The organism is Pseudomonas agarici, assembly GCF_900109755.1.
In the GTDB taxonomy this organism is placed as follows: domain Bacteria; phylum Pseudomonadota; class Gammaproteobacteria; order Pseudomonadales; family Pseudomonadaceae; genus Aquipseudomonas; species Aquipseudomonas agarici.
In genome coordinates this window covers 1-57,671 of the sequence record NZ_FOAR01000021.1, presented here as the reverse complement: position 1 = coordinate 57,671, position 57,671 = coordinate 1, and the positions used below count along the sequence as shown (strand labels likewise).

The following is a 57,671-nucleotide window of genomic DNA, read 5'->3' as shown; positions in this document are numbered from 1 at the left end:
CGCCGGGCACGGCCAGAGGTGGGGTGGGCACCGATGGACACCAAGCTGATTACCGTCGTACTCATGACCTTATCCCTACCTTAAGCCGCTTCGCGCTGGGTGCCGTTGCGATATGCCGTCACCGCCGCGATCAGGGCGCGGAAGATTTCGCTGCTCTCGCCGACCACCGACAAGTCGGCGCGCTTGACCATGTCGCAACCCGGATCGAGGTTGATCGCCACCACCTTGTCACAGGCACCGATACCTTGCAGGTGCTGGATTGCCCCGGAAATCCCCACGGCCACATAGACCCGCGCCGTGACCCAAGTGCCGCTGGCGCCGACCTGACGGTCGCGGGCCATGAAACCATCGTCCACCGCCACCCGCGAAGCCCCTTCGGTGGCGCCCAGAGCCACGGCGGTTTGGTGGAACAGCGGCCAGTCCTTGACTCCATTGCCGCCGGAAAAAATGAATTCGGCCTCGGCCATGGAAATCGCCGCCGGGTCCACCGCCACCGCGCCGAGGTCCTCGATACGCGACAGAGGGCGGGCGAGATGTGCGGATAACGCCACTGACAAAGCTTCGTGACGGGTTTCGCTGACCGGCTCGGCGCATTCGGCAGCGGCCAGGATCAAGCGCGCCAGCGGTCGCACGACGTCCTGCAGTCCGGCGCCGGCACGTCCGATGCACTGATCGCCCTTGACCTGCCAGACCCGCGTGGCCGGACGTTCGCCCAAGCTGGCGGCAAGCCGTCGACCCAATTCGCCACCACCGCTGCGGCTGTCCGGCAGCAACCAGTGGCGAGGCTTGAACTGCTTATCCACAGCCCGCAGGCCCAGCACCCGCGGTTCCGGCGAATAGCCGTTGAACTCGCTGCCTCCCAGCACCAGCAGACGGTCGACGCCTGCGGTTTCAAAGGTGCTTTCCTTGTGCTCGCCGAAGACGACGGCCAATACCGCGCCGTCCTTCCCGGCCAACTGATGAGCCAGGCCAAGCAGATCACGGTCGTGACTGCTCAGACGACCGCCGACCATGTCCGGCACCACGCTGATATAGAAGGCAGGCTGGCGCACTTGATGCAGCGGTAACTGCACTTCGACACTGGCCGAGCGCTTGCTTGTGCCGCCCTGCTGGACGCCGCTGCGGTCGATACGCTTGATGCCGTTGGGACCGATAAAACCGACGCCATGGACATTCTTGCGCACGATCCCGTTGGGACCCATCCAGCTATGTTGCAGCGGTTGCATGGCCGCATGCAGAGGGTGCAGGCGGTTGCGGGCGATCCATTCGGCGTGGGGGTCGCGGCGGATAATGTCGCTCATCAGTGCACCTCCACGGGTTCGCGCTGGGGCACCGATTTGTTCGGTGCCGCCTCTTCAAGCAGGGCCTCGGCCACCAGCTCGGCCAGATCCTTGATCAACGGTCGTGGTTCAACCACGCCTTCGAGCATCGCCGTGCATTGCGGACAACCGACCGCTACCAGTTCGGCAGCGGTTTCGCGGATATCTTCCATGCGCATATCGGGAATCCGCTGCTTGCCGGGAATGTCGGTAATCGGTGCGCCACCGCCGCCACCGCAACAACGGGAGCGCAAGCCCGAACGCTGCATTTCCTTGACCTCGATCCCCAGTGCCCGCAGCACCTCACGCGGCGCTGCATACTCGCCGTTATAGCGGCCCAGGTAGCACGGATCATGATAGGTCACGCTGTGGCCCCGGTGTCGACCGAGGTTCAGCGCACCGGCGCCGATCAGTTCGGCCATGTAGGTGCTGTGATGCTGCACCCGGTAGTCGCCGCCAAAGGCACCGTATTCGTTTTTCAGCACATGAAAACTGTGGGGATCACAAGTGACAATGCGCTTGAAGCGGTACTTGGCCAGGGTCTGGATATTGCGCTTGGCCAACTGTTGGAAGGTTGCCTCGTCGCCCAGGCGCCGAGCCACGTCACCGCTGTCGCGCTCTTCCAGGCCCAGTACCGCGAAATCGACCTTAGCCGCCTTCAGTACTTTGACAAAGGCGCGCAAGGTACGCTGGTTACGCATATCGAAGGCGCCGTCGCCGACCCAGAACAACACCTCGGTGGTTGACTTTTCACTGAGTAGATCGAGGTTCAGGTCCGCCGCCCAGTTCATTCGCCCGCCTGGGGCGAAACCGCCGGGATTGTCGGTAGCAATCAGATTTTCCAGGACTTCGGCACCCTTGTTCGGCGTCGCGCCTTTTTCCAGGGTCAGGTGACGGCGCATATCGACGATGGCATCGACGTGCTCGATCATCATCGGGCACTCCTCGACACAGGCGCGACAGGTGGTACACGACCACAAGGTTTCGGCATCCACCAGGCCATTGACGATTGGTTGGTGCGGGTTGCCGGAATGCTCGCCGACAGCCTTGCCAGGATACGGACTGCCGGCGAAGTTCGCGTCGCTGCCGCCGACAAGACCGACCACCATGTCCTGGATCAGCTTTTTCGGATTCAGCGGCTGGCCGGCAGCGAACGCCGGGCAGGCCGCCTCACATTTACCGCACTGCACGCAGGCGTCGAAACCCAATAGCTGGTTCCAAGTGAAGTCCTTGGGCTGCTCGACGCCCAGCGGCGCTTGCGGGTCGGCCAGGTCCAGCGGTTTGAGGCCAGTGGAACGGCCGCCGCCAAAGCGTTCCGCGCGACGGTGCCAGGCCAGGTGCAAGGCACCGGCGAAGGCGTGCTTCATCGGCCCGCCCCAGGTCATGCCGAAAAACAGCTCCGCCACGCCCCACAGCACACCCAGGCCGAGGATCACCGCCAGCAGCCAACCACCGAAATCTTCTGGAAGAATGCCGGCGACCGGCAGGGTGACCAGGAAGAACGACGCCGAGAACACCAGCAGGCTTTTCGGCAGACGCATCCACGGGCCTTTCGATAAACGGCTCGGCGGATGGCGGCGACGCAAATAGACAAAGATCGCACCGACAAACATCAACGCCGACATCAGCAGCAGGGCATAACCGAGGACCCGGTTATGCAGGCCGAAGCCGTGCACCAGGATCGCCAGGACAATCGACGCCACCGCGCCGCCAGCCGTGGCGACGTGGGTATTGGCGATGTATTTGTCTCGCGCCACCACCTGATGCAAATCGACCATATAGCGCTTGGGCATGGCGAGGAGCCCCGCGAGCAGGTCGACTTTCGCGGGTCGACCACGGCGCCACATCGCGACCCGCCGCAATGCGCCGAGGACCGCAAGGCCCAGGGCGGCGAACAGCAGGATGGGAAGAAGAGTGTTCAACATGGTGCAGCTCCCAAAGACCTCGGGTCTTGCGAGGGTTCATGTGCAGGCCGGTCAAGAAGCATGCACCGACTTGTGGCAAGGGAGCTCGCCCCTTGCCACAGATGGGCAGCGTGCCCGTTAGAAATCCTTACACAAGCGCAGCGCGTCGTAGATCGCCGCATGCGTATTGCGCTGGGCCACACAGTCACCGATACGGAACAGCAGGTAGCCGTCGCCCGCCGGCTCTTGATCACGAGTATTCAGCGACGGCTGCGGCCGGATCGCGAACAGCGCGTCGATGTCGATCTGGCCCTGGTTGCGCGAACCGTCCTTGAGCGCGTAGTACAGCGCTTCGTCCGGACGCACACCGTTCTCGACCACCACCTGGTCCACCACCCGCTCCTCCTTGGCGCCGGTGTATTCGTTTTCCAATACCGCCACCAGCTTGTCGCCCTCGCGATAGACCTTTTCCAGCATCATGTCGCCAGTCATGATCACTTCCTTGGGGTATAGGCTGCGGTAGTAAGTCGGGAACGACGTACCGCCGACCGCCACGCCCGGCTTGATATCGTCGGTGACAATTTCGACCTGGCTGCCTTTGTCGGCCAGGAAGTCGGCGGCCGACAGGCCGGTGAATTCGCAGATGGTGTCGTAGACCAGCACGTTCTTGCCCGGCGCCACCTTGCCGTCAAGCACATCCCAACTACTGACCACCAGCCCTTCGGCGGCCCCCCAGTGTTCGTTCTGCTCGACGAACGGATGACCGCCCACCGCCAGCACCACCACATCCGGGCGCAAGTCGAGGACGGTCGCCGCATCGGCGGCGGTGCCCAGCCGGACATCGACTTTCAGGCGTGCCAGTTCCAACTGGAACCAGCGGGTGATCCCGGCGATCTGGTCCCGTTGCGGCGCCTTCGAGGCCGTGGTGATCTGCCCGCCGATGGCGTCCTTCTTCTCGAACAGGGTCACGTCATGGCCGCGTTCGGCGCTGACTCGCGCCGCTTCCATGCCGGCGGGACCGGCACCGACCACCACGACCTTGCGCTTAGGCCCGGTGGACTTTTCGATGATATGCGGCACGCCCATGTATTCACGGGAAGTCGCGGCGTTCTGGATGCACAGGACGTCCAGGCCCTGGTACTGGCGATCGATGCAGTAGTTGGCACCGACGCATTGCTTGATCTGGTCGATCTGGCCCATCTTGATCTTGGCGATCAGGTGCGGGTCGGCGATATGCGCACGCGTCATGCCGACCATATCGACATAACCGCCTTCGAGAATGCGGGTCGCCTGGTTCGGGTCCTTGATGTTCTGCGCGTGCAGGACCGGTACTTTGACCACTTCCTTGATGCCGGCGGCCAGGTGCAGGAACGGCTCCGGCGGAAAACTCATGTTCGGAATCACGTTGGCCAGCGTGTTGTGGGTATCACAACCCGAGCCGACCACACCGATGAAGTCCAGCATGCCGGTGTCGTCGTAGTACTTGGCGATCTGCTTCATGTCCTCGTGGGACAGGCCGTCCGGGTGGAACTCGTCGCCGCAGATACGCATGCCGACGCAGAAGTCGTCGCCGACTTCGTTACGCACCGCCTTGAGCACTTCCAAGCCGAAACGCATGCGGTTCTCGAAGCTGCCGCCCCATTCGTCGGTGCGCTTGTTGACCCGAGGGCTCCAGAACTGGTCGATCATGTGCTGGTGTACCGCCGACAGTTCGACGCCGTCCAGGCCACCGGCCTTGGCCCGGGCCGCCGCGCTGGCGTAGTTACCGATCACCCGGCGGATTTCTTCCGGCTCGATGGTCTTGCAGGTGGCACGGTGCACCGGTTCACGGATACCCGACGGCGACAACAGGGTCGGCCAGTGTTCGCCGTCCCAGCGCGAGCGCCGGCCCATGTGGGTAATCTGGATCATGATCTTGGCGCCATGCTTGTGCATGGCATCGGCCAGGTTCTGGAAGTGTGGGATGATCCGGTCATCGGCCAGGTTCACCGATTTCCACCAACCTTGCGGACTGTCAATGGCGACGCTCGAAGAACCGCCGCAGATCGCCAGGCCGATCCCGCCCTTGGCTTTCTCTTCGTAGTACTTCACATAGCGGTCGGTGGTCATCCCGCCGTCGGTGGCATACACCTCGGCATGGGCGGTGCTGAGCACGCGGTTGCGGATGGTCAGTTTGCCGATCTGGATCGGCTGGAACATAGCTTCGAAAGCCATGACACTCTCCTCGAATCGTGAAAAAACTATTGCGCTTGCTCGCTAGTTTTTTTCAACGATTGACAATAGGGTTGACGGTGAACAGACCGTCATCGTGGCCGTCTTCGGAGCCGCCGTAGACCTGCTCGGCCACGGTGCGCAGCGGGCTGCCGCGAGCCGCGAGGATTTGGTCCATGGCACCGGCGAACCAGCCGGTGAACATGTAGTCGACCTTGCGTCCGACCTTGCCGTAGACGTAGACGAACGCCGAGTGTTCGAGCTTGACGCTGGCGGTGCCCCGGTCGAGGTCGATGTCCTGGATCTTGAACAGGCCCCAGCCTCGCTGCGACAGACGCTTCATGTAGTGCTCGAACACCGCGACGCCTTCCAGGCCATGACATTCGGCTTCTTTTTCACACCAGTGCCAGGCGGATTTGTAGCCGGCCTTGTAGAGGATTTCGGCATAGGCCTCGGCGCCCAGCACTTCCTCGATGCCCATATGGTTGTTGACGAAGAAATGCCGTGGGACATAGAGCATCGGCAAGGCGTCGGAGGTCCAGACACCGGTCTCACTGTCGACTTCGATGGGCAGTTGCGGGGCGATTTTAGCCATGGGAAACACTCCAGAATTCTATTGGATGCCGTACAAAGCGCTTGCTTTGGCTCTAAAGATAAACAGCGCGGTGAATGCCTTCGCAGCCGTAGCGAACCTCGATCGCGCAAGGAGCCGACGCAGCTATCGGCGAACGGATCAGGCCGCGTGGCTATTCATTCGCCCCAGACGTCCTTGAGGACGTTGACCCAGTTTTCGCCCATGATCTTGCGCACCACCCGCTCGGAGTGACCGCGCTTGAGCAAGGTCTCGGTAAGATTGGGGAATTCGCCCACGGTACGGATGCCCAGTGGGTTGATAATCTTGCCGAAGCTGGTCAGGCGCCGGGCATAGCCCTTGTCATGGGTCAGGTATTCGAAGAAATCCTGGCCGTGGCCCTGGGTGAAGTCAGTGCCGATGCCGATGGCGTCTTCACCGACGATGTTCATCACGTACTCGATGGCCTCGGCGTAGTCGTCGATGGTCGACTCGATCCCCTTGGCGAGGAACGGCGCGAACATGGTCACGCCGACAAAGCCGCCATGGTCGGCAATGAACTTCAGCTCGGCGTCGGATTTGTTACGCGGATGCTCTTTCAGACCCGAAGGCAGGCAGTGGGAATAGGTGACTGGCTTCTTCGATTCGAGGATGACCTCCTCGCTGGTATTGGAACCGACGTGAGACAGGTCGCACATGATGCCGACACGGTTCATCTCGGCGACGATCTCCCGGCCAAAGCCCGACAGACCGCCGTCACGCTCGTAGCAACCAGTGCCCACCAGGTTTTGGGTGTTGTAGCACAGTTGCACGATACCGACGCCGAGCTGCTTGAAAATCTCGACGTAGCCGATCTGGTCTTCGAAGGCGTGGGCGTTCTGGAACCCGAGCAGGATGCCGGTCTTGCCCAGCTCCTTGGCCTTGCGAATATCGCCGGTGGTGCGCACCGGCATCACCAGATCGCTGTTCTCGCGGATCAGTTTCTGGCTCGAAGCAATGCTGTTGACGGTGGCCTGAAAACCTTCCCATACCGACACGGTGCAGTTGGCGGCGGTCAGCCCACCCTTACGCATGTCCTCGAACAGTTCACGGTTCCACTTGGCAATGATCAGCCCGTCGATAACGATGCTGTCGGCGTGCAATTCGGCTGGGCTCATCAGGCAGTCCCCTATTGGCGATTCATGCGCCGAATCGTCTGCCGGCGCTTTGGGGCCAGCATATGCCCAGGGGGCAGCGGAGCTGGGTGCAAAAACGACAGGGGAATTGCCGAAAGCGTCAAGCTGCGACAAAGGACGTCAAGGCAGTAGGCTCAAGCACTTGTCGCTGTACGACTATTCTTTGCATTCTGCTTGAGACAGAATTGTCCCACCTCGCCCCTCCATCCCGTATCAGGACGCCGTAATGAAATCTATTTTCCTGGCTTTGGCCCTTGTCAGCATTGGCGTTCACGCGGCCGAAGACTCCGACAACTCGCCTTGCGACGCGGTCCCGGACGATCAACAGACGCTGGAATGTGCCACCTACAACAAAAACACCGCCGATCAGTTGCTCAAGGAGAACTTCCAAGCGCTGCTGGATCGGGTTGCGTCGCAATATGCGAACAAAAAGGCCGATCTGGCGGACATCACCGGCAAATTGCAGACCGCCGAGCAGTTGTGGATAAAATCCCGCGATGCCGACTGCGCCATCGCACCGTTCCCGGCGAAGGTCGGCAGCAAGCCATACAACATCGACCTCAACGACTGCCTGGCGAGCAAGAGCGACGAACGCTCGGAGTTCCTCGAGTCGCTGTTGCAGGAATAGACCTCAGGACACGCGGCGGCGCGCCGGAAACCCACTCGCCCATTGAGTACCGCGCCGAGCCGGCAACATCAGACGAACCTTGTAGCGTTGTCGGTTGGGAAGATATAAGTAAATATTGGAGCCGCTCAATTGGAGCTCTGAGCCCCACTCCCAACCAATCCCCCAAAGGATTCAAATGACTATCTGCGGCATCGAGATCAAAGGCAGCGAAGCCATCTTCGCCCTCGCTACCCTGCAAAACGGCAGCCCTGAACATATTGCCGTCGCCACCAAGAAGATCGCCCTGGATGACGATGACCCAGCAGGCAACGTGAAAGCCTTCGCCGACCAGATCAAGGCCTTTGTCCAGGCCCATGGCATCCAGCGCATCGCCATCAAGAAACGCGGCAAGAAAGGCGAATTCGCCGGTGGACCGACCACCTTCAAGATCGAGGGCATCCTGCAATTGCTGGACAACTGCGAGGTGACATTGCTGTCACCCCAGACCCTCAACGCGCAGCACAAGAAGTTCGACTTTGCCCTGCCCGCGACGCTCAACAAATATCAGCATGAAGCCTATAAGGCGGCCTGTGCCGCGCTGCTGAAAAGATAAACGGCTCCGACGTGGCCTGTTCAGCGGGTTAGCTCAAGTTCGGAGCCACTAAGCCTTGATTCCGCGCCGGTCCTCTCGCGGGCAGCGGGCAAACCTGGCTCGGTAGCTGCGGGTGAAATACGACGGCGACTCGAAGCCGCTGGCGATACTCACTTCCAACACGCTCATGTCGGTCTGGCGCAGTAGCTGGCGCGCCTTCTCCAGGCGCAGGCCCAGGTAGAAGTTGCTCGGTGTGTCCTTGAGGTACAGGCGAAACAGACGCTCCAACTGGCGCCGCGTAACCTTGATCGACTCCGCCAGCGCCAGCGTGCTCAGGGGTGGCTCCATGTGTTGCTCCATATCGCCCACCACCTGCACCAGCTTTTTGTTGCTGATGCCGTAGCGCGTGGCAATCCGCATGCGCTGGTGGTCCTTGCGTGGGCGGATGCGCCCGAGCACGAACTGTTCCGAGACCTGGATCGCCAGCTCCGGCCCGTGGGCCTGGCCGATCAGGTCGAGCATCATGTCGATGGACGCCGTGCCGCCTGCGCAAGTGATGCGTCGGCGGTCGATCTCGAACAGTTCCTGGGTCACTGCCAACTGGGGATAGGACTCCTTGAACGCCTCCAACGCCTCCCAGTGCAGGGTCACGCGATGACCTTCGAGCAGGCCGGCTTCGGCCAGCACTACGCTGCCGGTGTCGATCCCGCCGAGGGTGACGCCCTCGTGATCGAGTCGGTGCAACCAATGTTTCAAGGCCGCCGTCACACATTTCAAAGGCTCGAAGCCAGCCACCACCAGCAAGGTCGCGCCCTTCTTCAACGGCTCCAGCGCCGCATCGGCGTTGACCGACATGCCGTTGCTCGCCAATACCGCGCCACCGTCGGCGCTCAGTACATGCCAGCGATACAGCTCGCCACGGAAGCGATTGGCCACACGCAACGGCTCGAGCGCCGAGATAAAGCCCATCGCTGAAAACCCCGGCATCATTAAGAAATAGAAATCCTGGAACATGGAGCGCACTCGCAAGACGGGTAGCGTTGCCGCTGTGATACGCCAGTTCAACGGCGGCGACAAGCGCCCAGGTCGCTGCTGTGCAAGAGTCGGTCGCCGCTGTGCGTTTTTAGTGGACCGGAGCTGCGTAACTTGGGCATTACCGGCGCATCAGACACCGGGACCGACAATAAACGACCTGCCGAGGAAACTTTCATGAAACCACTGATCAGCCGCTGTGCACTCGCACTCACCGCCGCCGCGCTCTTGAGCACGGGCGTCATGGCCGCGGACCAGGCGTCCTGCCGGAATGTGCGCCTCGGCGTGGTCAACTGGACCGATGTGATCGCCACCAGCGCCATGACCCAGGTGCTGCTCGACGGCCTGGGCTATCAGGTCAAGCAGACCAGTGCCTCGCAGCAGATCATTTTCGCCGGCATCCGCGACCAGCGCCTGGACATGTTCCTGGGTTACTGGAACCCACTGATGACCCAAACCATCACACCGTTTGTCGAAGGCAAACAGGTGCAGGTCCTCGCCGAACCGAGTCTCAAGGACGCCCGCGCCACCCTGGCCGTGCCGACCTACCTGGCTGACCAGGGCCTGAAGACCTTTGCCGATATCGCCAAGTTCGAGAAAGAGCTAGGCGCCAAGATCTACGGCATCGAGCCCGGCTCGGGCGCCAATACCCAGATCAAGGAAATGATCGCCAAGAACCAGTTCGGCCTGGGCAAGTTCCAACTGGTGGAGTCCAGTGAAGCCGCCATGCTCTCGGCGGTGGATCGCGCCGTGCGGCGCAAGGAGGCCGTGGTGTTCTTCGGCTGGGCGCCGCACCCGATGAACGTCAATGTACAGATGACCTATCTCACCGGTAGCGACAACGCCCTGGGCCCGAACGAAGGCAAGGCGACGGTCTGGACCGTCACCGCACCGACCTATGCCGAGCGCTGCCCGAACGTGAACAGGCTGCTGACCAACCTGACCTTCACCGCCGAAGACGAGAGCCGCATGATGCAACCGCTGCTCGATCACAAGGACGCGCTGACGTCGGCCAGGCAGTGGCTCAAGGATCACCCGCAAGACCAGGCCCGCTGGCTGGAAGGAGTGACCACCTTCGATGGCAGGCCGGCCGCCAACAACCTGCAACTGACCCGCCAGTAAATCACTGAGAATCGCACCCGCGGCCCTCGACGGCTGCGGTGTGAACCACCACGCCTGTAAGGAACCCGCACCATGAACCACGACGTCATCATCACCTGCGCACTCACCGGTGCTGGCGAAACCACCGGCAGAAGCCCTCACGTACCGGTCACGCCTAAACAGATCGCGGCGGCTGCCGTTGAAGCGGCCAAGGCGGGCGCTACCGTGGTGCATTGCCATGTGCGCGATCCCCAGACGGGCAAGTTCAGTCGTGACGTGGCGCTCTATCGCGAACTGATGGAGCGCATCCGCGAAGCGGACGTCGACATCATCGTCAACCTCACCGCTGGCATGGGCGGCGACCTGGAGATCGGCGCCGGCGAAAATCCGCTGGAGTTCGGTCCGAACACCGACCTGGTTGGCCCGCTGACTCGCCTGGCCCACGTCGAGGCACTGCTGCCGGAAATCTGCACCCTGGACTGCGGCACCCTGAACTTCGGCGACGGCGACACCATTTACGTTTCCACCCCGGCACAACTGCGTGCTGGCGCCAGGCGCATTCAAGAGCTGGGCGTGAAAGCCGAGCTGGAAATCTTCGACACCGGACACCTGTGGTTCGCCAAGCAGATGATCAAGGAAGGCCTGCTCGACAATCCGCTGTTCCAATTGTGCCTGGGCATTCCCTGGGGCGCGCCAGCCGACACCACCACCATGAAGGCTATGGTCGACAACCTGCCAGCGGGCGCGCTATGGGCCGGTTTCGGTATCGGCCGCATGCAGATGCCGATGGCCGCGCAGGCCGTGCTGCTGGGCGGCAACGTGCGGGTCGGACTGGAAGACAACCTGTGGCTTGACAAGGGTGTGCTGGCGACCAATGGCCAGTTGGTCGAACGTGTTTCGCAGATCCTCAGCCACATGGGCGCCCGTGTCCTGACCCCAGCCGAAGGTCGGGTGAAGATGGGCCTGACCCAACGCGGCTGATCCCGACACCCCACTTCCCCGTGGGAACGGGCTCATCGAACTCTTTAGGAACTTGCCATGAGCTTTATCACCGAAATCAAAATCTTCGCGGCGTTAGGCAGCGGTGTCATCGGCAGCGGCTGGGTCTCCCGTGCGCTCGCTCACGGCCTCGATGTTATCGCCTGGGACCCGGCGCCCGGTGCCGAAGCGGCCCTGCGCCAGCGCGTCGCCAATGCCTGGGCTGCCCTGGAGCAACAAGGCCTGGCTCCCGGTGCCGCACAAGAGCGCCTGCGCTTTGTCGCCACCCTCGAAGAGTGCGTGAAAGATGCCGACTTCATCCAGGAAAGCGCCCCGGAACGGCTTGAGCTTAAACTCGAACTGCACAGCAAGATCAGCGCCGCAGCCAAGCCCAATGCCCTGATCGGCTCCAGCACTTCGGGCTTGTTGCCCAGCGAATTCTACGAAGGCGCCACCCACCCGGAACGATGCGTGGTCGGTCACCCGTTCAACCCGGTGTACCTGCTGCCATTGGTGGAAGTGGTCGGCGGCAAGAACACCGCGCCAGAGGCCGTGCAGGCGGCGATGAAAGTCTATGAGTCCCTCGGCATGCGCCCGCTGCATGTGCGCAAGGAAGTCCCCGGTTTTATCGCCGACCGCCTACTCGAAGCGCTGTGGCGCGAGGCGCTGCACCTGGTCAACGACGGCGTCGCCACCACCGGCGAAATCGACGATGCGATCCGCTTTGGCGCCGGCCTGCGCTGGTCGTTCATGGGTACCTTTCTGACCTACACCCTGGCGGGTGGCGATGCCGGCATGCGCCACTTCATGGCTCAATTCGGCCCGGCGTTGCAATTGCCGTGGACCTACCTGCCGGCTCCGCAGTTGACCGACAAGTTGATCGACGATGTGGTCGACGGCACCCGCGATCAGCTGGGCAAGCACAGCATTGCCGCCCTGGAACGCTATCGTGACGACTGTCTGCTGGCAGTGCTGGAAGCGGTGAAAACCACCAAGGCCAAGCATGGCCTGAGCTTCAGCGAGTAGCTGTACCCAGACCCAGTGGCGAAGGGGTTCGCCACTGGGATGCCATTCGCCGTTATCTTTGTGGAAGCCCCACCATGCCCACCCTCACCACCTACGCCAGCGAAGTCAACCCGGACTGGGTCGACTACAACGGCCACCTGCGTGACGCCTTCTACCTGCTGATTTTCAGCTATGCCACCGATGCCCTGATGGAACGCCTGGGCATGGACAGCAACAACCGCCAAGCCACCGGCAGCTCGCTGTTCACTCTCGAACTGCACCTCAACTACCTGCACGAAGTGAAACTCGGTGCCCAGGTCCAAGTACGCACACAGATCATCGGCTACGACGCCAAGCGCCTGCATCTCTACCACAGCCTGTACCTGGCGGGCGGTGACAAGGAGCTGGCCGGTAACGAACAGATGCTGCTGCATGTCGACCTCGCCGGCCCGCACTCGGCGCCCTTTACCGATGCAGTGCTGGAAAAATTGCAAGCCATTATCCAACAGCAGAGCGACCTGCCGCCGCCCGAATACATTGGCCGCGTCATTGGCCTGCCTGCCAATAAGCATCCAGTGAAAAGGAGCTCACCGTGAACACCGCCGCGTTTGCCGATTTCCGCAGTTATCCGCTGATCAGTGCCCTGACCGCTGTGCATCCGCTGGCGGATCGCCTTGAGGTGCATTGGGCGGATGGGCGTATCAGCCCGTACCATCACGTATGGCTGCGGGACAACTGCCCATGCCCGCAGTGCGTGTACACGGTGACCCGTGAACAAGTGCTGGAAATTGTCGATGTACCCGACGACTTGACTGCCGCTGCCGCCCGCATCGACGACAGCGGCTGCCTGTGCATCGACTGGCAGGACGGCCACGCCAGCCGTTTCGACCCTGGTTGGCTGCGAGCCCATGCCTATGATGCTCAATCACGCGCCGAGCGCCAGGCCGGCAAACCGAAAAGCCGGCTGTGGGACAGCAGCCTGGAGTTGCCGGTATTTGAGTTCGCGGCACTCAAGGCAGACCCGAACATCCTGCTGCATTGGTTGCTGGCATTACGCGATACCGGCCTGACCCAGGTACGTGGCGTACCCACCAAGCCTGGCTCATTGGCCGAGGTGGCCAAGCTGATCGCGTTTATCCGCCAGACTAACTTCGGCGTCCTGTTCAACGTGCAATCCAAGGCCGACGCCGATAGTAACGCCTACACCGCCTTCAACTTGCCGCTGCACAGCGACCTGCCGACCCGCGAACTGCAACCGGGGCTGCAATTTCTGCATTGCCTGGTGAACGACACCGAGGGCGGCGAGAGCATTTTCGTCGACGGTTTTGCCATTGCCGCCGCCCTGCGCCAGGAAGATCCGGCGGCGTTTAGCGCACTCTGCGAAATCCCCGTGGAGTTCCGCAACAAGGACCGCCACAGCGACTACCGTTGCCTGGCGCCGATCATTGCCCTGGACAGTCTCGGTCAGGTCAGTGAGATCCGCATGGCCAACTTCCTGCGCGGGCCGTTCGATGCGCCCACCGAGCAGATGCCCGTGCTGTACGGCGCCTATCGACGCTTTATCGCCATGAGCCGCGAAGCGCGCTTTCGCCTGATACGCCGGCTCGACCCTGGCCAACTGTGGTGCTTCGACAACCGCCGCATCCTGCACGCGCGCAACGCCTTCGACCCGGCCACCGGTGCGCGACACTTCCAGGGCTGCTATATCGACCGGGATGAATTGTTGTCGCGGATATTGGTATTGCAGCGCCAATAGCAGCGACCTCTCATCGCAAGCACATCGATAATTCAAGGCAAAAAAAACCTCGATCAAGCCGTGGCAGGATCGAGGTGAGGGAGTGTCCTCAGCAGTTGAATGTCGAGAGGGCGACCAAACCATCGACGGGTCTACTGAGGCCCAGTGTGCCCACTCCTCTGGCCTGCGAGTTAGTTGAAAACGACCTGTTCATAGGTATCACAGTCATCGCGACAATCTACCCTTGCCGACACTCCCGGCGCCTACCAGAATCGAAACACGATCACGCCCTGAATAGGACAAGCGCCATGATGCACGCGGATTTGATTGACCAGGAAGACCTGCTGGGACAACTGAAGTCCCTGGGGTTCGAGGTGCCACACGGCGCCAGCGCCGAGCAGGCCTGCGAGTGCGCGGTACGTGGCTTGAACGATGTGCGGGCGATTACCCTGCGGACCATGGTCAAGCAGATGTACACCAGCAGCGCGACGATTCTACCGGCGGTGCGCCAGGCCATCGATAAACAGTTGCTGCCAGCGCTGGCGCACTATCAGCAAACACGCCCCTGACCGAAGAAACACACAGGCCACTAGAGCCTCACACTGGCAAACGTCGACTCGTTGCGCGCCTGGCTCAAGGCCGACATCGGTCCGGACAACGGGGCCAGGACCAGCGCCTGCGGAATCGGCATCATCGCCACCTGCTGGGTGGTGTTGGAGCCGACGCGCTCGTCACGTGGCGGAATGCCGAAGTACTCGCGATAGCACTTGGAGAAGTGCGGCGTCGAGACGAAGCCGCAGACCGACGCCACTTCGATGATCGACATCGGCGTCTGCTTGAGCAACTGCCGCGCCCGGATCAACCGCAACTTGAGGTAGTAGCGCGACGGCGAACAGTGCAGGTACTTCTGGAACAGCCGCTCCAACTGCCGGCGGGACACGGTGACGTACACGGCCAGCTCGTCGAGGTCGATCGGCTCTTCCAGGTTGGCTTCCATCAACGCGACGATTTCCTGCAACTTCGGCTGGTTGGTGCCGAGCATGTGCTTGAGCGGCACGCGCTGGTGATCCTGTTCGTTGCGGATACGTTCGTAGACGAACATCTCGGAAATCGCGGCCGACAGTTCACGACCGTGATCGCGGCTGATCAGGTGCAGCATCATGTCCAGCGGCGCGGTACCGCCGGAGCTGGTAAAGCGGTTGCGGTCGAGGGTGAATAGGCGAGTGCTCATGACGACGCGCGGAAAGGCCTCCTGCATCGACGCCAGGCACTCCCAGTGCACGCTGCAATCGAAGCCGTCGAGCAGACCGGCACAGGCCAACGCCCAACTGCCGGTGCAGACCGCCCCGAGGCGGCGGGACTGGCGAGCCTGACTCTGCAACCAGGACACATGCTCGCGGGTCACGGTGCGCTGAATGCCAATGCCGCCGCAAACAATCACGGTGTCCATCGGCGGGGCTTTGTGCATGGAGGCATCCGGCGTGATCTGCAGTCCGTCGCTGGCCCAGACCTGTCCACCATCGACGCTCAGGGTGGTCCAGCGATAGAGCTCGCGACCGGACAGCTGGTTGGCCATGCGCAGCGGCTCGACCGCCGAGGCCAGGGAAATGAGCGTGAAATTGTCCAGCAGCAGGAAGCCGATGGATTGAGGCGCACGGTTCTGGGGCTGGACCCCGGATTGAAACGACGTCATCGCGGTATCTCCTCACACAAGCGGGTGATGGCCTCAAGCGGAGGCTCTTGTTATTGCCCTCGTTCCCACGGGGAAAAGGTGCTTTGTGATGACAGAGCAATTGCCATGCCTAAAGTTGAATGCATATTCAATAACTCCTGAAAACGACATGACGGCGTGTCTATATAGCCCCTGCCAGGAGTGCGGGTTATAAGCGCGAAAAAGTTCCGTAGGCGCCCTGCTTCGGCGGTTTGAGCAAATCGGTAGCACTTGTGTTTCGGGCGCAGCAAAGCGCCGGGCGAGAGTGTCACCGCAAGCACGGTGGGCCGGCGGTAACGGGGCACGATCCTGGTTGTTGCCCCGGTGTTTCAGTTATCTGTTTGCGACGCCCCAAATACGGGCCACCAGGATAAGCGGTAGGTCCACAGGCTCGATCAGCACTCCACTGCACTGACCGCCAATCCACCCCGCGAAGTCTCCTTGTATTTGTCGTGCATATCGGCACCGGTATCACGCATGGTGCGAATCACCCGGTCCAGGGAAATAAAGTGCTGGCCATCCCCACGCAAGGCCATCTGTGCGGCGTTGATTGCCTTCACCGCGGCAATCGCGTTGCGCTCGATACAAGGTACCTGCACCAGTCCGCCCACCGGGTCGCAGGTCAGGCCGAGGTTGTGTTCAAGGCCGATCTCGGCGGCGTTGCACAACTGCTCCGGCGTCGCCCCGAGGATCTGCGCCAACCCCGCCGCAGCCATGGCGCAGGCGGAGCCGACTTCGCCCTGGCAACCGACTTCGGCGCCGGAGATGGAAGCATTCTTCTTGCAAAGGATCCCGACCGCCGCCGCTGCCAGGAAGTAATCGACGACATGGGCATCGGTCACCGCGTCGCTGAACTTCATGAAATAGTGCAACACCGCCGGGATGATCCCCGCTGCGCCATTGGTCGGCGCCGTCACCATGCGCCCGCCGGCAGCGTTCTCTTCATTGACGGCGAGGGCAAACAGGTTGACCCACTCCATCGCCCCGAGGGTCGAGCCGATTACATTCGGCTTGTTCAGTTCCTGCAGGCTACGGTGCAATTTGGCTGCACGTCGACGCACATTCAAGCCGCCGGGCAGGATGCCCTCATGCTTGAGGCCCTGCTCGACACAATCTTGCATCGCCCGCCAGAGCTTCATCAAGTTGGCGCGGATCTCGTCCTCCGAGCGCCAGCTCCGTTCATTCGCCATCATCAACTGCGCCACTCGCAGGTTATGTTTGCGGCACAATTCGAGCAGCTCGACCGCACTGGAAAAATCATACGCCAGTACAGTCTGGTCCCTATCCGCGACACCGCTGGCTGCTTGCTCCGCGTCAACGACAAACCCACCTCCGACCGAATAGTAGGTGTCACGATGCAGCTCGCCAGCGCCATCGAAGGCGACCAGGGTCATGGCATTGGGATGGAACGGCAGGTTCTCGTCGATCAGTTGCATGTCGCGCGCCCAGACAAAGGGAATCGGCAAGCGATTGTCGAGCAACAGCGTATCGGTTTCTCGCAGAGTAGCGATGCGCAAGCCGATTTGCGTCGGATCGATCGCATCCGGCCACTCACCCATCAACCCCATGATGACCGCGTTGTCGCTGCCGTGGCCGATACCAGTGGCCGACAGCGAACCATAGAGCCGCACCTCGACCCGACAAACCCGCTCCAGGGCACCGCGCTCGCGCAGTTTTTGCACGAACAACGCCGCCGCCCGCATGGGTCCCACGGTATGGGAGCTGGACGGACCGATGCCGATCTTGAACAGGTCGAATACGCTGATTGCCATGACCGTGACGCCCTCTGGATGCAGGTTCCAGACGTTGAAACGCCTGGTGGCGGACGGCTACGTTCGTAGCTGCGATCCGCCGGAATGACGGCATCATCAGCCTTTTGAATCGGTGCTCGACGTCTGGCACCGACGCACTCATGTCTATCTACGCCAGCCGCCGCCGACAGGTTTTTTTCAACGCTCTTTCGCGATTCCGGGAAGAAAAAAGCAGCGAAAAAATCTGTAAACGACCTCACCGACACTGGATGCGACTCTCCCTGTACTGGATACGACGCACCCTGTAGGCGACATATTCAGGCTGGTACATGATCAGTCTCGACTCGATTGCAGGATACCGGGGTAGAGCTGCCCTCGACGCCTCCAACCGCAACAGAACAATTAAGCGCGATGGTCCAGTCGGACACTGCCAAAAAAAACACATAGGAGTCTACCCCCATGAAAGGTTCCCCCTCGTTGTTGTTGGCCACTATGCTGAGTCTCCCGCTGTTGGCCCACGCCGCGGAACCGGCGCAGTGCAGTACCGTGAACTTCTCCGATGTCGGTTGGACAGACATTACCGCCACTACCGCCACCACCAGCGTCGTGCTGCAGGCCCTTGGCTACAAGACCAAGACCACGATGATTTCCGTGCCGGTCACCTACAAGTCCCTGGCCGACGGCAAGAACATGGACATCTTCCTCGGCAACTGGATGCCAACCATGGAGAACGACATCAAGGCCTACCGTGACGCCGGAACCGTGGATGTAGTGCGCACCAACCTCAAGGGCGCCAAATACACCCTGGCCGTGCCCCAGGCGCTGTATGACAAGGGTCTGCATGACTTCGCCGATATCGTCAAGTTCAAGAAGGAACTGGACGGCAAGATCTACGGCATCGAGCCGGGCAACGACGGCAACCGCCTGATCCAGAGCATGATCGACAAGAACGCCTTCGGCCTCAAGGACGCCGGTTTCAAGGTCGTCGAATCCAGCGAAGCGGGCATGCTTTCCCAGGTCGACCGGGCACAGAAACGCGACACCGCGGTGGTCTTCCTCGGCTGGGCGCCGCACCCCATGAACAAGCGTTTCAAGATCCAGTACTTGACCGGCGGCGACGACTTCTTCGGCCCGGACTTCGGCGCGGCCACCGTGGCGACCAACACCCGCAAGGGCTACGTGCAAGAGTGCAGCAATGTCGGCCAGTTGCTGAAGAACCTCGAATTCACCGTCGACATGGAAAGCTCGCTGATGGGCAACATCCTCGACGACAAGATGAAGCCTGAAGCCGCGGCCAAGGCTTGGTTGAAGAACAATCCACAGGTACTCGATACCTGGCTGGCCGGCGTGACCACCATTGACAGCAAACCTGGCCTGGACGCCGTGAAAGCCAAGCTCGCGCAATGATCGCCGACGCCGGGCGGGCCTGCTCACCGGCGCCTGCATTTATTCCCCCGCATGTGGACGTTCAATACCATGCTGACTGAACACAAAATCCCTCTAGGCCAGTACATCGCCGCCTTCGTTGAATGGTTGACCCAGAACGGGGCCAACTACTTCGATGCGATCGCTTCGACCCTGGAAACGATGATCCACGGCGTAACGTTTGCGCTGGCCTGGTTCAATCCGCTGGCATTGATCGCGCTGATCGCCCTGATCGCCCACTTTATCCAGCGCAAATGGGGGCTGACCGCCTTCGTGGTCGCTTCATTCCTGCTGATCCTCAATCTGGGGTACTGGCAGGAAACCATGGAAACCCTCGCCCAGGTGATGTTCGCCACCCTGGTCTGCGTGGTCATCGGCGTGCCGCTGGGCATTGTCGCCGCGCACAAGCCGATGTTTTACACCCTGATGCGTCCGGTCCTCGACCTGATGCAGACCGTACCGACATTCGTGTACCTGATTCCGACCCTGACCCTCTTCGGTCTGGGCGTGGTGCCCGGCCTGATTTCCACGGTGGTGTTCGCGATTGCCGCCCCCATCCGCCTGACCTATCTGGGCATCCAGGATGTACCGCAGGAATTGATGGACGCCGGCAAGGCCTTTGGCTGCTCGCGCCGCCAGTTGCTCGCACGCATCGAGCTGCCCCACGCCATGCCGAGCATCGCCGCCGGTATCACCCAGTGCATCATGCTGTCGTTGTCGATGGTGGTGATCGCTGCACTGGTAGGAGCCGATGGCCTGGGCAAGCCCGTGGTCAACGCACTGAACACCGCTGATATCGCCCTGGGCTTCGAGGCCGGCCTGGCGATTGTATTGCTGGCAATCATGCTCGACCGTATCTGCAAACAACCCGACGCACCGGCAAGGGGTGACGCATGAGCATAATCCGCTTCGACAAGGTAGACGTTATCTTCTCCAAGAACCCGCGTGAGGCCCTCGCGCTGCTGGACAAAGGCCTCAAGCGGGAAGAAATCCTGAAGAAGACCGGGCAGATCGTCGGCGTCGAGAATGCCAGCCTGGAAATCGAGAAAGGCGAGATTTGTGTACTGATGGGCCTCTCCGGCTCCGGTAAGTCCAGCCTGCTGCGTTGCATCAACGGCCTGAACACGGTCAGCCGTGGCCATTTGTTCGTCGAGCATGAAGGTCGACCCATCGATATCGCCCACTGCACCGACGCCGAACTGAAGATGATGCGCACCCAGCGCATCGCCATGGTGTTCCAGAAGTTCGCTCTGATGCCCTGGCTGACGGTGCGCGAGAACATCAGCTTTGGCCTGGAAATGCAGGGACGCCCGGAAAAGGAACGGCGCAAGCTGGTGGACGAAAAGCTTGAGCTGGTGGGCCTGACCCAATGGCGTAACAAGAAGCCCGATGAGTTGTCTGGCGGTATGCAGCAACGGGTAGGCCTGGCCCGCGCCCTGGCAATGGATGCCGATATCCTGCTGATGGACGAACCGTTCTCGGCCCTCGACCCGCTGATCCGCCAGGGCCTGCAGGACGAACTGCTGACCCTGCAGAACAAACTGGCGAAAACCATCGTGTTCGTCAGCCACGACCTCGACGAAGCGCTGAAACTGGGCAGCCGCATCGCGATCATGAAAGACGGCCGGATCATCCAGTACAGCAAGCCTGAAGAAATCGTGCTCAACCCGGCGGACGAATATGTACGCACCTTCGTCGCCCATACCAACCCGCTCAATGTGCTCTGCGGTCGCAGCCTGATGCGCGCCCTGGACAACTGCAAACGCGTCAATGGCTCAGTGTGCATCGATCCGGGTGGCGACTCGTGGATCGATCTGGCCGAAGGCGACACCATCAAAGGCGCCCGCCAGAACGGTGCCGACCTGAACCTGCAAAGTTGGGTACAGGGCCAGACCGTCGAGAGTCTGGGCCGCAGCCCGACCCTGGTAGATTCGAATATCGGTATGCGCGACGCGCTGCAGATCCGCTACCAGACCGGCAACAAGCTGGTGCTGCACGACAACAACAAGCTGGTCGGGATTCTCGGCGACAGCGAGTTGTACCATGCTCTATTGGGCAAGAACCTGGGTTGAGACCGACGCAACAACGCCGCGAAAGGATCGCGGCGTTGTTGTTTTCGGGGTGACATCACGCGTGTCGGCGCTGAGCTTGTCGAGACGCCGAACCGCGAGGAATGCCCCTCAAGACGGCCAAACGCTTCGCCGGCATGCCCGCAGCTTCGGTGTTTTTTCAAAGATCCTGTCTCCGCCGACTGCCTATAGGAAAAAACTGTAGGCGGTGACGATTCGTCGCCGACTTTTTGTTGATTGAACGATCAATCAAAACAAAATAAACTGATCCACAAGCCGATAGCCGTTCTATGTCTGCCGGCGGGCCCAAGGAGAGCAGAACCATGCCCAAGATCGGTATGCAACCCATACGCCGCCAACAATTGATCGAAGCCACCTTGACCGCGATCGATCAGGTCGGAATGGCAGACGCCAGCATCGCGCTGATCGCCCGCTTGGCGGGTGTCTCGAATGGCATCATCAGTCACTATTTTCAAGACAAGAACGGCCTGCTCGCCGCCACGATGCGGTATCTGATGAGCGCCCTGACCGACAATATCGCCGCGCGCCGCCAGGCACTGGCCGATGACAGCCCACGGGCTCATCTGCAAGTGATTATCGAAGGCAACTTCGACGCCAGCCAGGTCAACGGCCCGGCGATGAAAACCTGGCTGGCCTTCTGGGCCAGCAGCATGCACCAGCCGTCTTTGCACAGGTTGCAGCGGATCAACGATCACCGTCTGTATTCCAACCTGTGTTGCCAGTTCCGCCGCGCCCTGGCGCCGCCCGCCGCCCGTAGCGCGGCACGGGGCCTGGCGGCGTTGATCGACGGTTTGTGGTTGCGCGGCGCGTTGTCGGGAGATGCTTTCGACACCGTGCAGGCGCAACGGATCGCTTATGAATATATGGATTTGCAACTGGCTAAGCAGGAGCACTACGGCACCCAGGCGTAGTCATACACACTAACGGGTGGCCCGTTTGACCACTCGGCACAGGGTTTAAAACCCTAGCGAGCGCAGGTAAGACGAAGGAGTGTTCAACGCAGTCTTACCTGCATGCACCGAAGGTGCCCAGCCCGCAGTCGTGTTTAGCCCAACCACTGATGCACTTGCGAGGACTCTATGGCCCGTTTCGAACTGCAAAAACTCTACATCGATGGCGGTTACACCGACGCCAGCGGCGAAGCCACTTTCGATGCCATCAACCCGGCTAACGGTGAAGTGCTCGCCAAGGTGCAACGTGCGACCCAAGCAGACGTCGAGCGCGCCGTGACCAGTGCCGAGAAGGGCCAGAAAATCTGGGCGGCGATGACCGCCATGGAACGTTCGCGCATCCTGCGCCGCGCCGTGGATATCCTGCGCGAGCGCAACGATGAACTGGCCGCCCTGGAAACCCTGGACACCGGCAAGGCCTACTCCGAAACCCGTTATGTCGATATCGTCACCGGTGCCGACGTACTGGAATACTACGCCGGTCTGGTGCCCGCCATCGAAGGCGAGCAGATTCCGCTGCGTAGCACTTCATTCGTCTACACCCGTCGCGAGCCGCTGGGCGTGGTTGCCGGTATCGGCGCCTGGAATTACCCGATTCAGATTGCCCTGTGGAAATCCGCGCCGGCGCTGGCGGCTGGCAACGCGATGATCTTCAAACCCAGCGAAGTCACCTCGCTGACCACCCTGAAACTGGCCGAGATCTACACCGAAGCCGGCGTTCCGGACGGTGTGTTCAACGTCCTCACCGGCAGCGGCCGTGAAGTCGGGACCTGGCTGACCGAGCATCCGCGCATCGAGAAAGTCTCCTTCACCGGTGGCACCGACACTGGCAAGAAGGTTATGGCCAGCGCATCCAGCTCGTCGCTCAAGGACGTGACCATGGAACTGGGCGGCAAGTCGCCACTGATCATCTTCGACGACGCCGACCTCGATCGCGCCGCCGACACGGCAATGATGGCCAACTTCTACAGCTCCGGCCAGGTCTGTACCAACGGCACCCGCGTGTTCGTGCCGAGCCACCTGAAAACCGCATTCGAAGCCAAGATCGCCGAGCGCGTGGCACGGATTCGCGTCGGTAACCCACAAGACGAGAACACCAATTTCGGTCCGCTGGTCAGCTTCGCCCACATGGAAAGCGTGCTGGGCTACATCGCCAAGGGCAAGGCAGAAGGCGCCCGCCTGCTGTGCGGTGGCGAACGCCTGAGCGCCGGCGAGTTCGCCAACGGCGCCTACGTGGCGCCGACCGTGTTCACCGACTGCACTGACGAGATGACCATCGTTCGCGAAGAAATCTTCGGCCCGGTCATGAGCATTCTTAGCTACGAGACCGAAGATGAAGTGATCCGCCGGGCCAACGATACCGACTTCGGCCTGGCTGCCGGTGTGGTCACCCGCGACCTGAACCGCGCCCACCGCGTGATTCATCAGCTCCAAGCCGGTATCTGCTGGATCAATGCCTGGGGCGAGTCCGACGCGAAGATGCCGGTAGGCGGTTACAAGCAGTCGGGTGTCGGTCGTGAGAACGGCATCAGCTCGCTGAATAATTTCACCCGGATCAAATCGGTGCAGGTCGAGCTGGGCGATTACGCCTCGGTGTTCTGACTCTGACGCGGGTCTAGTGGCCTGTGCGGCGAGGGGGAGTTCCGACCAGCCCCCTCGCCGCATTTGAACCGCTGCGGCCTGTGCCCCGATCCACTTCCACGAGGGCTACCTGTCATGTCCCAAGAATTCGATTACATCATCATCGGCGCCGGCTCGGCCGGTAACACCCTGGCCAGCCGCCTGACCGAAGACGAAGGCGTCACGGTCCTGCTGCTCGAAGCCGGCGGTCCCGACTATCGTTTCGACTTTCGCACCCAGATGCCCGCCGCCCTGGCATTCCCACTGCAAGGCCGGCGCTACAACTGGGCCTACGAGACCGATCCGGAACCGCATATGGACGGTCGTCGCATGGAGTGCGGTCGCGGCAAGGGCCTCGGTGGCTCATCGCTGATCAACGGCATGTGCTACATCCGTGGCAACGCCCTGGACTACGACGGCTGGGCCAGGCTGCCCGGCCTGGAAGACTGGAGCTACCTCGACTGCCTGCCGTATTTTCGCAAGGCGGAAACCCGCGACATCGGCGCCAACGACTACCACGGCGGCGACGGCCCGGTCAGCGTGACCACGCCCAAGGCCGGCAACAACCCGCTGTTCCACGCCATGGTGGAAGCCGGCGTACAGGCCGGTTATCCACGGACCGACGACCTCAACGGCTACCAGCAGGAAGGCTTCGGCCCAATGGACCGCACCGTGACGCCCAACGGCCGTCGCGCCAGCACCGCCCGTGGCTACCTGGACACCGCCAGACAGCGCTCGACCCTGACCATCGTTACCCACGCCCTGAGCGACAAGATCCTCTTCGAAGGTAAACGGGCGGTAGGCGTACAGTACCTGCTGGGCAGCGCCGAGGAGCGGGTCGAGGCCCGTGCCCGCAAGGAAGTCATCGTCAGCAGCGGCGCGATCGCCTCGCCACAACTGTTGCAGCGCTCCGGGGTCGGCCCGCGTCAGTTGCTCGAAAGCCTGGACATCCCAGTGGTCCACGACCTGCCAGGCGTCGGCGAGAACCTCCAGGATCACCTGGAGTTGTACCTGCAATACGCCTGCACCCAGCCGGTCTCGCTGTACCCCTCGCTGCTGTGGTGGAACCAGCCGGCTATCGGTGCCCAATGGCTGTTCAACGGCACCGGCATCGGCGCCAGCAACCAATTCGAAGCGGGTGGCTTTATCCGCACCCGCGCACAATTCGAATGGCCGAACATCCAGTACCACTTCCTGCCGGTGGCGATCAATTACAACGGCAGCAACGGCGTCAAGGAACACGGTTTCCAGGCGCACATGGGCTCCATGCGCTCGCCCAGTCGTGGTCGCGTGCGGATCAAGTCCAAGGACCCGCGCCAGCACCCGAGCATCCTGTTCAACTATATGTCCACCGAGCAGGACTGGCAGGAGTTCCGCGACGGCATTCGCCTGACTCGGGAAATCATGCAGCAGCCGGCACTGGACGCTTACCGTGGCCGCGAAATCAGCCCAGGCATCGAGGTGCAGACCGACGAACAACTGGACCAGTTTGTCCGTGAGCACGCCGAGACCGCGTTCCACCCGTCCTGCTCGTGCAAGATGGGCAGCGACGAGATGGCGGTGGTCGACGGCCAGGGCCGCGTGCAGGGCATGCAGGGCCTGCGCGTGGTCGATGCCTCGATCATGCCGATCATCACCACCGGCAACCTGAACGCGCCGACGATCATGATCGCCGAGAAAATCGCCGACAAGATCCGTGGCCGCCAGCCGCTGCCGCGCAGCAAAGCGCAATACTATGTGGCCGGCCAGAAACCGGTGCGTGGCCAGCCGCTGCGCGAAGTGAGCCATATCGCGCAGTAACCTGCCTGTGGTGAGCGGCGTTCCGCCGAGCCGCTCGCCACAGGGCTATCACGCCCACTCCCACCAAACAAGGTAAACAATCCTCCATCGTTCTACCCTTGCTCCTACCTTCGCGCAGGCCTAATCTATTGGCGCGCAAACGTTTCACCCGCCCCAATCGACACACCGCCACATTGCTGGCCACGAGGCTCCCCCATGTTTGATGTCGTTTCTTCGAGCAAATGGCCTACCGGCTACCTGATCAACCCGAATCCTGAACCGCTCGATCCTAAATGGCTGAATGAATTCAGCAAGATCCCTGCCGCCGCCGTCAGCGACTGCCTGGGACGCAACGTCGGTGGCTTGGGCCTCAAGCCTTTCCACGGCACTACCCCGATGCTGGGTAATGCCTTGACCGTGCGCGTGCGTCCGGGCGACAACTTGATGATCCTCAAGGCCATGCAAATGGCTCGTCCGGGCGATGTGCTGGTGATCGACGGCAGCGCCGACCTGACCAGGGCCGTGTTCGGCGGCATCATGCGCGCCATGGCCCTCAAGGCCGGAATCGTCGGTGTGGTGATCAACGGCGCCCTGCGCGACCTCGACGAATGGCAGACCGGCGAGCTGCCGGCCTATGCCATCGGTGGCGTACACCGTGGCCCGAGCACCGATGGTGGTGGAGAAATCAACGTGCCGATTTCCTGTGCCGGGATGCTAGTAACCCCAGGTGACCTGATGATCGGCGACGGTGACGGCGTGGTCGCGGCGGCTCGTAGCGAACTGCCGGAACTGCTGATCCGCTGCCACGACCTGCTGGCACGGGAAAAAGCTACCCTGGCGGCAATCGAAGCCGGCACCCTGGACCCGGATCGTTTCGATGCGATTCTGCGGGCCAAGGGTTGCCCGCTGTAACTCCAGACCTTGCCTCGTAGGAGCCGGCAAGCCGGCCTCTACAAAGTTTGTGTCGTTCGCAAAATCGCCTTTTCCTGACAGACTGACATTGGGGCCTCTCCTAAAGTGCCTCGTCGCCGCCGCTGCCATTTCCAGGGAGGTTCCTCAATGTTCGACTTCCACCCCCAGCTCAAGCAGCACTTCGCTGCCTTGCGCACGGGCGCTGAATTCTTTTCCCTGCGTTATGTTCGCGAGTCCGGCCAATACCTGTCGGTCCGCAAGAACGTCCCGGAGCCCCCCAGCCTGAGCCGCGACGAAGGCGCGATGCTGACCGTGCGAGTCAACGGTGTCGAAGCCTATGCCGCCACCAACGACCTCTCGCGACAAGGCTTGCAGGCCGCTCTGCAACGGGCCGAAGAGCAGGCCCGGCTGATTGCCGGTCACGCTCTGCTCGACCTGCGTGAGCAAGCCGTCTCCAGCGAGCGCAGCGATTATTGCTCGCCACAACTTGAACAACCCTTCGCCTCGCTGAGTGATTGCTACGCCCTGCTCGCCGCCGAGTCCGCCGCCGTACCCAGGGACGAGCGCCTGGTGAACTGGGAAGTCAGCCTCGGCGTGACCCATGTCGAACAGATCTACCTCAACAGCGCCGGGGCCCAGTTGCGCCAGGCACAACGTTTTGTGTTCCCAGGCCTGAGCGTGACCGCCTTCGACGGCATGGACAGCCAGACCCGCACCCTCGGTCGCGAAAACTTCGGCCAACAAGGCAGCGCCGAGGTGATCCATCGCTCCGGACTGATCGGCGCCGGCGCGCGGATCGCCGACCAGGCCCTGCAATTACTGCTGGCCCCCAACACCCCGTCGGGTCCACGCGACCTGCTGCTGACTCCGGACCAGATGATCTTGCAGATCCACGAATCCATCGGTCACCCGCTGGAGCTGGACCGGATCCTCGGCGACGAACGCAATTACGCCGGCACCAGCTTCGTCAAGGCCAGTGACTTCGGTCACCTGCAGTACGGTTCGCCGCTACTCAACGTGACCTTCGATCCGCAGATCCCGGAACAGTTGGCCAGCTACGGGCATGACGACGACGGCAGCGCCGCCCGCAAACAGTTCCTGATCCGCCAAGGCTTGTTGCTGCGACCGCTGGGAGGCGCGCTGTCGCAGTTCCGCAGCGGTCTGGAAGGCGTCGCCAACAGCCGCGCCAGCAGTTGGAACCGACCGCCAATCGACCGCATGGCGAACCTGAATATCGAACCGGGGGACCAGTCCTTCGGACAGTTGGTCGGCGGTATCGAGAAGGGCATCCTGATGTCCACCAACCGCTCGTGGTCGATCGACGATGCGCGCAACAAATTCCAGTTCGGCTGCGAATGGGGCCAGTTGATCGAAAACGGCGAACTCAAGGGCGTGGTCAAGAACCCCAACTACCGGGCGATTTCCGCACAGTTCTGGCGCAACCTCATCGCGGTCGGCGATGCCAGCACCTTCCAGGTCCTGGGCACGCCGAGCTGCGGCAAGGGCGAGCCCAATCAGATCATTCGCGTCGGGCACGCTTCGCCCGCCTGTGTATTCAGCCATGTCGACGTGTTTGGAGGAGATGCCTGATGGATCAGTCACTGAGTCAGGTGGAACACTTCCAGGCACTGGTGCAAGATTTGCGCGAGCATCTGCGGGACACGGAACAATTCACCCTGGGTTATGCCGCCGAATCTTCGCAGTTCATCCGCTTCAACCACGGTCGTGTGCGCCAGGCCGGGCAGGTGCGACAAGCCAGGCTGAGCGTCAAACTGATCGATGCGCAAAGGCATGCGGACCTGCAAATCACCCTCTGCGGTGAACTGGAGCTGGATCGCCAGCGCCTGTCCGACGGCCTGCAACAGTTGCGCGAAACCTTGCCGTTGTTGTCCGCCGATCCGTACCTGTTACTCAATCACGACGCCTGGCAAAGTCGCCATGTGCAGAATCAACCGCTGCCGGACACCGCCCGAGTCCTGGAAGAGATACGCCGCGCCGCGACCGGTCTGGATCTGGTCGGTTTCTATGCCGCCGGCCCCATCAGCCGAGGTTTTGCCAGCTCCGACGGGGCGTTCGGTTGGCATCAGGCCAATAGTTTCAATTTCGATTGGAGCCTGTTCCACGAAAACGGCCAGGCGGTGAAAGCCAGCTATGCCGGCCATGAATGGGACAGCGACGCCTTCGCCCGGCGCCTCCAACAGGCTCGCGAACAACTGGGGTTTCTTGGGCGGCCATTGCGTACCCTCGCCCCCGGCGAGTACCGGGCGTACCTGGCGCCAGCGGCGCTGGAAGAAATCATGGGCATGCTCCGCTGGGGCGGTTTCTCGGCCCAGGCCATCGCCAACAAGCACAGTCCCCTGCAGAAGCTGTACGCCAACGAAGCTTCGTTCCACCCGCTCGTCTGGTTGAACGAGCAGGTCAGCGGCTCCTTGAGCCCGGCGTTTTCCAACGAAGGTTATCCGCGCGGCGACCTGTCGCTGGTTGCCAAGGGCTCGGCCAACGAGCAGATGATCAACTCCCGCAGCGCCGCCGAATACGGCCTGACCGCCAACGGCGCGGGCAGTGGCGAATACCCCAGCGCCCTGGAGATGAAGGCCGGACAGTTAGCGCAACAGCACGTTCTGGAGAAACTGGGCACTGGCCTGTATATCAGCAACTTGTGGTACCTGAACTACTCGGACCAATCGGCCGGGCGCATGACCGGCATGACCCGTTTCGCCACTTTCTGGGTGGAGAACGGCGAGATCCAGGCGCCGGTCAGCACCATGCGCTTCGACGACAGCGTCTACAGCCTGCTGGGTACTCAACTGGAAGCCCTGACCCAGGAGCGCGAATTGCTATTGTCGGCCAGTACCTACGATCAGCGGCAGACGGCGTCGAGCCTGCTGCCGGGGGCGCTAGTTCGCAAGCTGACGCTGACCCTCTGACCCGGCACTGATCGTTATCCTGCGAAGCGAGGAACGATCAAGGGGTTCATCCGTTCCGACGGTTGTCCCGTAAGACCCTGGCGGGCTATACATATCCCTTCATTCGGCGCAGCATTAACACCGCTCACTTCGTTCGACCTCATCATAAAGTCAACAGGCTTCACCCGCGATTTTGTCATTCAATGCTGCGCCTCTTTCACTCGCCGAAGGTGTTTTTGCTGGAGTTTGATATGAATCAAGGAAGCTTCGTCATCAACAATCTGTTCAAGCATTTAAACGTTCATGTCCAGCGCATCGGCGACGATCCGCGGCGCAATACCGCGCTGCTGGTCAATGGCGCCCTCTCCACCACCTCGTCCTTCGCTCGCACCAGTAAACGCCTGGCCGAGCACTTCAACGTGCTGCTGTTCGACCTGCCCTTCGCCGGTCGCTCACAGCCCTATAATCCCGATCCAGGATTGGTGACCAAGGACGACGAGGTGGAAATGCTCCTGGCGCTGGTGGAACGCTTCGAGGTTAATCACCTGGTGTCGGCCTCGTGGGGCGGTATCTCCAGCCTGTTGACCCTGGCGAGGAATCCGTCCAGCATCCAGAGCTCGGTGATCATGGCCCTTGCCCCCGACCTCAACCCGCCGATGCTGGCTTACGTGCAGCGGGTACACGAGCTGATCCAGGTCGACGACAAGTCGGCTATCGGCCATCTGCTCAACGACACCGTCGGTCATTTTCTCCCTCCCCGCCTGAAGGCCACCAACCACCAGCACCTCAGTGCCATGGCCAGCACCGAATACCGCCAGGCGCGCTTTCATATCGACCAGGTGCTGCAACTGGGCGACGGCAACTACCTGCGGTCGCTGTCCGCGATCCGCACCCCAGTACACTTCATCAACGGCGCCAAGGATATCTACACCCCCGCCGAAGGCGCCCGGAAGTTCCAGCAGCACATCCCCCATTGCAGTTTTTCAGTGGCCGAGGACACTGGCCACCTGCTCGACCTGGAGTCGCGGGTGGCAGCCGACAACGTTCATCGAGCCCTGCTCGGTTTTCTGCTGTCGAAGGATCAAATAGAACCTTGCCGGAGCGCCCAGGCCCAAACCGATCAGGCATAATCGGCCCTATAGCCAGCTAACAAAAGAGCTGCCCATGCCCCACCGTGCCCCGCTGGATACAACAACCGCCCGCGGGCTGCCCTGGGTGGTGGCCATCGCCTTCTTCATGCAGTCCCTCGATGGGACCATCCTCAACACCGCCCTGCCGTCCATGGCCCTCGACCTGGCGGAAAATCCGTTGCGCATGCAGGGTGTGGTGATTGCCTACATGCTCACCGTGGCATTACTGATTCCGGCCTCGGGGTGGCTTTGCGACCGTTTCGGCACCAAGCGGGTGTTCTTCTGCGCGATCCTGCTGTTCAGCCTCGGGTCGCTGCTGTGTGCCCTGTCGAGTTCCCTCGACATGCTGGTGGGCGCACGGGTGATCCAGGGTTTGGGCGGCTCGCTGATGCTGCCGGTGGGCAGGTTGTTGGTGTTGCGTGCCTACCCACGTTCGGAGCTGGTGCGGATCATGGGTTTCATCGCCGTCCCCAGCCTGCTCGGCCCGTTGATCGGCCCGACCCTGGGCGGCTGGATGGTGCAATTCCTGACCTGGCACTGGATCTTCCTGATCAATCTGCCGGTGGGCCTGGTGGGCTGTTATGCGGTGTGGAAATTGATTCCCGACCTGCGCGGCGGCGAGCCTACGCGCTTCGACGGTATCGGTTTCCTGTTGTTCGGCGCGGCGATGTTGCTAATCACCATCGCTATGGAGGGCCTGGGCGAGCTGCAACTGCCGCACCTACGGGTGATGTTGCTGCTGTTCGCCGGCTTGGCCTGCCTGGCGGCTTACTGGCTGCGCGCCGGACATATCGACAACCCGTTGTTTGCCCCCTCGTTGTTCAAGACTCGGACCTTCGCGGTGGGCATCCTCGGCAACTTGTTCGCCCGCCTGGGTAGCGGCGCCCTGCCGTTCCTGGTGCCGTTGCTGCTGCAGGTGGCTCTGGGTTATTCGCCGTCCCAGGCCGGCATGAGCATGCTGCCCCTGGCGGCAGCGGCGATGCTCACCAAGTCGATTGCCCGGCCACTGATCGAGCGCCTGGGCTACCGCATCGTGCTGACCGGCAATACCCTGGCGCTGGGCATCATGCTCGCGGCCTTGGGCCTGGTCTCCGAGCACACGCCGTATCCGCTGCTACTGGCCATGCTGGCGATTGCCGGGGCGATCAACTCGCTGCAATTCACCGCGATGAACACCGTGACCCTGATCGACCTCGACGACGCCGCCGCCAGCAGCGGCAACAGCCTGCTGTCGGTGGTCGCGCAACTGTCCTTGAGCCTCGGCGTGGCCTGCGCCGGTGCCCTGCTCGGCGGTTTTACCGCGGCCGTGGGTAACGACGGCGTGGACACGATGCTCGGCGCCTTCCAACTGACGTTCCTCACCGTGGGCAGCATGGCGATGCTGGCATCGGCGATCTTCCTGCAACTGTCGCCTCAGGACGGCAAGCGGCCGAAATCGGTCGAGGTGCATATCGAGCATTGACACTCATTGTGGCAAACCGGCGTGTCGAAACGCCGCACTCAGATGCGTGTCCGCCCTGAACAGGCTCGGCGGCGACACTCTCTGGCTACTTTTCATCCAGAATTTGCAGCACCGCCGGCCAGGGCTGATACACTGCGCGACATTTTGTTTTGCAGGCTTGTCCCGTGACCACCATCGCCACCGCTTTTAACTCGTTGCCCCTGTCCGCTGCCATGTTGGCTAACCTCGACTCCCTCGGTTACGCCCAGATGACGCCGATTCAGGCGCAGAGCTTACCGGTGATTCTCAAGGGCATGGATCTGATCGCCCAGGCCAAGACCGGCAGCGGCAAGACCGCCGCCTTCGGCATCGGCCTGCTGAACCCGATCAATCCGCGCTTCTATGGCTGCCAAGCCCTGGTGATCTGCCCGACCCGCGAACTCGCCGACCAGGTCGCCAAGGAAATCCGCCGCCTGGCCCGCGCCGAAGACAATATCAAGGTGCTGACTCTTTGCGGCGGTGTGGCCTTAGGTCCGCAGATCGCTTCATTGGAACACGGCACGCATATCATCGTCGGCACTCCTGGGCGCATCCAGCAGCATCTGCGCAAGGGCTCGCTGGTCCTGCACGGCCTCAACACCCTGGTGCTCGACGAAGCCGACCGCATGCTCGACATGGGTTTCTACGACGCCATCGAGGAAATCATCGCCCAGCTTCCCGAGCGCCGGCAGACCCTGTTGTTCTCCGCCACCTACCCGGTGAGCATCAAGCAGTTGGCCGCCAAATTCATGCGCAACCCACAGCAGGTCAAGGCCGAGGCGCTGCATGCCGACAGTCAGATCGAACAGCGCTTCTACGAGATTGCCCCGGAAGATCGCATGGACGCGGTGCTCAAGGTGCTTAACCATTTCCGCCCAGCCTCCTGCGTGGCGTTCTGCTTCACCAAGCAGCAGGTCCAGGAAACCGTCGACACCCTGACCGCCAAGGGCGTGTCCGCCGTGGCCCTGCACGGCGACCTGGAACAGCGCGACCGCGATCAAGTCCTGGCGATGTTCGCCAACCGCAGCATCTGCGTGCTGGTGGCCACTGACGTGGCGGCGCGCGGCCTGGATATCGATGCGCTGGACATGGTGATCAACGTCGAGCTGGCGCGTGATTCGCAGATGCATATCCACCGCGTCGGTCGTACCGGGCGGGCGGGCGAGACCGGCCTGGCGATCAGCCTGGTAGCGCCGTCCGAAAGCCTGCGCGCACGGGCCATCGAGGAGGTGCAGAAATCGCCGTTGAACTGGGACCAGCTCGACAACCTCAAGTCCCAGGGCGGCGGTCCGTTGCTGCCGGCCATGAGCACCCTGTGCATCGCCGCCGGACGCAAAGACAAGGTGCGTCCGGGCGATATCCTCGGCGCCCTGACCGGCGACGCCGGGATTCCCGGCGCCCAAGTCGGCAAGATCGCGATCTTCGATTTCCAGGCCTATGTGGCGGTGGAGCGCGGTGTCGCCAAGCAGGCCTTGCAACGCCTGAACGACGGCAAGATCAAGGGTCGCTCGCTGCGCGTGCGGATTCTCTGAAAGAGGACATCGTTGTGCCCGCTACTGAAGTTGTGATCATCGGCGCCGGTGCCGCCGGCCTGATGTGCGCCTTTACCGCCGCCGCCCGTGGGCGCCAGGTGATGCTGATCGACCATGCCAACAAGGCCGGGAAGAAAATCCTGATGTCCGGCGGCGGGCGCTGCAACTTCACCAACCTGTACACCGAGCCCGGCAATTTTCTCTCGCAGAATCCGCACTTCTGCAAGTCGGCCCTGGCCCGCTACACCCAGTGGGATTTCATCGCGATGGTGGCCAAGCACGGCGTGCCCTATCACGAGAAAAAACTCGGCCAATTGTTCTGCGACAACAAGTCCAGCGACATTCTCGACATGCTCCTGGATGAATGCGAGCAGGCCGGCGTCAATCTGCGCCTGAACACCTCGATCCAGCACATCGAGAAACTCGAAAGCGGCTATCTGCTGCAAACCACCCTCGGCCAGATCAGTTGCCAATCCCTGGTCATCGCTACCGGTGGCCTGTCGATTCCGACCCTCGGCGCCAGCGGGTTCGGCTATCAGGTGGCCAAGCAGTTCGGCCACCGATTGTTGCCAACCCGCGCCGGCCTGGTGCCGTTCACCATCACCGATCAACTCAAGGCATTGTGCGGCGAGCTGTCCGGGACGTCGGTGGATTGCCTGGTGAGCTGCAATGACCAGAGTTTCCGGGAAAATATCCTGTTCACTCATCGCGGCCTCAGCGGTCCGGCGATCCTGCAGATTTCCTCGTTCTGGCAACCCGGTGATACCGTGCACATCAACTTGCTGGCGGACCACGACGCCCTGCAATGGTTGCAACAGCAACAGACCGAACGGCCCAACAGCGAGCTGAAAACCCTGCTCGGCGAACTGTTCACCAAGAAGATGGCCAACCTGCTGGCCGAACACTGGTTCGTCTCCAAGCCCATGAAACAGTACACCCCAGCGGAACTGGCCGAGGTCGCGGGCAAGCTCGGCGACTGGCAGGTGGTCCCCGCCGGCACCGAAGGCTATCGCACCGCCGAAGTGACCCTCGGCGGAATCGACACCCGTGAAGTCTCGTCCAAGACCATGGAGTCGCTGAAAACCCCTGGCCTGTATTTTATCGGCGAAGTGCTGGATGTCAGCGGCCATCTCGGCGGTTTCAATTTCCAGTGGGCCTGGGCGTCGGGCTACGCGGCCGCGCAATTCGTCTGACATGCCACTCGATCACCGAATAATTTTTTTCTGGAGATGAGTACCGCACCATTGCAACGCCGCGCGAACTCCCGCAATTTAGATCCATCGCTTAGCAGGCTCTCACTCCTTCATGGCATCGACTTCGTTCAACCAGTCCCTGCGCCGTCTCTGGGCATTGGATAAATTCAGTTATAGCGTTCGGGTGTTCATCGCCCTGACCGGCATTATGGCCCTGTGCTGGTTCCAGAACGAAATGAGGCTGCTGATCCCATTGTTCCTCGGGGTCATCGCCAGCGCCCTGGCCGAGACCGACGACAGTTGGCAAGGCCGTCTCAACGCCCTGGCGGTGACGCTGGTGTGTTTCAGCGTCGCGGCGTTTTCGGTCGAGCTGCTGTTCCCTTATCCGTTGGTATTCGTCGCGGCCATGGCTCTGGCGGCCTTCGGCCTGACCATGCTCGGCGCCCTGGGCGAACGCTATGGGGCGATTGCCTCGGCGACGCTGATTCTCTCGGTCTACACCATGATCGGGGTGGATTCGCGCGGTGGCGAAGTCAACAACCTCTGGCATGAACCCTTGCTGCTGGTAGCCGGTGCCGGCTGGTACGGCCTGCTCTCGGTGCTGTGGCAAGCGCTGTTTTCCAACCAGCCGGTGCAACAGAGCCTGGCGAAGCTGTTCCGCGAACTGGGCCATTACCTCAAGCTCAAGTCGTCGCTGTTCGAACCGATCCGCCAAATGGACGTCGAGGCTCGGCGCCTGGAGCTGGCCCGGCAAAACGGTCGGGTGGTCGCGGCGCTGAACACCGCCAAGGAAATCATTCTGCCCCGGGTCGGCAACGGTCGGCCGGGCTCGAAGGTCAGTCGCTACCTGAAGCTGTATTTCCTCGCTCAGGATATCCACGAACGCGCCAGCTCCTCACACTACCCGTATAACGCCCTGGCCGAAGCCTTTTTTCATAGTGATGTGCTGTTTCGCTGCCAGCGCCTGCTGCGTCAGCAGGGCAAGGCTTGCCAGGCATTGGCGGAATCGATCCAGTTGCGTCAGCCGTTCGTCTACGACGCCAGCTTCGCCGAAGCCCTGGGCGACCTGCACGCCTCGATGGAACACCTGCGCATCCAGAGCAATCCGGCCTGGCGCGGCCTGTTGCGCTCGCTACGAGCCCTGGCCGCCAACCTCAGCACCCTGGACCGCCTGCTCAGCGACGCCAGCAACCCCGAAAACCTGGCCGACGCCACTGACAGTAGCCTGCTGGACCGCTCGCCGCGCAACTTCAAGGACGTGCTGACGCGCCTGCGTACCCAACTGACCCCGACTTCGCTGCTGTTCCGCCACGCCCTGCGTCTGCCGCTGGCCCTGAGTATCGGCTACGGCATGGTACACCTGGTGCATCCGTCCCAGGGCTACTGGATCATCCTCACCACACTGTTCGTCTGCCAGCCGAACTACGGCGCGACCCGACGCAAGCTGGGCCAGCGGATCATCGGCACCGGCATCGGCCTGACCGCCGCCTGGGCGCTGTTCGATCTGTTCCCGAGCCCGTTGATCCAAGCCCTGTTCACCATCGTCGCCGGGGTGACATTCTTTATCAACCGCACCACGCGCTACACGCTGGCAACCGCCGCCATGACCCTGACGGTGCTGTTCTGTTTCAACCAGGTGGGTGACGGCTACGGCCTGTTCCTGCCGCGCCTGATGGATACCCTGCTCGGCGCCCTGATCGCAGGTCTGGCGGTATTTCTATTCCTACCGGACTGGCAGGGCCGGCGCCTGAACAAGGTACTGGCCAATACCCTGAGCTGTAACAGCTTGTACCTGCGCCAGATCATGCAGCAATACGCCCACGGCAAGGTCGACGACCTGGCCTATCGTCTCGCCCGGCGCAATGCGCACAATGCCGACGCGGCGCTGTCGACCACCCTGGCGAACATGCTGATGGAACCTGGGCATTTTCGTAAGGAAGCCGATGTCGGCTTTCGTTTCCTGGTGCTCTCGCATACCTTGCTCAGCTATCTCTCGGGGCTTGGCGCACACCGGGAAAACCAGCTGCCAGCGCAAGTCCGCGAGCATTTGCTCGACAGCGCCGGGGCGACATTGGCCGCCAGCATCGAGCAGATTGCCATTGGGCTGGCGAACAAGACTGCCATCGAGATCCACAGCGATGCCGAGGAGGCCCTGGCCAACGAGCTGGAACAGATGACGGACGAGACTGACGAGATACAGCGACTGGTGCAGACGCAACTGGCATTGATCTGTCGTCAGTTGGGGCCGTTGCGCACACTGGCGGCGCACTTGATCAAGGCACCCGAGCAAGGCTGAACTGAGATAGCCGAAAACGGTGAGAGCCGGCTTGATCCAGGCTGTGTTTGCCCAACCTTACATGCCATGCAGCTTGAGCAGGCGCTCGTAACTACCATCGGCCTTCATCGCGGCGATCTCACGATCGAAGTTCGCCACGATCTGTTCATGCCTCGGGTTCTTCAGGCTGACCAGGATATGCAGGCTGTTCTCGCTCAGCGGCTTGGGCAAAAACTCCACTGCAGCGCGCACCCGTGGTGTTTCGCTTTTCAGGTAATAACGCGCCACATACTCGTCCTCCAGGGTCAGCTTCACACGACCCGCCGCGAGCATGCGCACGGCCATGGCGAAGTTGTGCACTGGGATCTTCTGCAACTGGGCGTCCGCCTCGAAGTCCGGGGAATAGGCATAGTCACGCACCACGGCAACCGGAAACGCATGCAGTTGCCGCAGAGTGTCGTAGGTGATGGACGAGTCCTTGCGCTTGAGAAAACGCACGCGGTTGAGCAGGTACTCGCTCGAGAACTGTCCCAGCAAGGTTCTGTCCTTGGAGTACCAGGCATTGATCAGCACATCATAACGCCCTTCGCCAAGCCCTTTGAGGGCTCGCGCCCAAGGTACCTGCTCGAAGTCGCTGGCGTAACCGGCGCGGGCCAGGGCCGTGCTGACGATATCGGTTGCCAGTCCGCCATTGACCAGGGTCGCGTCGGTGAACGGCGGCCAAGTATCGGCCACCAGGCGCAATTTTTCCGCAGTAGCGCTCTGTGTCAGCAGCAGCCATCCAAGCAAAGCAAACGCTCGAAGCAGTCGCGACATGCCAAAAAATCCTTAGCGGGCGGGTCTGCCCTGTGCAGTGAACCGAAGCCCAGGGGCCGGGCGAAGGCAACTGGCCATCTCCCAGTTCCTAACATTAGCTCATCGGCGCCGCGACAAATGCCCTGCAAAGCAGATTACCCAAAGATGACGAGACCGAGCAAAATCAATCATCTCATTTGACCGTCATTCAAAAAATGACCCAGCGGCCCATTTATGCTCCCTAGCGAGCGGTGGTTGGTTCCGCGAGGTAACCGGCTTAGTATCGGTACTGGATATTGGCATCAGGCTGAGCACTATGACAACCGACTGGATCTGCAAACACCACAGCGACCTGGGTAAGGAGCAACTCTACGCCGTCCTGCGACTGCGGACCGAGGTCTTCGTGGTCGAGCAAAAATGTCCCTACCAGGAGGTCGACGGACTCGACCTGGAGGGAGACACCTGTCATTTGATGGGTTGGCAGGATGATCGGCTGACGGCTTACCTGCGCTTGCTCGACCCGCCATCGCCAAGTGGCGACGTGGTGATCGGGCGAGTAGTGATCGCACCGCAGGCCCGGGGACTCGGGCTGGGGCATGAATTGATGACGCAGGCACTCAAGCACGCCGCAAAGCGGTGGCCGGAACAGCCGATCTACCTCTCGGCCCAGGCCCATCTACAGGACTACTACGCGCGCTATGGCTTCGCGGTGGTGGGCGAGGCGTATCTGGAAGATGACATCCCGCACATCGGCATGCGCAAAGCCTGAGACCGTTCAGGGGTACCCCAGCACCTGCTTGATCGACGCCAGGTTGCGCTCGACCCAGGTCTTGTCGATCGCCCCCCAACTATGGATCCGGTAGCGCCCGGCATGATTGCGGGCGCCCTCTTCCTGCTCGAACTCACAGAGAATATCCAGGTCCGCCAAGGCCACGATGGTGTCCTGGGCGGTGCGCCGCGGCATGCCGGTCGCTTCGGTCAACATCGGCACGCTGCAGGCGACCCCGCTATCGATCAACCAAGCCACATACAGCCGGCGATAGAAACTGCTCTTGGTCTTGCTGACATCCATCCGAAAACCCTTATCGGTCGCTTAATCGGCCACAATGGCCTTGCCTTGGAGATCTCGCCAGGTCAGATAGATCCGTAGGTCGAACTCCAACTGGTGATACCCCGGCTGCATGTATTCGCACAACTGGTAGAACGCCTTGTTGTGATCGCTTTCCTTGAGATGCGCCAGCTCGTGCACCACGATCATCTTGAGAAACTCGGGCGCCGCCGCCTTGAACAGCGCAGCGATGCGAATCTCTTTCTTGGCCTTAAGCCTGCCACCCTGCACCCGCGAGGTCGCCGTGTGCAAGCCAAGGGCGCGATGGGTCAGATCCAGGCGATTATCGAACAGCACCTTGTCGAGGGTCGGGGCATTGCGCAAGTGCTCCTGCTTCAAGGCCAGGACGTAGCTGTACAGTGCCTTGTCGCTCTGCACCGCATGTCGGTCGGGATAACGCTGGCCCAGATAGGCGCCCAGCTTGTCCTGGGCGATCATCTGGCGCACCGAGTCCTGCAAGGACGTGGGATAGGCTTGAAGGTATTTCAGCGCGGTCATGGAAGGCCGTTACGTGCATTGAACAAGGCCGGCAGTGTAGCGAATTCAACTGCCCAATGCGCTCCAGTCGAATACCGGACCGAATCCACTGGCATCCTTGGCGGTCAGTGGGCGGGCGACCAGGAAGCCCTGGACAAAGGGACAGCCATTGGCTTTCAGCCACTGCGACTGCTCCAGGGTCTCCACCCCTTCGGCGATCACCAGCAGGCCGAACTGCTGGCACAGTTCGATCACGCTACGCGCCAGTGCCGCATCCCGTGGCGAGTCGAGAATCTTGGCGATCAGGTGGCGGTCGAGCTTGAGGGTGTCCAACTCCAGATCCCGCAGGTGATTCAGTGAACAATGACCGGAGCCGAAATCATCCAGGGCCACCCGCATGCCCAACGCGCGAATCCGCCGCAACTGTTTGCGCGAGGCTTCGAAATCATGCATCAGCGCCGCTTCGGTGACCTCTACCTCAAGCTGGCTGGGGCGCAGGTCGTGGCGCTCGATCACTTCCTGCAGTTCCTCGACCAGATTCGACATACAGAACTGCGTGGCACTCAGGCTCACACTCAACACCAGCTCATCGGCGAACACTCCGTTCCAGGCATGGCGCTGGGTCGCCGCCTGGCGATAGATCCAACTGCCCAGGCGGCTGATCAAGCGGACCTCCTCCAGCAACGGCAGGAACAATCCCGGCGGCACATCGCCGACACTGGGATGGTGCCAGCGCAACAGGGCTTCGAAGCCACGCAGCCGGCCATCCTCCAGGGACACCTGAGGCTGATAGACCATTTTGAATTCCTGGCCCTCGATAGCCGAACGAACACTTTCCTCGAGCATCAGCCGTGAACGGGCCCGTCCGTTCATCTCATGATCGTAGTAGCGATATTGCTGGCGCCCGGCGCGTTTGGCCTCATACATGGCAATGTCCGCCGCTCGCAACAGGCCATCAAGGTTGGCACCGCAATCGGGATAGGTGGCGATACCGATGCTGACTCCCAGAGTCATGTCCATGCCGTCGATCTGCTGACGGATCGACACTCGCTCGATCAATCTTTCCGCGACCTTCGCCGCCTGCTCCGGGCGCTCCAGATCGAGCAACGTGGTGAATTCGTCACCGCCCATGCGCGCCACGATATCGAAGGGTTTGAGACAGACCTTCAATTGCTCCGAAACCCAACGCAGCACGCGATCGCCGGCTTCGTGCCCGAGGGAGTCGTTGACTCGTTTGAAGCTGTCGAGGTCCAGATACATCAACACCAGCGACTTGCGGCTGGGGTCGCAACGCAACAGGGTGTTTTCCGCGGTCCGGTAAAACCCCCGACGGTTGAGCAGGCCAGTCAATGGATCGGTCACCGCCTGAAATTCCAGTTGTTGATGCAGATGATGCACCACCGACATGTCGAGCACGGTGACCACCATCGCGCGCTGATCCGCCGGCAACGGTGCACAGGACATAGCCACCGGCAGCGATTTTCCATCGCTGGTGCGCAGCAGCGCGTCGTGCAGGCGATAGATTTCCCCCTTGCGATAACCTTCGTGCAACGGGCAGTTCAGCCATTCGGGAAAGTGTGGTTGCTGCAGGAAATTCAGGAACGGCATCCCAATCAACAACGCCAGCGGTGCGTTGAGCAGACGGGAAATCGCCGGGTTGGCAAAACCGATATTGCCTTCATCATTGACCACCAGAATGCCTTCCGCGGCATTCTCCAGCACCGACGCATTGAAGGCTCGGGCCGCTTCCAGATCGCGGGTCAGTTGCTGCAAGGCCCGACGATTGCGCTGCTGTTCAAGCAGCGCCTGAACCTTGGGCCTGAGGATATCCGGGTTGAAGGGTTTGAACAGATAGTCCACCGCACCACTGGCATAGCCCTTGATCACGGCATCCAGGGACTGCTCATTGGCGGTGAGGAAGATAATCGGAGTCAGGCGAGTACGTTGGCTGCCGCGCATCAGGCGAGCGACTTCAAAACCGTCCATGCCGGGCATCTGCACATCCAGCAATACCAGATCGATCTCCTGCTCAAGCAGCACGGTCAGCGCTTCGATACCGGAAGCCGCCGTGACCACCTGCCAGTCCTGGCGCTCCAGTAACGCTCGCATGCTGAGCAGGTTTTCAGGATAGTCATCGACCACCAAAAGGACAGAATTGCTATCACCAGCCTTAACTTGCGCGCAATCCATGCTGCTCCTCTATGTTCAGGGAACTCTACCGGAGGTCAGACAGAAAACCGGATAATTGACAAGGACAACTCTAGTTCGGGTTCGCGCAAAAAGCAGTGACCATTGCGCCACCATTCACAACCAGTGTCGATATCCCGACTAACGGTCGATGAAAATGATTCGGGCATTCAATCGACGGAGGTGATTTTCACCGCCACACAGCAATAGCATTTTGCCAATCCGACCAACGGTTATTAGTGCAAGTCGAAGCCCGCCGGGCTCTGCACATTTCGTCGGTGTTTTGGCGTCAACCGTTCGCCGGTCTGACGTTAACAAACCAGCTTTCACCCCGTATAAAGAGTGTTCAAATCTCCAGGCTAAAGCAGTTTGTCTGAATTTTCTCAGATGATGTGCCTATGCCCGTGCGTATTACGTTTTACACGGGAGACACCCACCATGATCGATCTGACGACCTGGAATCTTAGCGTACCTGTCGGTACACCACCCGAGACCATCGACACACCCAAATTAGTAGAAGGTTTCAAGAATCAGTACTTTCACTCAGACACCGGCACCTTGTTCTTCTGGTCGCCCGTAACCGGCTCCAAGACCCAAAACGCCATCTACCCACGTAGCGAGCTACGGGAAACCTACGCTGACGGAAGCGTGCACAACTGGCTCTACGGCGAAGCCAACAATTACCTGCGCGCAGCCCTGGCGGTGAACCAGGTACCGTCATCGGGCAAGATCGTTATCGGCCAGATCCATTCATACAATAGCACCAAGCCCATGCTCAAGGTCGAGTACCAATACAGTGACAGCCGCCAGACCGGGATTATCGTGGTGAAAATCCGCAGTAACCCGGACGACAGCGAAGGCCGCGTCATCCAGATCGCCGACAACGTGCCGCTGGATAAAAGCTTTACCTACCTGATTCACCTCAGTCCCGGCGGTGCCTTGAGCGTGCATGCCGCCGGCGCGGCGTGGTACACCCAGGTCGGCAGCACCTGGCGCGACAAGCCGCTGTACTTCAAAGCCGGGGTCTATGTACAGGACAACACCGGGTATACCAGCGAAGGCGGAATGGTGACGTTCTACAAACTGATTATCGAACACCAGAAGAGTTGAGGGCGTGTTCGCCGGGCCCACCGGCCAATGGCCCCGAACTTCAAATCGGGGCTGAATGACAGACGCCGCATCAGGGCTTGATGGTGACAGGGGCTTGCCCCTTGGGTTTTGGTGTCACTTCGGCAGGCGGCACTACGACAGGCGGTACCTTGACAGGCGCCGGGCCTTTGGGCTTGATATCGACTTTCTTGTCTTTGCTGCTCATAACGGTTTACTCCTCTATCGAGACCTGGAATTACAGAGTGCCATGGCAACAACTCATCGACCACTGTCATATTTGACAGTTTATTATATTATTTAACACTACTCTCTAGATCATCCTCTTCTACTACGTTCATGAAATATCATTTCATGCTTTCTGCGGCTATTTACTATTCGGAAACCGTCTATAAACCTGTCACTTCTGACAGTAGCCCAACTTACACAACCCCACCAATATAATCAGCAACCCTCAGGCGTGCCTTTTGCCTGTCGGCCGGTCTAAGCGCCACTCTTCGCTCGTCCCCTCGGCACTACGCCCGCAGATCGAAACTTGCAAAAGGAATGTCAGCATGGAAGATGAAACTACTCCTCGTGACACTGAAGTTCCCGAACAGGCATTGGGTGCCCCTGGAGGCGCTGAAAGGATAGATAATGGCCTTTATAAAATCTACACGGATCTAACTAGCTCAATGCTGGTGGATATGGCACTCAGCGCCGATGGCAACCGCGCCCACAATGTCAAACTGTATCGTGACAATCCGGCCCCCGAGTCCACCTGGGAATTCCATTTCGATCATATCAAGCAAGGGTATTTGATTATCAATGGAAAGAACCAGAGTCGGGTACTGGAGCCCAGCGGCGATAATGTCGTTGCCGCCCCCATGACACTCGATACACGGCAATTTTGGACGTTGAAGAAAGCGGGGACCCAACTCTTCTATATCGAAAACAAAAGCAACGGCAAAGTGCTAGACGTTAATGGATCTAACACGGCGGAAAATACCAACATTATCGCTTACACTTATGGAGGAACGAAAAACCAGAAATTCAAGCTGGTAAAGGCATGAAGCGCTCCCCGACTGGAGCCCAGACACCGTGACATCGTATTCATGGGCACCGATGCCGATCAGTGGGCCATCGGGTCATCGTTGAGAAAGAGGCGCCGGTTGCCGAGGTATTGGCGCATGACCCGGTTCAACGATTTTGTCGCATGAAGGGCACACGCTGTCGGTCATATTTTCCAGAATCGAGTATCAACGACAGACGGAGGCAGATATGAAATGGGCCTTGGTGATGGCGTCCAGTACCGGTGGTTTCTATGTGAGCGAAATCAAGGAGTCGGAACACAAGCCGGCCTATCATCCGACCCATATTCGGGCCTGGCGCTGGATCGCCGTCGATCCCTCGGTAGAAGTGTACGTGGGCGATGTCTGGCGGGGCCATTCCTTTCGTTCGCCACAGGTCGGACAAAAGAAGGATCACCACAACCTGGAATAGATCTGGCGGACACTTTGCATCCGCCCGATCAATCGACGCGAATAAAAAAACCGTCTTGCGACGGCTTTTTCATAAACCCGGAAATGGCTTAATTGACCTTAGCGTTCAACTCACCTTTGAGGTAGCGCTGGAACATCGCTTCTAGGGAGATCGGCTTGATCCTGGAGGCGTTGCCAGCCGTACCGAAAGCTTCGTAACGGGCAATGCACACATCGCGCATGGCGGTCACGGTGGCGCCGAAGAATTTGCGCGGGTCGAACTCGCTCGGATGGGTAGCCATCAGACGACGCATCGCCCCGGTGGACGCCAGGCGCAGGTCAGTGTCGATGTTGACCTTGCGCACACCATGCTTGATACCTTCGACGATTTCCTCGACCGGCACGCCGTAGGTTTCCTTTATGTCACCCCCATACTGATTGATGATCGCCAGCCACTCCTGTGGAACCGAAGACGAACCGTGCATCACCAGGTGGGTGTTGGGGATGCGCTTGTGGATTTCCTTGATACGGTCGATCGCCAGCACGTCACCGGTCGGCGGCTTGGTGAATTTGTAGGCGCCGTGACTGGTGCCGATGGCGATGGCCAACGCATCAACCTGGGTCTTCTTGACGAAGTCGGCAGCTTCTTCCGGGTCCGTCAGCATCTGGCTGTGGTCCAACACGCCTTCGGCGCCGATACCGTCTTCTTCACCGGCCATGCCGGTTTCCAGCGAGCCCAGACAGCCCAATTCGCCCTCTACCGACACACCACAGGCGTGAGCCATGGCCACGGTTTGCTGGGTGACACGGACGTTGTACTCGTAGTCGGTTGGGGTCTTGCCATCTTCGCCGAGAGAGCCGTCCATCATGACCGAGCTGAAGCCCAGTTGGATGGAGCGCTGGCAGACGTCCGGGCTAGTGCCGTGGTCCTGGTGCATGCACACCGGAATGTGCGGGAACTCTTCGATAGCCGCCAGGATCAAGTGCCGCAGGAACGGCGCGCCAGCGTATTTGCGGGCGCCGGCGGAAGCCTGGACGATCACCGGAGAGTCAGTCTTGTCAGCGGCTTCCATGATGGCGCGCATCTGCTCAAGGTTGTTGACGTTGAAGGCTGGAACGCCGTAGCCGTACTCGGCTGCGTGGTCCAGCATCTGGCGCATGCTGATAAGTGCCATTGTGTATGTCTCTCCCGGACGAGGGTCGTTAATCGTGCAAGCCTGCCGGAGCGGCGGCTGCTATTCAAGTTATTGCCGATCAGGGGCCTTACAGGCTCGACCGATCAAATCGTTGGTGGCGACCCAGTAGACCAGGCCCTCATCATCTTTTTTATGAAATGCCAACACGTTGTCGCTATACAGCACGCCGCTGTCGACCGCGCCGACCTCGGGTTTCAAACGGTACACCTGCTCGGCACCGCCGAGGCGCACGTCGACCGACTTGCCCGCGCTGTCGGCGTAACGCCAGAACACCTGCGCCTGACTGTCGCAGACCCAGCGGGTCCAGTTATCCGTCGGCGATGTCGAGGAGGACAGGTTGAAGCCGGCGCAACCGCCAAGCAGTGCCAGTGAAGCGAGGGCAATAAAGCCTTTCATGCCGGTTCCTCGACTGACGGCCCTGGCCGCCAGTACTGCCTGTAGTGAATCTGACCCGTCAAGGGCAACCCTGTTCCCGGGCCCCGGACGATGCGTCGTATTTTTCCAGTCCGTCCGGCCCCAGGCGCCCGTTCAGCACCGGCGCGGTCTGCGCCTGCCAATCGGCCTGGTAACAACCTTTGCCGCCAGCCGGAGCGCCCTCAGTCGCCGGCCCGCCCCCGGGCGTGCTGGCACAACCGGCCAACACCCCCACCAGGATCAGCAGCACGAATAGCCTGACCATATGAAAACTCCCTTTCAACGGCCTATGCTACCTCAGGCCCTGGCGCGCTTTTCCAGCACTTCCACGGCCGGCAGTACCTTGCCTTCGACGAATTCGAGGAAGGCACCGCCACCGGTAGAGATATAGGAAATATCCGAAGCGACACCATATTTGTCGATGGCCGCCAGGGTGTCACCGCCACCGGCAATGGAGAATGCCGCGCTGTCGGCGATGGCCTGGGCCAGCACCTGAGTGCCATTGCCGAACTGGTCGAATTCGAAAACACCCACCGGACCGTTCCACAGAATGGTCCGGGACGACTTCAGCAACTCGGCGAAATTCGCCGCAGTCTGCGGGCCGATATCCAGGATCATGTCATCGGCGGCTACGTCTGCGATCGGCTTGACAGTGGCCACAGCGCTTTCGGCAAATTCCTTGGCAACCACCACGTCGACCGGCAACGGTACATTGACCTTGGCGGCGATGGCACGGGCGGTGTCCAGCAGATCAGGCTCGTAGAGCGATTTGCCCACCGGGTGACCCGCAGCGGCCAGGAAGGTGTTGGCGATGCCGCCGCCGACAATCAACAGGTCGCAGATCTGGCTCAGGCTGTTCAGTACATCGAGCTTGGTCGAAACCTTAGAGCCGGCGACGATGGCGGCCATCGGCTTGGCCGGCGCGCCCAGGGCCTTGCCCAGGGCCTCCAGTTCTGCCGCCAGCAGCGGCCCGGCAGCGGCGACCTTGGCAAACTTGGCCACGCCGTGAGTCGAACCCTCGGCGCGGTGCGCGGTACCAAAGGCGTCCATCACGAACACGTCGCAGAGCGCGGCATATTTGTGCGCCAGCTCGTCGGCGTTGTTTTTCTCGCCCTTGTTGAAGCGCACGTTCTCGAACAGCACGATGTCGCCGGCCTTGACCTGGACACCGTCCAGGTAATCGGCCACCAGCGGCACATCACGGCCCAAGGCTTTGCTCAGGTAGTCGGCGACCGGCTTGAGGCTGTTCTCGGCCGAGAACTCGCCTTCGGTCGGGCGACCCAGGTGCGAGCAGATCATCACGGCGGCGCCTTTTTCCAGGGCCAGCTTGATGGTCGGCAGCGAGGCCAGGATACGCGCATCGCTGGTGACAACACCGTCCTTGACAGGGACGTTGAGGTCTTCGCGGATCAGTACGCGCTGACCTTGCAGATCGAGGTCGGTCATCTTCAACACGGTCATGGATCACAATCTCTGGTTTACGGTTTTTGGTGAACCACGTTCAGGTAATGCCCTGCAACGTCGATCATTCGGTTGGCAAAACCCCACTCGTTGTCGAACCAGGCCAGCACGTTCACCAGCCTCGGGCCGGACACGCGGGTCTGACTCGCATCGACAATCGCCGAATGTGGGTCATGGTTGAAATCACAGCTGGCATGGGGCAGCTCGGTGTAGGCCAACAGGCCCTTGAGCGGACCGCTGGTAGCGGCTTCGCGCAGGATCCGGTTGACCTCCTGGGCATCGGTATCGCTGACGGTCTGCAGGGTAATGTCCAGGCACGACACGTTCACCGTCGGCACCCGCACCGCTTTGGCCTGGATTCGTCCGGCAAGTTCCGGCAGCAGGCGCTCGATACCTCGGGCCAGGCCCGTGGATACCGGGATAATCGACTGGAACGCCGACCGCGTGCGGCGTAGGTCTTCAGCGTGGTAGGCATCGATTACCGGCTGGTCGTTCATCGCCGAGTGAATCGTGGTGATGGACACGTACTCCAGGCCGATGGACTGATTGAGCAGGCGCAACAGCGGTACACCGCAGTTGGTGGTGCAGGAAGCGTTGGACACCAGCAACTCGTCACCGGTCAAGCAATCCTGATTGACACCGTAGACGATGGTGGCATCGACATCGGTCTCGCTGGCCATCGGTTGAGAGAACAGCACCCTGGGTGCCCCGGCAGCCAGGAAACGCTCGCCATCTTCACGAGTGTGGTAAGCGCCGGAGCACTCCAGCACCAGATCGATGTCCAGCGCGGCCCAGTCGATCGCTTCTGGAGTGGCACTGCGCAAGACTTTCACGCTATGCCCATTGATATGCAAACAATCGTCCTCGACCCGTACTTCGCCGGGAAAGCGACCGTGAGTGGAATCGAAACGCGTCAGGTATTGAAGGCTGGCCAGGTCGGCCAGATCGTTCAACGCAACGATTTCAAACCCGGCCTGCGCCCCTCGCTCGAACAACGCACGCAGGACACAACGACCGATACGGCCGTAGCCGTTGAGTGCAACTCTGTAGGGACGCAGTTGGGGCATGGGGATCTCGCCGAAGCTTGAACATCAAGAACCCACGCAAAGGCGTGGATTTTTTTGCAAACGGGTTCGAGCACGAACCCGGTAGTGATCCATCACTGACCGAGCGCCTTCGCAAACAAGCCCGGCGCCTGCGAAACCGAGTCGTACAGCCATCTGGTGAACGACTCAAACCTCTAGGCGCAGGGCTTGCCCGCGAAGACCTCAGTCCGGACGAGCAATATCCGGTTCTTAGCCTTCCAGCAGCTCTTCAGCCTGGCCCAGGATGTTCTCCAGGGTGAACCCGAACGCTTCGAACAAGGCTGGCGCGGGCGCCGACTCACCGTAGGTGGTCATACCGATCACGCGGCCTTCCAGACCCACGTACTTGTACCAGTAGTCGGCGTGCGCGGCTTCGATGGCGATACGCGCGCCCACTTGCAGCGGCAACACCGCCTGCTTGTAGCTGGCATCCTGGGCATCGAACACGCTGGTGCACGGCATGGACACCACGCGCACCTTACGGCCCTGATCGCTCAGTTTGTCGAACGCCTGCACCGCCAGGCCGACTTCCGAACCGGTGGCGATCAGGATCAGCTCCGGCTCGCCCGAGCAATCCTTCAACACATAGCCACCCCGACCGATACTGTCGATCTGCGCCGCATCACGCTGTTGGTGCTGCAGGTTCTGTCGCGAGAAGATCAGCGCCGAAGGGCCGTCCTTGCGCTCGATGGCGTGTTTCCAGGCCACGGCGGATTCCACCGCGTCGGCAGGACGCCAGGTGTCTAGGTTCGGCGTGCAACGCAGGCTTGCCAGTTGCTCGATCGGCTGGTGGGTCGGGCCGTCTTCACCCAGGCCGATGGAGTCGTGGGTGTAGACATGGATCACGCGTTTCTTCATCAACGCCGACATGCGCACGGCATTGCGCGCGTATTCCATGAACATCAGGAAGGTCGCGCCATAAGGCAGCAGGCCGCCGTGCAGGGTGACGCCGTTCATGATCGCGGTCATGCCGAATTCACGCACGCCGTAGTACATATAGTTACCGCTGGCGTCTTCAGCACTGACGCCCTGGCAACCTTTCCACAAGGTCAGGTTGGAACCCGCGAGGTCAGCCGAACCGCCGAGGAGTTCGGGCAACAGCGGACCGAAGGCATTCAAGGTGTTCTGGCTGGCCTTGCGGCTGGCGATGGTTTCGCCCTTGGCCGCGACCTCGGCAATATAAGCCGAGGCCCTTTCCGAGAAATCGGCCGGTAACTCGCCGCTCAGACGCCGCACCAGCTCATTGGCTTCAGTCGGGAAGGCCACGGAGTAGGCCGCGAAACGCTGGTCCCACTCGGCTTCGACGGCGCGCCCGGCTTCCTTGGCATTCCACTCGGCATAGATGTCGGCCGGAATTTCGAACGGGCCGTGGTTCCACTTCAGCGCCGCACGGGTCAGGGCAATCTCCGCGTCACCCAGCGGAGCGCCGTGGCAGTCCTCCTTGCCTTGCTTGTTCGGCGAACCGAAGCCGATGGTGGTCTTGCAACAAATCAGGGTCGGCTGCTCACTCTTGCGCGCGGTCTCGATGGCGGTCTTGATCTCTTCCGGATCGTGGCCGTCGACGTTGCGGATCACCTGCCAATTGTAGGACTCGAAACGCTTCGGCGTATCGTCGGTGAACCAGCCCTCAACTTCTCCGTCGATGGAGATGCCGTTGTCATCGTAGAAGGCGATCAGCTTACCCAGGCCCAGAGTGCCGGCCAGAGACGCGACTTCATGGGAAATACCTTCCATCATGCAACCATCACCGAGGAACACATAAGTGTGGTGGTCGACGATGTTGTGGCCGGGGCGGTTGAACTGAGCAGCCAGGACTTTTTCCGCCAGGGCGAAGCCAACGGCATTGGCCAGGCCTTGACCGAGCGGGCCAGTGGTGGTTTCAACGCCTGGGGTGTAGCCGTACTCCGGGTGACCTGGGGTGCGGCTGTGCAACTGGCGGAAGTTCTTCAGGTCGTCGATGGACAAGTCGTAGCCGGTCAGGTGCAGCAACGAGTAGATCAGCATCGAACCATGGCCGTTGGACAGGACAAAGCGGTCACGGTCGGCGAAGGATGGGTTGCTCGGATTGTGCTTCAGATAATCGCGCCAAAGCACTTCGGCGATATCCGCCATGCCCATGGGGGCACCGGGATGGCCGCTGTTGGCTTTTTGCACGGCATCCATGCTGAGGGCACGAATGGCGTTGGCACGCTCACGACGGCTGGGCATCACTGATCTCCTGGGGCTTGAATAAAACGAAACAGAAAAAGGCGAGCATTTTCTCTCAGGGAACGCCCTCGGGGCAATGATAGATAATCGCTCGGCCATGTTTTTCCTGCCGATAGTTGCGCATTGCACGGGGGAAACCTTTGCGCGACTCGTCTGTATAGACACGGGCGGAGGAGAAAGTGCCATTTATCGTGCAATATCAAAACTTTTTGATATTGCACTTGCGAGACGCTCCGACGCTCACTAGACTGCTGGCCTTATGAACCTACGTGCACCTGCCCCGCGTCATGATCACTGCGACGAACTGTCCATCCTGTGCAAGGCTGGCGGCGACCCGTTGCGGCTCAATGTATTGCGGGCACTGGCCAATGATTCGTTCGGGGTACTGGAGCTGGCGCAGATCTTCGCCATCGGTCAGTCCGGCATGAGCCATCACCTGAAAGTGCTGGCCCAGGCCGATCTGGTCGCTACCCGTCGCGAAGGTAATGCGATTTTTTACCGTCGAGCCCTGCCTCACCCCGAGCTGCCCGGTGGCAAGCTGCATGCTGCCCTGCTCGACGAGGTGGATAACCTCCAACTGCCGGGCGAAGTGCAGGCACGCATCGCCCTGGTCCACGGACAGCGTGCAGCCGCCAGCCAGGACTTTTTCTCACGGGTTGCGGAGAAATTCAGCGCCCAGCAGGACCTGATCGCCGGCTTGCCGCAATACCGCGAAAGCATCCTGGCCCTGCTCGACAAACTCAGCTTCGACCCTGGCGCCAGGGCCTTGGAAGTGGGCCCAGGCGATGGCGGTTTCCTGCCCGACCTGGCGCGACGTTTCCAGCAAGTTACGGCGTTGGACAATAGCCCGGTGATGCTCGAACTGGCGCGCCAGCTATGCGAACGCCAATCACTGACTAATGTCAGCCTGCAGTTGGCCGATGCATTGCTGGGCCACAATATCCAGGCCGACTGCGTGGTCCTGAATATGGTCTTGCATCATTTTGCCGCGCCAGCCGAGGCCCTCAAGCAAATGGCCGCGCTGCTGCGGCCTGGCGGCAGTCTGCTGATAACCGAATTGTGCAGCCACAACCAGAGTTGGGCCAGGGAGGCCTGCGGTGATCTGTGGTTGGGGTTTGAACAGGAAGATCTGGCCCGTTGGGCCACTGCTGCGGGGCTCATGCCCGGGGACAGCCTCTATGTAGGCTTACGTAATGGTTTCCAGATCCAGGTTCGCCACTTTCAGCGACCGGCTGGCACCACTCAACATCGGTAAATTCAGGAAAACCATCGATATGAGCGAATATTCCGTTTTCACCTCCGAGTCCGTGTCCGAAGGGCACCCGGACAAAATCGCCGACCAAATCTCCGATGCGGTGCTGGACGCCATCATCGCCGAAGACAAGTTCGCCCGCGTCGCGTGCGAAACCCTGGTGAAAACCGGTGTCGCCATCATCGCTGGCGAAGTGACCACTTCGGCCTGGGTCGACCTCGAAGACATCGTGCGTAACGTGATCCTCGACATTGGCTACAACAGCTCCGACGTCGGTTTCGACGGTGCGACCTGCGGGGTGATGAACATTATCGGCAAGCAGTCAGTGGACATCGCCCAGGGCGTTGATCGCAGCAAGCCGGAAGACCAGGGTGCCGGCGACCAGGGCCTGATGTTCGGCTACGCCAGCAACGAAACCGTGGAACTGATGCCAGCGCCGATCGCATTCTCGCACCAACTGGTGCAGCGCCAGGCCGAAGCGCGTAAATCCGGGCTGCTGCCATGGCTGCGCCCGGACGCCAAATCGCAGGTGACTTGCCGTTACGAAGGCGGCAAAGTCGTTGGCGTCGATGCTATCGTTCTATCGACCCAGCACAATCCCGACGTGTCCTACAATGACCTGCGCGAAGGCGTGATGGAACTGATCGTCAAGCACGTCATCCCGGCGAAACTGCTGACCAAGGACACTCAGTTCCATATCAACCCGACCGGCAACTTCATCATCGGTGGCCCGGTGGGCGACTGTGGCCTGACCGGTCGCAAGATCATCGTCGACAGCTACGGCGGCATGGCCCGTCACGGCGGCGGCGCATTCTCCGGCAAGGACCCCTCGAAGGTTGACCGCTCCGCAGCCTATGCCGGTCGCTACGTGGCCAAAAACATCGTTGCCGCCGGCCTCGCCGACCGCTGCGAAATCCAGGTTTCCTATGCAATCGGCGTCGCTCAACCGACTTCGATTTCATTGAACACCTTTGGCACTGGCAAGATCAGCGATGACAAGATCATCAAGCTGGTTCGCGAAATCTTCGACCTGCGCCCATACGCCATCACCACCATGCTCGACCTGCTGCACCCGATGTACCAGGAAACCGCAGCCTACGGCCACTTTGGACGCACCCCGCAGCAGAAGACTGTCGGCAACGACACCTTCACCACCTTTACCTGGGAAAAAACCGACCGTGTGGATGCTCTTCGAGCCGCCGCCGGCCTGTAATGTCGCCTGCGTTACCAAAGCCCTCCCTGGTCGGCCAGGGAGGGCTTTTTCATGCTGCCTCGGCGGCTGAAACAAACAGACTCAAAACCTGCAGACGCCCAGCCATATTGCCAGGACCCAGGCCACGGCGCCGGGCGACCCGTTCGAGCAAAGCGACATACGGGGTAAGAAAACCTAGCCCGCCACGGCGCTTTTTTTCGCCCGGACTGATCTAGGCTGTGTTTTTTAGTCGAGCAAGGATGCTCTGGTATGCGTGTTTTCCATGGTTGGATATGTCTGGCATGGTGCTTCAACGCCTATGCCGGTCAATGCCCGGAATGGCCAGCGGAACGCGCCCGACGCGAAGCCGATGCCCTCCGGCAACAACTGGCGCGCTGGGACGAGCGCTACCATCGCCAGGGCATTTCGCCAGTGGCCGACGAACTCTACGATCAATCCCGCCAGACCTTCGAGCACTGGCGTCGATGCTTCGCCCTGCCGCGTGAGCCAGCGGACGAGCCGTTGCTCAAAGCCCGTGGAACCCTTGCCCACCCAATCCCCCATACCGGGCTGGACAAGCTGCCGGACGACGAGTCGGTTCGGGCGTGGATGAAGGACCGCGAGGACCTGTGGATTCAACCTAAGGTCGATGGCGTTGCCGTGACCCTGGTTTATCACCAAGGCCGACTGCATCGGGCCATCAGTCGCGGCGATGGACTCAAGGGCCAGGACTGGACCGACAATGCGCGCCGGATCGCCGCCATCCCGTCGCAACTGCCGCAACCCGTGGACCTGCTGTTGCAGGGAGAGTTGTACTGGCGCCTGGTGAACCATGTACAAGCCCAAGACGGTGGCCTGAATGCCCGTAGCAAGGTCGCGGGGCTGATGGCACGGCACCAGCTCCCAGCCACGGAGGCCGAAAGTATCGGCCTGTTTGTCTGGGACTGGCCCGACGGGCCATCGACCCAACTCGAACGCCTGCAAGGCCTGAGCGCTCTCGGCTTCAGCGACAGCGAAACCTACAGTCAACCGATCAAGCAGTTTGCCGAGGCACGGGACTGGCGCGACTACTGGTATCACCAGCCGCTGCCCTTCGCCAGCGACGGCGTGGTGCTGCGCCAGGGCCAGCGACCAGCGGCACAACGCTGGCAAGCCCGGCCACCTCATTGGAGCGTCGCCTGGAAATACCCGCATGTCCTGGCATTGGCCCATGTTCGCAACGTCAGCTTCAAGATCGGCCGTACCGGACGCATCACGCCGATGCTCGAACTGATCCCCGTGCGCCTGGATGACCGGCACATCCAGCGAATCAGCGTCGGCTCCCTGCAACGCTGGCGCAAGCTGGATATTCGCCCTGGCGATCAGGTAACCATCAGTCTTGCCGGCCTGACCATCCCACGCTTGGAGGGTGTGGCCTGGCGCAGTGTGGAGCGAGAACCGGTCGACGTTCCCGATCCGGATGATTTCCATGCATCGAGCTGCTGGCAAAACAGCCCCGGCTGCGAAAGCCAGTTCCTCGCCCGCCTGATATGGCTGAGCGGCAAACAAGGCCTGGAACTGCCACACCTGGGTCGTGGCACCTGGGAAAAGCTGATTCAGGCTGGCCGTTTGCAACACCTGCTCGATTGGCTGACCCTTGATGCTCGAGAGCTTGCTAACATTGCAGGCTTCGGTGCAAGCCGCAGCCTGCAATGGCTCGACAGTGTGCAGGTGGCTCGGCAACGGCCATTCGAACGCTGGCTCAAGGCGCTGGGGCTGCCGGCGCCCGCCGGTATCAGATTGGCTGGCACCTGGCCTGGGCTGGCCAGTCGAACCACCGAAGACTGGCAGGCACAACCTGGGATCGGACCCATGCGAGCCGCGCAACTGAGTGCCTTCTTCCGCGATCCACAGGTAATGGCCCTGGCTGAGTCGTTACGTGCCGCCGGGGTCGATGGGTTTTGAGGTCAGCATTGCCCACTGATCCGGATCTGCCATAAAAAAGCGGATTGGTTTTATTGATTCATTACTCTTTTCATTATTTTTTCAACACGGAGTTCTTCATGAAATTTCTCTCACCGCTGACTCTCTTCACCTTGTGCAGCGTGATGGTCGCCCCGCTCCTGGCAGCCGAAGAACAACTCGAACTGACCGGCTGTGCCGCCAAACGCCAGGCCATCGGCAGTCAGCTCGAAATTGCCAAGGCCCAAGGCAACAGCGAGCAGCAGGCCGGTCTGGAAAAAGCCCTGGATGCAGTGACCACCCATTGCACCGAGGCCTCACTAAAAAAGGAGCGAGAAACCAATGCGCTCGAAGCCAGGCACGAAGTCAGCCGCCGTCAGGCCGACCTCGACAAAGCGATGAAAAAAGGCGATCCGGACAAGATCAACAAGCGCAAGGAAAAGCTGGCTGAGTCGCGCAAGGAGTTACAGGGCGCGCTGGATGAGCTGGACAAGTGACGCGCCATCGGCCCGCGCGGCCAGCGAATCAGTGATCGCGAAACTCTTTATGACAAGCACCACAGGCGTTTTCGACTTTCTCTACCGCAGGCTTGAGGGTGCTCGCCTGGTAGGGTTGGACCTGGCTGGCGATCACCAGTTGGCCGGTAGCCTCTTCCAGCGAGCGCGCCAGCTCCTGGAAACGCGCCTGCTTCTGCCAGACCTCGGCCTTGGCACTGGTATGCTCCGTTTCCTTGACCTGCGGGAAATGCTGCCACGGTTCGTGGGACAAACCTTCAAGCTTGCTCGCACCCTCGGCAAACCGCGGACCGTCGAAGGGGATACGGCCGCGCAACATGCCACCCAGGTCTTCACTGGTCTTGAGCATCTGTTTGAAAATGGCCTTGCGCTGACCCAGTGGCGAGTTCGGATCAATGCCGCCACAGGCAACTAGGGTGAAACAGGCCAGCAATACCACGGGAAATCTTTTAAGCGTCATGATGGCTTCAGGTCATGGGAGACGGCGGTCAGTATCCTCGCCTCGACCTCAAAGACCAATAGGCCCAAGGGCCAATATCCTTACTAACTGAATGGGCTACCTGCACAACGACTGAACGGGTAGTGACTCAAGGAATACGCTTGCTGATGAACACCACTTTCAAACGCCTGGGCTGGAGTATTTTCGCGCTGGCCCTGCTCGCCGGCTGCAATGGCAAGGACAACCAGCCCCACGAGCCGATGACCACCTACGTCAAAGCAGATTGGGACGCCTTGCCGAAGGTTGCCGATGCCGACCTGCTGGCCGGTTTTGCCTCATGGCGCAGTGCCTGTACCCGGCTGAAGAACGACGCCCACTGGGCAACGACCTGTGCCGCCGCCGCCACTGTGACAGAAACACCCACCGCCATACGCGCCTTCCTCCAGCAGAACCTTGAGGTCTATGGGCTGCGTTCCGCGCAAAACAGTGCCGATGGGCTGATCACCGGTTATTACGAACCGGTCTATCCCGGCAGCCTGACCCGCACCGTCAACGCTTCGGTGCCTGTCTATGGCGTACCCGACGATCTGATCATCGTGCAACTGGACAGCCTCTACCCCGAGTTGAAAGGCAAGCGTCTGCGCGGACGCCTGGACGGTCGGGTCATCAAGCCCTATGACGATGCGGCGCTGATCGCTACCCAAGGCGTCAAGGCGCCGGTGCTGGCCTGGCTGACCAACCCGATGGACCTGCAATTCCTGCAGATCCAGGGCTCTGGCCGCATCCGCCTGGACGACGGCAGGCAACTGCGAATCGGTTACGCCGACCAAAACGGCCACCCTTATCGTGCCATCGGTCGCTGGCTGGTGGAGCAAGGCGAACTGAAGAAAGAAGACGTCACCATGGGCACCATCGCCGCCTGGGCCAAAGCGCACCCAACGCGCATCCCGGAGCTGCTGGGCAGCAACCCAAGCTATGTGTTCTTTGCCCGCAACCCGGACAGCAACGAAGGCCCACGCGGCTCGCTGAACGTGCCCCTGACCGCCGGCTACAGCGTGGCGGTGGACCGCAAGGTGATTCCGCTGGGCAGTCTGTTGTGGCTGTCGACCACCAAGCCCGATGGCAGCGCCCTGGTCCGTCCGGTGGCCGCCCAGGATACCGGCGGGGCGATTTCCGGCGAGGTGCGGGCCGACCTGTTCTGGGGCACAGGCGATGCCGCCGGGCAACTGGCGGGAGACATGAAACAGAAGGGCAATATCTGGATGCTCTGGCCTAAAGGCATGGCCTTGCCGCAAACGTCTGCCGTAGGGAGTTGAATCGGCTCAAAGAGGGTGACGAGGCAAGGCGACACCCTCTTTGCCGCTCACACCAAGGGAAACCAGCCTCTCGCAATCAGCGCCACCTCGGCACACTTATACCGACCAGCCCCTCTTCACCTCCCCCAAAAGAACATTCCGAATTATTTTTGGGATGGATCTGACAGTTATTCCTTTTCCGCTTTGTTAGCGTCTACCTCGATTTAAATTTGCCTGGCTCGGCCTGGCGCGAATTTATTGCGCTTGGAGTTGCTCTGCCAGCGCGCCCAAGCCTGTCCTAGCTGGGCAAAAAACAACAATAAAAACTGCGTCCTCGACAACCTACGCCGAGACCTCCAGAGCAAGGAAGTAGGCCCATGGCACCACCTCCATCCGCATATTTCAACCTCTCCAATTCCGATGCCTCCAGCCAGGGCTGGGCGGGCATGCCCTCACACTCCCGATCACCGCGTCCTGTACGCCGCGGTGATAAGCCCAATCAGTGACCCGGAAGGGAAAACCTCATGACCGACCCTGACATCGTTGTCCCCGTTG

52 protein-coding genes (1 of these 52 running past the window's edge) are annotated in these 57,671 nt (G+C 60.9%); 31 read left to right on the top strand and 21 right to left on the bottom strand.

All coding sequences use genetic code 11. The features are described from left to right. The 6 genes from etfB to BMX68_RS18285 form a co-directional block, all read right to left on the bottom strand. Positions 1–65, bottom strand: partial view of an electron transfer flavoprotein subunit beta gene (gene etfB / locus BMX68_RS18310; protein ID WP_017130012.1) — the 5' portion only. The gene continues 706 nt to the left of window position 1, outside the view; only the first 65 of its 771 coding nucleotides appear in the window; it begins with the start codon at positions 63–65; its stop codon lies off the left edge, out of view. A gap of 15 nt (positions 66–80) precedes the next feature. Further along, on the bottom strand, positions 81–1,301 hold the full coding sequence (gene etfA / locus BMX68_RS18305) for an electron transfer flavoprotein subunit alpha (RefSeq protein ID WP_017130013.1): 1,221 nt from the start codon (positions 1,299–1,301) through the stop codon (positions 81–83). Beyond that, the gene (gene dgcB / locus BMX68_RS18300) at positions 1,301–3,244 is read right to left on the bottom strand and encodes a dimethylglycine demethylation protein DgcB (protein WP_017130014.1); all 1,944 of its coding nucleotides are present in this window, start codon (positions 3,242–3,244) and stop codon (positions 1,301–1,303) included. Before dgcB ends, etfA begins: the two co-directional genes overlap by 1 nt. Before the next feature lie 117 nt (positions 3,245–3,361). Then, positions 3,362–5,437 (bottom strand): dimethylglycine demethylation protein DgcA, encoded by a 2,076-nt coding sequence (dgcA, locus tag BMX68_RS18295; RefSeq protein ID WP_017130015.1) that lies wholly within the window; start codon positions 5,435–5,437, stop codon positions 3,362–3,364. Positions 5,438–5,489: 52 nt separating this feature from the next. Beyond that, positions 5,490–6,029 (bottom strand): DUF5943 domain-containing protein, encoded by a 540-nt coding sequence (locus BMX68_RS18290; RefSeq protein WP_017130016.1) that lies wholly within the window; start codon positions 6,027–6,029, stop codon positions 5,490–5,492. A 155-nt stretch (positions 6,030–6,184) separates the two neighbouring features. Beyond that, positions 6,185–7,162, bottom strand: a complete 978-nt coding sequence (locus tag BMX68_RS18285) for a dipeptidase (RefSeq protein ID WP_017130017.1) — start codon at positions 7,160–7,162, stop codon at positions 6,185–6,187. A 244-nt stretch (positions 7,163–7,406) separates the two neighbouring features. On the opposite strand from BMX68_RS18285, the gene BMX68_RS18280 reads away from it, so the two are divergent. Both BMX68_RS18280 and BMX68_RS18275 read left to right on the top strand, forming a co-directional pair. Continuing rightward, positions 7,407–7,808: a lysozyme inhibitor LprI family protein gene (locus BMX68_RS18280; protein ID WP_017130018.1), complete on the top strand. Its 402-nt coding sequence runs from the start codon at positions 7,407–7,409 to the stop codon at positions 7,806–7,808. A gap of 175 nt (positions 7,809–7,983) precedes the next feature. After that, a complete protein-coding gene (locus BMX68_RS18275) occupies positions 7,984–8,400 on the top strand; it encodes a DUF3010 family protein (protein ID WP_017130019.1) in 417 nt (138 codons plus the stop codon). A gap of 48 nt (positions 8,401–8,448) precedes the next feature. On the opposite strand, the gene BMX68_RS18270 is transcribed toward BMX68_RS18275, so the two are convergent. Beyond that, positions 8,449–9,393 (bottom strand): GlxA family transcriptional regulator, encoded by a 945-nt coding sequence (locus BMX68_RS18270; RefSeq protein ID WP_026012969.1) that lies wholly within the window; start codon positions 9,391–9,393, stop codon positions 8,449–8,451. 195 nt (positions 9,394–9,588) lie between these two features. On the opposite strand from BMX68_RS18270, the gene choX reads away from it, so the two are divergent. From choX to BMX68_RS18240, 6 genes are all read left to right on the top strand, one after another. Further along, complete coding sequence (gene choX, locus BMX68_RS18265; RefSeq protein WP_017130021.1) at positions 9,589–10,533, top strand: choline ABC transporter substrate-binding protein; 945 nt, start codon at positions 9,589–9,591, stop codon at positions 10,531–10,533. A 72-nt stretch (positions 10,534–10,605) separates the two neighbouring features. Beyond that, positions 10,606–11,493, top strand: coding sequence for a 3-dehydrocarnitine:acetyl-CoA trimethylamine transferase CdhC (cdhC, locus tag BMX68_RS18260; protein WP_017130022.1), 888 nt, complete (start codon positions 10,606–10,608; stop codon positions 11,491–11,493). Between the two features lie 57 nt (positions 11,494–11,550). After that, positions 11,551–12,516 (top strand): L-carnitine dehydrogenase, encoded by a 966-nt coding sequence (locus BMX68_RS18255; RefSeq protein WP_017130023.1) that lies wholly within the window; start codon positions 11,551–11,553, stop codon positions 12,514–12,516. 74 nt (positions 12,517–12,590) lie between these two features. Beyond that, positions 12,591–13,091 (top strand): thioesterase family protein, encoded by a 501-nt coding sequence (locus tag BMX68_RS18250; RefSeq protein WP_017130024.1) that lies wholly within the window; start codon positions 12,591–12,593, stop codon positions 13,089–13,091. Continuing rightward, positions 13,088–14,251 (top strand): gamma-butyrobetaine dioxygenase, encoded by a 1,164-nt coding sequence (locus BMX68_RS18245; RefSeq protein WP_017130025.1) that lies wholly within the window; start codon positions 13,088–13,090, stop codon positions 14,249–14,251. The genes BMX68_RS18250 and BMX68_RS18245 overlap by 4 nt, the downstream gene beginning before the upstream one ends. Before the next feature lie 287 nt (positions 14,252–14,538). After that, complete coding sequence (locus BMX68_RS18240; RefSeq protein WP_017130026.1) at positions 14,539–14,799, top strand: hypothetical protein; 261 nt, start codon at positions 14,539–14,541, stop codon at positions 14,797–14,799. Positions 14,800–14,819: 20 nt separating this feature from the next. On the opposite strand, the gene gbdR is transcribed toward BMX68_RS18240, so the two are convergent. Continuing rightward, a complete protein-coding gene (gbdR, locus tag BMX68_RS18235; protein ID WP_017130027.1) occupies positions 14,820–15,923 on the bottom strand; it encodes a choline metabolism transcriptional regulator GbdR in 1,104 nt (367 codons plus the stop codon). 413 nt (positions 15,924–16,336) lie between these two features. Then, positions 16,337–17,713 (bottom strand): L-serine ammonia-lyase, encoded by a 1,377-nt coding sequence (locus tag BMX68_RS18230; RefSeq protein WP_017130028.1) that lies wholly within the window; start codon positions 17,711–17,713, stop codon positions 16,337–16,339. A 438-nt stretch (positions 17,714–18,151) separates the two neighbouring features. On the opposite strand from BMX68_RS18230, the gene BMX68_RS18225 reads away from it, so the two are divergent. The 14 genes from BMX68_RS18225 (at position 18,152) to yccS (ending at position 37,005) form a co-directional block, all read left to right on the top strand. Next, positions 18,152–19,099 (top strand): choline ABC transporter substrate-binding protein, encoded by a 948-nt coding sequence (locus BMX68_RS18225; RefSeq protein ID WP_017130029.1) that lies wholly within the window; start codon positions 18,152–18,154, stop codon positions 19,097–19,099. Positions 19,100–19,168: 69 nt separating this feature from the next. After that, positions 19,169–20,014: a choline ABC transporter permease subunit gene (gene choW / locus BMX68_RS18220; protein ID WP_026012970.1), complete on the top strand. Its 846-nt coding sequence runs from the start codon at positions 19,169–19,171 to the stop codon at positions 20,012–20,014. After that, the gene (choV, locus tag BMX68_RS18215) at positions 20,011–21,189 is read left to right on the top strand and encodes a choline ABC transporter ATP-binding protein (protein WP_017130031.1); all 1,179 of its coding nucleotides are present in this window, start codon (positions 20,011–20,013) and stop codon (positions 21,187–21,189) included. Before choW ends, choV begins: the two co-directional genes overlap by 4 nt. A 320-nt stretch (positions 21,190–21,509) precedes the next feature. Continuing rightward, the gene (betI, locus tag BMX68_RS18210) at positions 21,510–22,118 is read left to right on the top strand and encodes a transcriptional regulator BetI (RefSeq protein WP_017130032.1); all 609 of its coding nucleotides are present in this window, start codon (positions 21,510–21,512) and stop codon (positions 22,116–22,118) included. Between the two features lie 168 nt (positions 22,119–22,286). Then, positions 22,287–23,759 (top strand): betaine-aldehyde dehydrogenase, encoded by a 1,473-nt coding sequence (betB, locus tag BMX68_RS18205; protein ID WP_017130033.1) that lies wholly within the window; start codon positions 22,287–22,289, stop codon positions 23,757–23,759. A gap of 114 nt (positions 23,760–23,873) precedes the next feature. Next, on the top strand, positions 23,874–25,577 hold the full coding sequence (gene betA, locus BMX68_RS18200; protein ID WP_017130034.1) for a choline dehydrogenase: 1,704 nt from the start codon (positions 23,874–23,876) through the stop codon (positions 25,575–25,577). A gap of 195 nt (positions 25,578–25,772) precedes the next feature. Next, a complete protein-coding gene (locus tag BMX68_RS18195) occupies positions 25,773–26,468 on the top strand; it encodes an RraA family protein (RefSeq protein ID WP_017130035.1) in 696 nt (231 codons plus the stop codon). A gap of 147 nt (positions 26,469–26,615) precedes the next feature. Then, on the top strand, positions 26,616–28,058 hold the full coding sequence (locus tag BMX68_RS18190; RefSeq protein ID WP_017130036.1) for a TldD/PmbA family protein: 1,443 nt from the start codon (positions 26,616–26,618) through the stop codon (positions 28,056–28,058). Then, complete coding sequence (locus BMX68_RS18185; protein ID WP_060781876.1) at positions 28,058–29,395, top strand: TldD/PmbA family protein; 1,338 nt, start codon at positions 28,058–28,060, stop codon at positions 29,393–29,395. Before BMX68_RS18190 ends, BMX68_RS18185 begins: the two co-directional genes overlap by 1 nt. A 230-nt stretch (positions 29,396–29,625) precedes the next feature. Then, positions 29,626–30,504, top strand: a complete 879-nt coding sequence (locus BMX68_RS18180; RefSeq protein WP_039792062.1) for an alpha/beta fold hydrolase — start codon at positions 29,626–29,628, stop codon at positions 30,502–30,504. Positions 30,505–30,538: 34 nt separating this feature from the next. Further along, on the top strand, positions 30,539–31,966 hold the full coding sequence (gene mdtD / locus BMX68_RS18175) for a multidrug transporter subunit MdtD (protein ID WP_017130040.1): 1,428 nt from the start codon (positions 30,539–30,541) through the stop codon (positions 31,964–31,966). A 212-nt stretch (positions 31,967–32,178) separates the two neighbouring features. Continuing rightward, positions 32,179–33,516: an ATP-dependent RNA helicase DbpA gene (gene dbpA / locus BMX68_RS18170; protein WP_244159639.1), complete on the top strand. Its 1,338-nt coding sequence runs from the start codon at positions 32,179–32,181 to the stop codon at positions 33,514–33,516. A 14-nt stretch (positions 33,517–33,530) separates the two neighbouring features. Continuing rightward, positions 33,531–34,709 (top strand): BaiN/RdsA family NAD(P)/FAD-dependent oxidoreductase, encoded by a 1,179-nt coding sequence (locus BMX68_RS18165; RefSeq protein WP_026012972.1) that lies wholly within the window; start codon positions 33,531–33,533, stop codon positions 34,707–34,709. Positions 34,710–34,821: 112 nt separating this feature from the next. Next, complete coding sequence (gene yccS, locus BMX68_RS18160) at positions 34,822–37,005, top strand: YccS family putative transporter (protein ID WP_017130043.1); 2,184 nt, start codon at positions 34,822–34,824, stop codon at positions 37,003–37,005. Between the two features lie 57 nt (positions 37,006–37,062). On the opposite strand, the gene BMX68_RS18155 is transcribed toward yccS, so the two are convergent. Next, positions 37,063–37,800 (bottom strand): substrate-binding periplasmic protein, encoded by a 738-nt coding sequence (locus BMX68_RS18155; protein ID WP_017130044.1) that lies wholly within the window; start codon positions 37,798–37,800, stop codon positions 37,063–37,065. Between the two features lie 295 nt (positions 37,801–38,095). Here BMX68_RS18155 and BMX68_RS18150 point away from each other — a divergent pair, with 295 nt between their 5' ends. Further along, the gene (locus BMX68_RS18150) at positions 38,096–38,548 is read left to right on the top strand and encodes a GNAT family N-acetyltransferase (RefSeq protein WP_017130045.1); all 453 of its coding nucleotides are present in this window, start codon (positions 38,096–38,098) and stop codon (positions 38,546–38,548) included. Between the two features lie 6 nt (positions 38,549–38,554). On the opposite strand, the gene BMX68_RS18145 is transcribed toward BMX68_RS18150, so the two are convergent. The 3 genes from BMX68_RS18145 to BMX68_RS18135 are packed head-to-tail and all read right to left on the bottom strand — an operon-like array spanning position 38,555 to position 41,554. Further along, positions 38,555–38,851, bottom strand: coding sequence for a winged helix-turn-helix domain-containing protein (locus BMX68_RS18145; protein ID WP_017130046.1), 297 nt, complete (start codon positions 38,849–38,851; stop codon positions 38,555–38,557). A 21-nt stretch (positions 38,852–38,872) separates the two neighbouring features. Continuing rightward, positions 38,873–39,385 (bottom strand): M48 family metallopeptidase, encoded by a 513-nt coding sequence (locus BMX68_RS18140; protein ID WP_017130047.1) that lies wholly within the window; start codon positions 39,383–39,385, stop codon positions 38,873–38,875. A gap of 45 nt (positions 39,386–39,430) precedes the next feature. Further along, positions 39,431–41,554 (bottom strand): putative bifunctional diguanylate cyclase/phosphodiesterase, encoded by a 2,124-nt coding sequence (locus BMX68_RS18135; protein ID WP_017130048.1) that lies wholly within the window; start codon positions 41,552–41,554, stop codon positions 39,431–39,433. A gap of 435 nt (positions 41,555–41,989) precedes the next feature. Here BMX68_RS18135 and BMX68_RS18130 point away from each other — a divergent pair, with 435 nt between their 5' ends. Then, positions 41,990–42,661, top strand: a complete 672-nt coding sequence (locus BMX68_RS18130; RefSeq protein WP_017130049.1) for a polysaccharide lyase family 7 protein — start codon at positions 41,990–41,992, stop codon at positions 42,659–42,661. 70 nt (positions 42,662–42,731) lie between these two features. On the opposite strand, the gene BMX68_RS26440 is transcribed toward BMX68_RS18130, so the two are convergent. Next, positions 42,732–42,866: a hypothetical protein gene (locus tag BMX68_RS26440; RefSeq protein WP_017130050.1), complete on the bottom strand. Its 135-nt coding sequence runs from the start codon at positions 42,864–42,866 to the stop codon at positions 42,732–42,734. Between the two features lie 346 nt (positions 42,867–43,212). On the opposite strand from BMX68_RS26440, the gene BMX68_RS18125 reads away from it, so the two are divergent. Continuing rightward, complete coding sequence (locus BMX68_RS18125; protein ID WP_017130051.1) at positions 43,213–43,710, top strand: RICIN domain-containing protein; 498 nt, start codon at positions 43,213–43,215, stop codon at positions 43,708–43,710. A gap of 208 nt (positions 43,711–43,918) precedes the next feature. Further along, complete coding sequence (locus tag BMX68_RS18120; RefSeq protein ID WP_017130052.1) at positions 43,919–44,140, top strand: hypothetical protein; 222 nt, start codon at positions 43,919–43,921, stop codon at positions 44,138–44,140. A gap of 88 nt (positions 44,141–44,228) precedes the next feature. On the opposite strand, the gene fba is transcribed toward BMX68_RS18120, so the two are convergent. From fba to tkt, 6 genes are all read right to left on the bottom strand, one after another. Next, complete coding sequence (fba, locus tag BMX68_RS18115; RefSeq protein WP_060781866.1) at positions 44,229–45,293, bottom strand: class II fructose-bisphosphate aldolase; 1,065 nt, start codon at positions 45,291–45,293, stop codon at positions 44,229–44,231. 69 nt (positions 45,294–45,362) lie between these two features. Beyond that, entirely contained in the window at positions 45,363–45,710 is a 348-nt protein-coding gene (locus tag BMX68_RS18110; protein ID WP_017130053.1) for an MliC family protein, read from the bottom strand. A 58-nt stretch (positions 45,711–45,768) separates the two neighbouring features. After that, positions 45,769–45,993, bottom strand: a complete 225-nt coding sequence (locus tag BMX68_RS18105; RefSeq protein ID WP_017130054.1) for a hypothetical protein — start codon at positions 45,991–45,993, stop codon at positions 45,769–45,771. Between the two features lie 32 nt (positions 45,994–46,025). Further along, positions 46,026–47,189: a phosphoglycerate kinase gene (locus BMX68_RS18100; protein ID WP_017130055.1), complete on the bottom strand. Its 1,164-nt coding sequence runs from the start codon at positions 47,187–47,189 to the stop codon at positions 46,026–46,028. A gap of 17 nt (positions 47,190–47,206) precedes the next feature. Beyond that, positions 47,207–48,256 (bottom strand): erythrose-4-phosphate dehydrogenase, encoded by a 1,050-nt coding sequence (gene epd / locus BMX68_RS18095; RefSeq protein WP_060781862.1) that lies wholly within the window; start codon positions 48,254–48,256, stop codon positions 47,207–47,209. Between the two features lie 228 nt (positions 48,257–48,484). Next, entirely contained in the window at positions 48,485–50,482 is a 1,998-nt protein-coding gene (gene tkt / locus BMX68_RS18090; RefSeq protein ID WP_017130057.1) for a transketolase, read from the bottom strand. Positions 50,483–50,741: 259 nt separating this feature from the next. Here tkt and BMX68_RS18085 point away from each other — a divergent pair, with 259 nt between their 5' ends. From BMX68_RS18085 to BMX68_RS18070, 4 genes are all read left to right on the top strand, one after another. After that, positions 50,742–51,737: an ArsR/SmtB family transcription factor gene (locus tag BMX68_RS18085; protein WP_017130058.1), complete on the top strand. Its 996-nt coding sequence runs from the start codon at positions 50,742–50,744 to the stop codon at positions 51,735–51,737. Between the two features lie 19 nt (positions 51,738–51,756). Next, positions 51,757–52,947, top strand: coding sequence for a methionine adenosyltransferase (metK, locus tag BMX68_RS18080; protein ID WP_017130059.1), 1,191 nt, complete (start codon positions 51,757–51,759; stop codon positions 52,945–52,947). A 249-nt stretch (positions 52,948–53,196) separates the two neighbouring features. Continuing rightward, a complete protein-coding gene (gene ligB / locus BMX68_RS18075; RefSeq protein WP_017130060.1) occupies positions 53,197–54,870 on the top strand; it encodes an NAD-dependent DNA ligase LigB in 1,674 nt (557 codons plus the stop codon). Positions 54,871–54,968: 98 nt separating this feature from the next. Continuing rightward, positions 54,969–55,364: a DUF1090 domain-containing protein gene (locus BMX68_RS18070; RefSeq protein ID WP_017130061.1), complete on the top strand. Its 396-nt coding sequence runs from the start codon at positions 54,969–54,971 to the stop codon at positions 55,362–55,364. 28 nt (positions 55,365–55,392) lie between these two features. Here BMX68_RS18070 and BMX68_RS18065 read toward each other — a convergent pair whose 3' ends face one another. Further along, entirely contained in the window at positions 55,393–55,842 is a 450-nt protein-coding gene (locus BMX68_RS18065) for a c-type cytochrome (protein ID WP_026012973.1), read from the bottom strand. Positions 55,843–55,988: 146 nt separating this feature from the next. Here BMX68_RS18065 and mltA point away from each other — a divergent pair, with 146 nt between their 5' ends. Beyond that, positions 55,989–57,137 carry a murein transglycosylase A gene (gene mltA / locus BMX68_RS18060; protein WP_017130063.1) on the top strand — a complete coding sequence of 383 codons (1,149 nt, stop codon included), beginning with the start codon at positions 55,989–55,991 and terminating at the stop codon, positions 57,135–57,137. Positions 57,138–57,671: the final 534 nt, after the last annotated feature.

What these genes read in the sequence shown, in the direction of transcription:
- BMX68_RS26440 (WP_017130050.1), bottom strand. Translation starts at nt 42,866, where the DNA reads ATGAGCAGCAAAGACAAGAAAGTCGATATCAAGCCCAAAGGCCCGGCG.
- betA (WP_017130034.1), top strand. Translation starts at nt 23,874, where the DNA reads ATGTCCCAAGAATTCGATTACATCATCATCGGCGCCGGCTCGGCCGGT.
- ligB (WP_017130060.1), top strand. Translation starts at nt 53,197, where the DNA reads ATGCGTGTTTTCCATGGTTGGATATGTCTGGCATGGTGCTTCAACGCC.
- BMX68_RS18130 (WP_017130049.1), top strand. Translation starts at nt 41,990, where the DNA reads ATGATCGATCTGACGACCTGGAATCTTAGCGTACCTGTCGGTACACCA.
- choX (WP_017130021.1), top strand. Translation starts at nt 9,589, where the DNA reads ATGAAACCACTGATCAGCCGCTGTGCACTCGCACTCACCGCCGCCGCG.
- fba (WP_060781866.1), bottom strand. Translation starts at nt 45,293, where the DNA reads ATGGCACTTATCAGCATGCGCCAGATGCTGGACCACGCAGCCGAGTAC.
- etfA (WP_017130013.1), bottom strand. Translation starts at nt 1,301, where the DNA reads ATGAGCGACATTATCCGCCGCGACCCCCACGCCGAATGGATCGCCCGC.
- betI (WP_017130032.1), top strand. Translation starts at nt 21,510, where the DNA reads ATGCCCAAGATCGGTATGCAACCCATACGCCGCCAACAATTGATCGAA.
- dgcB (WP_017130014.1), bottom strand. Translation starts at nt 3,244, where the DNA reads ATGTTGAACACTCTTCTTCCCATCCTGCTGTTCGCCGCCCTGGGCCTT.
- mltA (WP_017130063.1), top strand. Translation starts at nt 55,989, where the DNA reads ATGAACACCACTTTCAAACGCCTGGGCTGGAGTATTTTCGCGCTGGCC.
- BMX68_RS18070 (WP_017130061.1), top strand. Translation starts at nt 54,969, where the DNA reads ATGAAATTTCTCTCACCGCTGACTCTCTTCACCTTGTGCAGCGTGATG.
- dbpA (WP_244159639.1), top strand. Translation starts at nt 32,179, where the DNA reads ATGTTGGCTAACCTCGACTCCCTCGGTTACGCCCAGATGACGCCGATT.
- BMX68_RS18290 (WP_017130016.1), bottom strand. Translation starts at nt 6,029, where the DNA reads ATGGCTAAAATCGCCCCGCAACTGCCCATCGAAGTCGACAGTGAGACC.
- BMX68_RS18280 (WP_017130018.1), top strand. Translation starts at nt 7,407, where the DNA reads ATGAAATCTATTTTCCTGGCTTTGGCCCTTGTCAGCATTGGCGTTCAC.
- BMX68_RS18275 (WP_017130019.1), top strand. Translation starts at nt 7,984, where the DNA reads ATGACTATCTGCGGCATCGAGATCAAAGGCAGCGAAGCCATCTTCGCC.
- BMX68_RS18195 (WP_017130035.1), top strand. Translation starts at nt 25,773, where the DNA reads ATGTTTGATGTCGTTTCTTCGAGCAAATGGCCTACCGGCTACCTGATC.
- tkt (WP_017130057.1), bottom strand. Translation starts at nt 50,482, where the DNA reads ATGCCCAGCCGTCGTGAGCGTGCCAACGCCATTCGTGCCCTCAGCATG.
- choV (WP_017130031.1), top strand. Translation starts at nt 20,011, where the DNA reads ATGAGCATAATCCGCTTCGACAAGGTAGACGTTATCTTCTCCAAGAAC.
- yccS (WP_017130043.1), top strand. Translation starts at nt 34,822, where the DNA reads ATGGCATCGACTTCGTTCAACCAGTCCCTGCGCCGTCTCTGGGCATTG.
- BMX68_RS18105 (WP_017130054.1), bottom strand. Translation starts at nt 45,993, where the DNA reads ATGGTCAGGCTATTCGTGCTGCTGATCCTGGTGGGGGTGTTGGCCGGT.
- BMX68_RS18185 (WP_060781876.1), top strand. Translation starts at nt 28,058, where the DNA reads ATGGATCAGTCACTGAGTCAGGTGGAACACTTCCAGGCACTGGTGCAA.
- BMX68_RS18255 (WP_017130023.1), top strand. Translation starts at nt 11,551, where the DNA reads ATGAGCTTTATCACCGAAATCAAAATCTTCGCGGCGTTAGGCAGCGGT.
- choW (WP_026012970.1), top strand. Translation starts at nt 19,169, where the DNA reads ATGCTGACTGAACACAAAATCCCTCTAGGCCAGTACATCGCCGCCTTC.
- BMX68_RS18285 (WP_017130017.1), bottom strand. Translation starts at nt 7,162, where the DNA reads ATGAGCCCAGCCGAATTGCACGCCGACAGCATCGTTATCGACGGGCTG.
- BMX68_RS18140 (WP_017130047.1), bottom strand. Translation starts at nt 39,385, where the DNA reads ATGACCGCGCTGAAATACCTTCAAGCCTATCCCACGTCCTTGCAGGAC.
- cdhC (WP_017130022.1), top strand. Translation starts at nt 10,606, where the DNA reads ATGAACCACGACGTCATCATCACCTGCGCACTCACCGGTGCTGGCGAA.
- BMX68_RS18120 (WP_017130052.1), top strand. Translation starts at nt 43,919, where the DNA reads ATGAAATGGGCCTTGGTGATGGCGTCCAGTACCGGTGGTTTCTATGTG.
- epd (WP_060781862.1), bottom strand. Translation starts at nt 48,256, where the DNA reads ATGCCCCAACTGCGTCCCTACAGAGTTGCACTCAACGGCTACGGCCGT.
- dgcA (WP_017130015.1), bottom strand. Translation starts at nt 5,437, where the DNA reads ATGGCTTTCGAAGCTATGTTCCAGCCGATCCAGATCGGCAAACTGACC.
- BMX68_RS18190 (WP_017130036.1), top strand. Translation starts at nt 26,616, where the DNA reads ATGTTCGACTTCCACCCCCAGCTCAAGCAGCACTTCGCTGCCTTGCGC.
- mdtD (WP_017130040.1), top strand. Translation starts at nt 30,539, where the DNA reads ATGCCCCACCGTGCCCCGCTGGATACAACAACCGCCCGCGGGCTGCCC.
- BMX68_RS18270 (WP_026012969.1), bottom strand. Translation starts at nt 9,393, where the DNA reads ATGTTCCAGGATTTCTATTTCTTAATGATGCCGGGGTTTTCAGCGATG.
- BMX68_RS18155 (WP_017130044.1), bottom strand. Translation starts at nt 37,800, where the DNA reads ATGTCGCGACTGCTTCGAGCGTTTGCTTTGCTTGGATGGCTGCTGCTG.
- BMX68_RS18180 (WP_039792062.1), top strand. Translation starts at nt 29,626, where the DNA reads ATGAATCAAGGAAGCTTCGTCATCAACAATCTGTTCAAGCATTTAAAC.
- BMX68_RS18135 (WP_017130048.1), bottom strand. Translation starts at nt 41,554, where the DNA reads ATGGATTGCGCGCAAGTTAAGGCTGGTGATAGCAATTCTGTCCTTTTG.
- gbdR (WP_017130027.1), bottom strand. Translation starts at nt 15,923, where the DNA reads ATGACGTCGTTTCAATCCGGGGTCCAGCCCCAGAACCGTGCGCCTCAA.
- BMX68_RS18100 (WP_017130055.1), bottom strand. Translation starts at nt 47,189, where the DNA reads ATGACCGTGTTGAAGATGACCGACCTCGATCTGCAAGGTCAGCGCGTA.
- metK (WP_017130059.1), top strand. Translation starts at nt 51,757, where the DNA reads ATGAGCGAATATTCCGTTTTCACCTCCGAGTCCGTGTCCGAAGGGCAC.
- BMX68_RS18085 (WP_017130058.1), top strand. Translation starts at nt 50,742, where the DNA reads ATGAACCTACGTGCACCTGCCCCGCGTCATGATCACTGCGACGAACTG.
- BMX68_RS18145 (WP_017130046.1), bottom strand. Translation starts at nt 38,851, where the DNA reads ATGGATGTCAGCAAGACCAAGAGCAGTTTCTATCGCCGGCTGTATGTG.
- BMX68_RS18225 (WP_017130029.1), top strand. Translation starts at nt 18,152, where the DNA reads ATGAAAGGTTCCCCCTCGTTGTTGTTGGCCACTATGCTGAGTCTCCCG.
- betB (WP_017130033.1), top strand. Translation starts at nt 22,287, where the DNA reads ATGGCCCGTTTCGAACTGCAAAAACTCTACATCGATGGCGGTTACACC.
- BMX68_RS18110 (WP_017130053.1), bottom strand. Translation starts at nt 45,710, where the DNA reads ATGAAAGGCTTTATTGCCCTCGCTTCACTGGCACTGCTTGGCGGTTGC.
- BMX68_RS18240 (WP_017130026.1), top strand. Translation starts at nt 14,539, where the DNA reads ATGATGCACGCGGATTTGATTGACCAGGAAGACCTGCTGGGACAACTG.
- BMX68_RS18125 (WP_017130051.1), top strand. Translation starts at nt 43,213, where the DNA reads ATGGAAGATGAAACTACTCCTCGTGACACTGAAGTTCCCGAACAGGCA.
- BMX68_RS18250 (WP_017130024.1), top strand. Translation starts at nt 12,591, where the DNA reads ATGCCCACCCTCACCACCTACGCCAGCGAAGTCAACCCGGACTGGGTC.
- BMX68_RS18065 (WP_026012973.1), bottom strand. Translation starts at nt 55,842, where the DNA reads ATGACGCTTAAAAGATTTCCCGTGGTATTGCTGGCCTGTTTCACCCTA.
- BMX68_RS18230 (WP_017130028.1), bottom strand. Translation starts at nt 17,713, where the DNA reads ATGGCAATCAGCGTATTCGACCTGTTCAAGATCGGCATCGGTCCGTCC.
- BMX68_RS18150 (WP_017130045.1), top strand. Translation starts at nt 38,096, where the DNA reads ATGACAACCGACTGGATCTGCAAACACCACAGCGACCTGGGTAAGGAG.